Annotated in this window: 54 protein-coding genes (2 of these 54 only partly in view); 37 read left to right on the top strand and 17 right to left on the bottom strand. The window is 75.8% G+C overall.

Going from position 1 to position 55336, the window contains the following annotated elements:
• On the bottom strand, positions 1-560 hold the 5' portion of the coding sequence (locus J4709_RS05580; RefSeq protein WP_208237637.1) for a TetR/AcrR family transcriptional regulator. Its footprint begins 151 nt before the window's first position; the window shows 560 of its 711 coding nt (coding positions 1-560); it begins with the start codon at positions 558-560; its stop codon lies off the left edge, out of view.
• 124 nt (positions 561-684) lie between these two features.
• Between J4709_RS05580 and J4709_RS05575 the strand changes: the two genes are divergently transcribed.
• Together J4709_RS05575 and J4709_RS05570 are read left to right on the top strand one after the other, a co-directional pair.
• Positions 685-1698 (top strand): ATP-binding cassette domain-containing protein, encoded by a 1014-nt coding sequence (locus J4709_RS05575; protein WP_208237635.1) that lies wholly within the window; start codon positions 685-687, stop codon positions 1696-1698.
• Positions 1695-2534 (top strand): ABC transporter permease, encoded by an 840-nt coding sequence (locus tag J4709_RS05570; RefSeq protein ID WP_208237627.1) that lies wholly within the window; start codon positions 1695-1697, stop codon positions 2532-2534. The genes J4709_RS05575 and J4709_RS05570 overlap by 4 nt, the downstream gene beginning before the upstream one ends.
• Before the next feature lie 49 nt (positions 2535-2583).
• Here the strand turns inward: J4709_RS05570 and J4709_RS05565 are convergent, their stop codons facing one another.
• Together J4709_RS05565 and rsgA are read right to left on the bottom strand one after the other, a co-directional pair.
• On the bottom strand, positions 2584-3126 hold the full coding sequence (locus tag J4709_RS05565; RefSeq protein WP_208237625.1) for a GNAT family N-acetyltransferase: 543 nt from the start codon (positions 3124-3126) through the stop codon (positions 2584-2586).
• Positions 3123-4202 (bottom strand): ribosome small subunit-dependent GTPase A, encoded by a 1080-nt coding sequence (gene rsgA, locus J4709_RS05560; protein ID WP_232383009.1) that lies wholly within the window; start codon positions 4200-4202, stop codon positions 3123-3125. The genes J4709_RS05565 and rsgA overlap by 4 nt, the downstream gene beginning before the upstream one ends.
• Positions 4203-4528: 326 nt before the next feature.
• On the opposite strand from rsgA, the gene J4709_RS05555 reads away from it, so the two are divergent.
• From J4709_RS05555 to J4709_RS05520, 8 genes are all read left to right on the top strand, one after another.
• Positions 4529-5770: a hypothetical protein gene (locus J4709_RS05555; protein WP_208237623.1), complete on the top strand. Its 1242-nt coding sequence runs from the start codon at positions 4529-4531 to the stop codon at positions 5768-5770.
• A gap of 85 nt (positions 5771-5855) precedes the next feature.
• Complete coding sequence (locus J4709_RS05550; RefSeq protein ID WP_208237621.1) at positions 5856-6593, top strand: response regulator transcription factor; 738 nt, start codon at positions 5856-5858, stop codon at positions 6591-6593.
• Between the two features lie 65 nt (positions 6594-6658).
• Complete coding sequence (locus tag J4709_RS05545) at positions 6659-8113, top strand: sensor histidine kinase (RefSeq protein WP_208237619.1); 1455 nt, start codon at positions 6659-6661, stop codon at positions 8111-8113.
• 90 nt (positions 8114-8203) lie between these two features.
• The gene (locus J4709_RS05540; protein WP_208237617.1) at positions 8204-9538 is read left to right on the top strand and encodes a bifunctional glycosyltransferase family 2/GtrA family protein; all 1335 of its coding nucleotides are present in this window, start codon (positions 8204-8206) and stop codon (positions 9536-9538) included.
• The gene (locus J4709_RS54510) at positions 9538-11730 is read left to right on the top strand and encodes a mannosyltransferase YkcB-related protein (protein ID WP_208237615.1); all 2193 of its coding nucleotides are present in this window, start codon (positions 9538-9540) and stop codon (positions 11728-11730) included. Before J4709_RS05540 ends, J4709_RS54510 begins: the two co-directional genes overlap by 1 nt.
• An 18-nt stretch (positions 11731-11748) precedes the next feature.
• Entirely contained in the window at positions 11749-13872 is a 2124-nt protein-coding gene (locus J4709_RS05530) for an ArnT family glycosyltransferase (protein WP_208237613.1), read from the top strand.
• 80 nt (positions 13873-13952) lie between these two features.
• The gene (locus J4709_RS05525) at positions 13953-14252 is read left to right on the top strand and encodes a 4a-hydroxytetrahydrobiopterin dehydratase (protein WP_208237611.1); all 300 of its coding nucleotides are present in this window, start codon (positions 13953-13955) and stop codon (positions 14250-14252) included.
• 3 nt (positions 14253-14255) lie between these two features.
• Positions 14256-14729 (top strand): TIGR00725 family protein, encoded by a 474-nt coding sequence (locus J4709_RS05520; protein ID WP_208237609.1) that lies wholly within the window; start codon positions 14256-14258, stop codon positions 14727-14729.
• 30 nt (positions 14730-14759) lie between these two features.
• On the opposite strand, the gene J4709_RS05515 is transcribed toward J4709_RS05520, so the two are convergent.
• Together J4709_RS05515 and J4709_RS05510 are read right to left on the bottom strand one after the other, a co-directional pair.
• Entirely contained in the window at positions 14760-15545 is a 786-nt protein-coding gene (locus J4709_RS05515; RefSeq protein WP_208237606.1) for an SDR family NAD(P)-dependent oxidoreductase, read from the bottom strand.
• Between the two features lie 39 nt (positions 15546-15584).
• A complete protein-coding gene (locus J4709_RS05510; protein ID WP_208237604.1) occupies positions 15585-16616 on the bottom strand; it encodes an alpha/beta hydrolase in 1032 nt (343 codons plus the stop codon).
• Positions 16617-16680: 64 nt separating this feature from the next.
• Here J4709_RS05510 and J4709_RS05505 point away from each other — a divergent pair, with 64 nt between their 5' ends.
• Positions 16681-17205, top strand: coding sequence for a MarR family winged helix-turn-helix transcriptional regulator (locus J4709_RS05505; protein WP_208237602.1), 525 nt, complete (start codon positions 16681-16683; stop codon positions 17203-17205).
• Positions 17206-17245: 40 nt separating this feature from the next.
• Here the strand turns inward: J4709_RS05505 and J4709_RS05500 are convergent, their stop codons facing one another.
• Positions 17246-18082 carry a tyrosine-protein phosphatase gene (locus J4709_RS05500; RefSeq protein WP_208237599.1) on the bottom strand — a complete coding sequence of 279 codons (837 nt, stop codon included), beginning with the start codon at positions 18080-18082 and terminating at the stop codon, positions 17246-17248.
• Positions 18083-18231: 149 nt separating this feature from the next.
• Here J4709_RS05500 and J4709_RS05495 point away from each other — a divergent pair, with 149 nt between their 5' ends.
• Positions 18232-18702 (top strand): PPOX class F420-dependent oxidoreductase, encoded by a 471-nt coding sequence (locus J4709_RS05495; RefSeq protein WP_208237597.1) that lies wholly within the window; start codon positions 18232-18234, stop codon positions 18700-18702.
• Between the two features lie 129 nt (positions 18703-18831).
• Positions 18832-20574, top strand: a complete 1743-nt coding sequence (locus tag J4709_RS05490; protein WP_208237595.1) for an outer membrane protein assembly factor BamB family protein — start codon at positions 18832-18834, stop codon at positions 20572-20574.
• A 39-nt stretch (positions 20575-20613) separates the two neighbouring features.
• Here the strand turns inward: J4709_RS05490 and J4709_RS05485 are convergent, their stop codons facing one another.
• Positions 20614-22929: an ATP-binding cassette domain-containing protein gene (locus J4709_RS05485; protein ID WP_208237593.1), complete on the bottom strand. Its 2316-nt coding sequence runs from the start codon at positions 22927-22929 to the stop codon at positions 20614-20616.
• 62 nt (positions 22930-22991) lie between these two features.
• Here J4709_RS05485 and J4709_RS05480 point away from each other — a divergent pair, with 62 nt between their 5' ends.
• The gene (locus J4709_RS05480) at positions 22992-24014 is read left to right on the top strand and encodes a helix-turn-helix transcriptional regulator (protein ID WP_208237591.1); all 1023 of its coding nucleotides are present in this window, start codon (positions 22992-22994) and stop codon (positions 24012-24014) included.
• On the opposite strand, the gene J4709_RS05475 is transcribed toward J4709_RS05480, so the two are convergent.
• Positions 23950-24417 (bottom strand): MarR family winged helix-turn-helix transcriptional regulator, encoded by a 468-nt coding sequence (locus tag J4709_RS05475; RefSeq protein WP_307800993.1) that lies wholly within the window; start codon positions 24415-24417, stop codon positions 23950-23952. The two genes, J4709_RS05480 and J4709_RS05475, sit on opposite strands and share 65 nt — an antisense overlap.
• A gap of 99 nt (positions 24418-24516) precedes the next feature.
• On the opposite strand from J4709_RS05475, the gene J4709_RS05470 reads away from it, so the two are divergent.
• From J4709_RS05470 to J4709_RS05460, 3 genes are all read left to right on the top strand, one after another.
• On the top strand, positions 24517-24822 hold the full coding sequence (locus J4709_RS05470) for an antibiotic biosynthesis monooxygenase family protein (RefSeq protein ID WP_208237586.1): 306 nt from the start codon (positions 24517-24519) through the stop codon (positions 24820-24822).
• Positions 24819-26027 carry a serine hydrolase domain-containing protein gene (locus tag J4709_RS05465; RefSeq protein WP_208237584.1) on the top strand — a complete coding sequence of 403 codons (1209 nt, stop codon included), beginning with the start codon at positions 24819-24821 and terminating at the stop codon, positions 26025-26027. Before J4709_RS05470 ends, J4709_RS05465 begins: the two co-directional genes overlap by 4 nt.
• A 66-nt stretch (positions 26028-26093) precedes the next feature.
• Positions 26094-26465, top strand: coding sequence for a VOC family protein (locus J4709_RS05460; RefSeq protein WP_208237582.1), 372 nt, complete (start codon positions 26094-26096; stop codon positions 26463-26465).
• A gap of 35 nt (positions 26466-26500) precedes the next feature.
• On the opposite strand, the gene J4709_RS05455 is transcribed toward J4709_RS05460, so the two are convergent.
• The gene (locus J4709_RS05455) at positions 26501-27847 is read right to left on the bottom strand and encodes a cytochrome P450 (protein WP_307800992.1); all 1347 of its coding nucleotides are present in this window, start codon (positions 27845-27847) and stop codon (positions 26501-26503) included.
• A 108-nt stretch (positions 27848-27955) separates the two neighbouring features.
• Here J4709_RS05455 and J4709_RS52915 point away from each other — a divergent pair, with 108 nt between their 5' ends.
• Both J4709_RS52915 and J4709_RS05445 read left to right on the top strand, forming a co-directional pair.
• The gene (locus tag J4709_RS52915; protein WP_307800991.1) at positions 27956-28408 is read left to right on the top strand and encodes a cupin domain-containing protein; all 453 of its coding nucleotides are present in this window, start codon (positions 27956-27958) and stop codon (positions 28406-28408) included.
• Positions 28409-28413: 5 nt separating this feature from the next.
• The gene (locus tag J4709_RS05445) at positions 28414-29193 is read left to right on the top strand and encodes an IclR family transcriptional regulator (RefSeq protein ID WP_208237578.1); all 780 of its coding nucleotides are present in this window, start codon (positions 28414-28416) and stop codon (positions 29191-29193) included.
• Here the strand turns inward: J4709_RS05445 and J4709_RS05440 are convergent.
• Positions 29165-30109, bottom strand: coding sequence for a LysR family transcriptional regulator (locus J4709_RS05440; RefSeq protein WP_208237576.1), 945 nt, complete (start codon positions 30107-30109; stop codon positions 29165-29167). The genes J4709_RS05445 and J4709_RS05440 overlap by 29 nt on opposite strands.
• 84 nt (positions 30110-30193) lie before the next feature.
• Between J4709_RS05440 and J4709_RS05435 the strand changes: the two genes are divergently transcribed.
• The 9 genes from J4709_RS05435 (at position 30194) to J4709_RS05395 (ending at position 38074) form a co-directional block, all read left to right on the top strand.
• The gene (locus J4709_RS05435) at positions 30194-31246 is read left to right on the top strand and encodes an aminotransferase class V-fold PLP-dependent enzyme (RefSeq protein ID WP_208237574.1); all 1053 of its coding nucleotides are present in this window, start codon (positions 30194-30196) and stop codon (positions 31244-31246) included.
• Between the two features lie 114 nt (positions 31247-31360).
• On the top strand, positions 31361-32443 hold the full coding sequence (locus J4709_RS05430) for an NAD-dependent epimerase/dehydratase family protein (protein WP_208237572.1): 1083 nt from the start codon (positions 31361-31363) through the stop codon (positions 32441-32443).
• Positions 32444-32480: 37 nt separating this feature from the next.
• Entirely contained in the window at positions 32481-33149 is a 669-nt protein-coding gene (locus J4709_RS05425; protein WP_208237570.1) for a glycosyltransferase family 2 protein, read from the top strand.
• On the top strand, positions 33146-33814 hold the full coding sequence (locus J4709_RS05420) for a TIGR04282 family arsenosugar biosynthesis glycosyltransferase (RefSeq protein ID WP_208237568.1): 669 nt from the start codon (positions 33146-33148) through the stop codon (positions 33812-33814). The genes J4709_RS05425 and J4709_RS05420 overlap by 4 nt, the downstream gene beginning before the upstream one ends.
• Positions 33811-34428 (top strand): class I SAM-dependent methyltransferase, encoded by a 618-nt coding sequence (locus J4709_RS05415; RefSeq protein WP_208237566.1) that lies wholly within the window; start codon positions 33811-33813, stop codon positions 34426-34428. Before J4709_RS05420 ends, J4709_RS05415 begins: the two co-directional genes overlap by 4 nt.
• Positions 34404-35573 carry a molybdopterin-dependent oxidoreductase gene (locus J4709_RS05410; protein WP_208237564.1) on the top strand — a complete coding sequence of 390 codons (1170 nt, stop codon included), beginning with the start codon at positions 34404-34406 and terminating at the stop codon, positions 35571-35573. The genes J4709_RS05415 and J4709_RS05410 overlap by 25 nt, the downstream gene beginning before the upstream one ends.
• Complete coding sequence (locus tag J4709_RS05405) at positions 35570-36031, top strand: hypothetical protein (protein ID WP_208237562.1); 462 nt, start codon at positions 35570-35572, stop codon at positions 36029-36031. Before J4709_RS05410 ends, J4709_RS05405 begins: the two co-directional genes overlap by 4 nt.
• Complete coding sequence (locus tag J4709_RS05400) at positions 36028-37401, top strand: hypothetical protein (RefSeq protein WP_208237560.1); 1374 nt, start codon at positions 36028-36030, stop codon at positions 37399-37401. Before J4709_RS05405 ends, J4709_RS05400 begins: the two co-directional genes overlap by 4 nt.
• Positions 37402-37462: 61 nt before the next feature.
• Positions 37463-38074 carry a DUF6058 family natural product biosynthesis protein gene (locus J4709_RS05395; protein ID WP_208237558.1) on the top strand — a complete coding sequence of 204 codons (612 nt, stop codon included), beginning with the start codon at positions 37463-37465 and terminating at the stop codon, positions 38072-38074.
• A 37-nt stretch (positions 38075-38111) separates the two neighbouring features.
• Here J4709_RS05395 and J4709_RS05390 read toward each other — a convergent pair whose 3' ends face one another.
• Positions 38112-38873, bottom strand: a complete 762-nt coding sequence (locus J4709_RS05390) for an SDR family oxidoreductase (protein ID WP_208237556.1) — start codon at positions 38871-38873, stop codon at positions 38112-38114.
• 71 nt (positions 38874-38944) lie between these two features.
• Here J4709_RS05390 and J4709_RS05385 point away from each other — a divergent pair, with 71 nt between their 5' ends.
• A complete protein-coding gene (locus J4709_RS05385) occupies positions 38945-39835 on the top strand; it encodes a LysR family transcriptional regulator (protein ID WP_208237554.1) in 891 nt (296 codons plus the stop codon).
• A gap of 116 nt (positions 39836-39951) precedes the next feature.
• Positions 39952-40395: a DoxX family protein gene (locus J4709_RS05380; RefSeq protein ID WP_208237552.1), complete on the top strand. Its 444-nt coding sequence runs from the start codon at positions 39952-39954 to the stop codon at positions 40393-40395.
• Between the two features lie 17 nt (positions 40396-40412).
• On the opposite strand, the gene J4709_RS05375 is transcribed toward J4709_RS05380, so the two are convergent.
• The 3 genes from J4709_RS05375 to J4709_RS05365 form a co-directional block, all read right to left on the bottom strand.
• Positions 40413-41657, bottom strand: coding sequence for an RNA polymerase sigma factor (locus J4709_RS05375; protein ID WP_208237550.1), 1245 nt, complete (start codon positions 41655-41657; stop codon positions 40413-40415).
• 26 nt (positions 41658-41683) lie between these two features.
• The gene (locus tag J4709_RS05370; RefSeq protein WP_208237548.1) at positions 41684-42031 is read right to left on the bottom strand and encodes a YciI family protein; all 348 of its coding nucleotides are present in this window, start codon (positions 42029-42031) and stop codon (positions 41684-41686) included.
• A 149-nt stretch (positions 42032-42180) separates the two neighbouring features.
• Positions 42181-43203, bottom strand: coding sequence for a 3-oxoacyl-ACP synthase III family protein (locus J4709_RS05365; RefSeq protein ID WP_208237546.1), 1023 nt, complete (start codon positions 43201-43203; stop codon positions 42181-42183).
• 222 nt (positions 43204-43425) lie between these two features.
• Here J4709_RS05365 and J4709_RS05360 point away from each other — a divergent pair, with 222 nt between their 5' ends.
• From J4709_RS05360 to J4709_RS05350, 3 genes are all read left to right on the top strand, one after another.
• Positions 43426-44520, top strand: a complete 1095-nt coding sequence (locus tag J4709_RS05360; RefSeq protein ID WP_208237545.1) for an ACP S-malonyltransferase — start codon at positions 43426-43428, stop codon at positions 44518-44520.
• A 77-nt stretch (positions 44521-44597) separates the two neighbouring features.
• Positions 44598-46403, top strand: coding sequence for an acyl-CoA dehydrogenase family protein (locus J4709_RS05355; protein ID WP_232383007.1), 1806 nt, complete (start codon positions 44598-44600; stop codon positions 46401-46403).
• Positions 46404-46587: 184 nt separating this feature from the next.
• A complete protein-coding gene (locus tag J4709_RS05350; RefSeq protein ID WP_173093083.1) occupies positions 46588-47163 on the top strand; it encodes a TerD family protein in 576 nt (191 codons plus the stop codon).
• A 60-nt stretch (positions 47164-47223) separates the two neighbouring features.
• Here the strand turns inward: J4709_RS05350 and J4709_RS05345 are convergent, their stop codons facing one another.
• On the bottom strand, positions 47224-47649 hold the full coding sequence (locus J4709_RS05345; RefSeq protein WP_307800987.1) for a RidA family protein: 426 nt from the start codon (positions 47647-47649) through the stop codon (positions 47224-47226).
• Between the two features lie 63 nt (positions 47650-47712).
• Entirely contained in the window at positions 47713-49434 is a 1722-nt protein-coding gene (locus J4709_RS05340) for a class I adenylate-forming enzyme family protein (RefSeq protein WP_307800985.1), read from the bottom strand.
• Positions 49435-49632: 198 nt separating this feature from the next.
• On the opposite strand from J4709_RS05340, the gene J4709_RS05335 reads away from it, so the two are divergent.
• The 3 genes from J4709_RS05335 (at position 49633) to J4709_RS05325 (ending at position 52162) form a co-directional block, all read left to right on the top strand.
• Positions 49633-50436 carry an HAD-IIA family hydrolase gene (locus J4709_RS05335; RefSeq protein ID WP_208237543.1) on the top strand — a complete coding sequence of 268 codons (804 nt, stop codon included), beginning with the start codon at positions 49633-49635 and terminating at the stop codon, positions 50434-50436.
• A gap of 201 nt (positions 50437-50637) precedes the next feature.
• Positions 50638-51498, top strand: a complete 861-nt coding sequence (locus J4709_RS05330; protein WP_307800983.1) for a DUF3152 domain-containing protein — start codon at positions 50638-50640, stop codon at positions 51496-51498.
• A 43-nt stretch (positions 51499-51541) separates the two neighbouring features.
• Positions 51542-52162 (top strand): IMPACT family protein, encoded by a 621-nt coding sequence (locus J4709_RS05325; protein WP_208237541.1) that lies wholly within the window; start codon positions 51542-51544, stop codon positions 52160-52162.
• A 37-nt stretch (positions 52163-52199) separates the two neighbouring features.
• Here J4709_RS05325 and J4709_RS05320 read toward each other — a convergent pair whose 3' ends face one another.
• Complete coding sequence (locus J4709_RS05320) at positions 52200-55088, bottom strand: hypothetical protein (RefSeq protein WP_208237539.1); 2889 nt, start codon at positions 55086-55088, stop codon at positions 52200-52202.
• A gap of 123 nt (positions 55089-55211) precedes the next feature.
• Here J4709_RS05320 and J4709_RS05315 point away from each other — a divergent pair, with 123 nt between their 5' ends.
• Positions 55212-55336: the beginning of an EamA family transporter gene (locus tag J4709_RS05315; protein WP_208237538.1), read on the top strand. 895 nt of this gene lie beyond the right edge of the window; the window shows 125 of its 1020 coding nt (coding positions 1-125); its start codon is at positions 55212-55214; the stop codon falls past the right edge of the window.

The following is a 55336-nucleotide window of genomic DNA, read 5'->3' as shown; positions in this document are numbered from 1 at the left end:
CTCTGGCGCATCAGGTCCTGCATCGTCATTCCCGTGCGGCGCCGCTCGCGCTCCCGTTCGATCTCGGCGCGGACGGTGGTGAGGACGTAGCCGTTCAGCATGGTCACCAGCGTGATGATGTCGTCCACCGGGATGCCGACGTCCAGCGCGCCGAAGGCGAACTCCAGGATCCGCAGCTGGTTCGGGCCGAACGTCGGGCGGGCGCGGTGCAGGTCGGCCAGCCACGGGTGCGCCAGCCACACCTCGCGGGTGTTGCGGGCGACCAGCGCCAGGTCGGCGCGCCAGTCGCCGCTCGGCCGGTCCGGGATCCCCAGGGCGCCGATGACGTGGTCGTACATCAGCTCGATCAGGTCGTCGCGGGAGGGGACGTAGCGGTACAGCGACATCGCGCCGGTGCCGAGCTCGGCGGCGATCCGCCGCATCGACGCCGCCTCCAGCCCGTCGGCGTCGGCGACCCGCACCGCCGCCTCGGTGATCCGCGCGCGGCTGTAGGCGGGCTTGGGCCCCCGCCCCTGCCGTTCGGGGACCGCGAAGATGCTGACCGCCTCCACGTCCGCCACCGTGCTCCCTCCGCCGCCCGCGGGAGCGGCCCGGCCCGTCCCACGCGTCTGGTTGCGTACATCGTACTCGGTTGTCTACCCTGACGTCATCCAACCGCGTACGGCGTACCCAATGGAGGCGAAGATGCCGGACGAACCGATCGTGTCGGCCGAGGCGCTGCACAAGCGCTACGGCGACACCAAGGCCCTGGACGGCCTCGACCTGGCCGTCGCCCCCGGCACCGTCTGCGGGCTGCTCGGCCCCAACGGCGCCGGCAAGACCACCGCCGTGCGGATCCTGGCGACCCTCGCCGACGCCGACTCCGGCCGCGCCCGCGTCGCCGGCCACGACGTCGCCGCCGAACCCGACCGGGTCCGCGCCCGCATCGGCCTCGCCGGGCAGTACGCCGCCGTCGACGAGAAGCTCACCGGCCGCGGCAACCTGCGCATGTTCGGCCGCCTCTACCACCTGCCCCGCCGCGAGGCCCGCCGCCGCGCCGACGAGCTGCTGGAGCGGTTCGGGCTGATGGAGGCCGCCGACCGGCAGGTGCAGGGCTACTCCGGCGGCATGCGCCGCCGCCTCGACCTGATCACCAGCCTGATCCTGCGGCCGCAGGTGCTGTTCCTCGACGAGCCCACCACCGGCCTGGACCCGCGCAGCCGCGGCGAGATCTGGGACGCCGTGCGCGGCCTGGTCGCCGACGGCACCACCGTGCTGCTCACCACCCAGTACCTGGAGGAGGCCGACCGGCTCGCCGACGACGTCGTCGTCATCGACCACGGCCGCGTCATCGCCGGCGGCACCCCCGACGAGCTCAAGGCCTCCATCGGCGACCGCCTCGACGTCGCCCTCGCCGACCCCGCCGACGCCGGCGAGGCCGCGAAGGTCCTGGCCCGCCTCGCCGGCGCCCACCCCGCCCTGGAGGGCGCCCGCCTCACCGTGCCGCTCGCCCGCGGCGCCGTCCGGCTCGCCGACGTCGTCCGCGAACTCGACCGCGCCGGCGTCACCGCCGAGGACGTCGGCCTGCGCCGCCCCACCCTCGACGAGGTGTTCCTGCGCCTCACCGGCCGCGACACCGAACCCGGACCCGGACCCGACGCCGGACCCGGTGAGCCGGCCGGCGCCGGGCCGCGCGAGCAGAAGGAGACCGTCCGATGACCGCCCCCGCCCTCACCGCCCGCCCGCCGCTGCCCGAGCGGCTGCGCTGGGCCGCCGCCGACGGCCTCACCCTCGTCGGACGCGAACTGTCGCGGCTGCGCCAGGAACCCGGCGAGCTGATCGCCGCGCTGATCTTCCCCGCCGTGATGGTGGTGCTGTTCGGGTACGTGTTCGGCAGCGCCATCAAGGTCCCCGGCGGCGGCAACTACCGCGAGTACCTGATGCCCGGCCTGTTCGTCATGGTGTCGTTCACCTCCGTCATGGCCGTCACCCTGCGGGTCGCCACCGACGCCTCCCGCGGCGTCATGGACCGGTTCCGCTCCATGCCGATGGCGCGCTCGGCCGTCCCGTTCGGGCAGGCCGGCGCCGACCTGATCCACGGGATCCTCGCGCTGGTCATCATGGCCGCCACCGGCCTGATCGTCGGCTGGCACGCGCACCGCGGCCTCTGGCCCACCGCCGAGGCGTTCCTGCTGCTGCTGCTGATGCGGCACGCGCTCGGCTGGGCCGGCTGCTACCTCGGGCTGGTGGTGCGCAACGAGCAGACCGCCGACCAGTTCGTCCCGCTGGTGTTCCCCGTCACCATGCTGTCCAACTCCTTCGTCCCCACCGGCGGCATGCCCTCCTGGCTGCAGGCCATCGCCGACTGGAACCCCGTCAGCGCCGCGACCGCCGCGTCCCGGCAGCTGTTCGGCAACCCCGGCGCCCCCACCGGCGGCCGGGACCTCGCCTGGCCGCTCGCGCACCCCGTCACCGCGACGCTGCTGTGGTCGCTCGCGCTGATCGCGGTGTTCGCGCCGCTGTCGGTCCGCACCTTCCAGCGGCGCGGCCGGTGACCCGGCACGGGCCGCGCCCCCGCCTCACGCGGGGGCGCGGCCCGCACGCTCACACCCCGAAGGGCGTCGCGTACTCGATCACACCGGACGGCACCGCACCGGACGGCACCGCACCGGACGCCCCGGCACCGGACGGCCCGTCCAGCACCAGCGCCATCAGCGCCTCGTCCGGCACCTCGAACGCCGCCGAGATCCCCAGCGACGACGCCCGCACGAACCCGAACCGCGGATAGTAGGCCGGATGCCCCAGCACCACCACCAGCCGCTCGCCCCGGCCCGCCGCCGCGGCCAGCGCCGCGCGGACCGCCGCGCCGCCCGCACCGCGCCGCTGGTACTCCGGCAGCACCGCCACCGGCGCCAGCGCCAGCGCGTCCGCGCCGCCGACCCGGCACCGCGTCAGCAGCGCGTACCCGGCGACCCGCCCGGCCGGGTCCTCCGCCACGAACGACAGGCCCGGCAGCCACGCCGCGTCACCGCGCAGCGCGTCCACCAGATCGGCCTCCTCGGCGGTCGGGAACGCCGCCTCCACGACCCGGCGCACCGCCGGCCCGTCCGCCGCCGTCTCCGGCCGCGTCGCCCACGTCCCGCTCACTTGCCGTACCCCCGCTCCTTGTACATCCGCCGCTGCCACCGGCTCACGGCCTTCCACTTGTCGCGCTCCTCGGCGCGCAGCCGCGCGTCCGACCGCGAGGCGATCCACGCGTTCTCCCGCAGCAGCTTGCGGTAGCTGTCCAGGCGCCGCTGCGGCAGCGACCCGTCCGCCACCGCCGCCAGGACCGCGCAGCCCGGCTCGCTCATGTGCGCGCAGTCACCGAACCGGCAGCCCTCGGCGAGGTCCTCGACGTCGGCGAACGCCCGCCGCAGCCCGTCGGCGGCGTCGAACAGCCCCACGCCCCGCAGCCCCGGCGTGTCGATCAGGACCCCGCCGCCCGGCAGCGGCAGCAGCTCCCGCCGCACCGTGGTGTGCCGGCCCTTGCCGTCGGACTCGCGGACGGCGCCCGTGGCGAGCACCTCGCCGCCCAGCAGCGCGTTGCCGAGCGTGGACTTGCCCGCACCCGACGGCCCGACCAGCACCACCGTGCCCGACAGCACCGCCGCGACCACGTCGACGCCCGCGCCGGTCGCGGCGCTGCACGCCACCACGTCCACGCCCGGAGCGGCCGAAGCGACCTCCGCCTCGGTGTCGGCCGGCGACGCGGCCCGGTCGGCCTTGGTCAGCACCACCACCGGCCGCGCGCCGCTCTCCCAGGCCAGCGCGAGCAGCCGCTCGAGCCGCCCGAGATCGGGATCGGGCGCCGGCACCGCGATCGCGACGGTGTCGACGTTGGCGGCCAGCACCTGGCCGCGCGAGTCCCGCGCCGCCGACGACCGGACGATCGCGGTGCGGCGCGGCAGCAGCGCCGCCAGCACCGGACGCCCGTCCGGGCCGTCCGGGCGCAGCGCCGCCCAGTCGCCCGTGCACGGCGCCGCCGCGGGATCGGCCGGTGCGGCGAGCGGCCCGGCCGACGCCCGGCCCGGACCCGACTCGGTCACCACGTCGCACAGGCCGCGGTCGACGGCGGCGACCCGCGCCGGCACCAGCCCGGCCGCGCGGTGCGGAAGGAAAACCTGCTCCAGGGTCTCGTCCCAGCCGTAGCAGGACAGGGGAGACCCGTTGAAAGAAGACAACGGAATGGAACCCTTTGGATGAAGGGGCCCCGGCGAGCGCGCCGGACGAAGCGGACCGGGGTCAGCCGGAGGCCCGGGAGATGAGGACGATCTGGCTGCTGCGCGCAGCAGCGACCGCAACGACGGCCATGCGACCTCACCCCCCTTTCGGTTCCGGCGCCCACTCTAGCCGCCCGCCCCGCACCCGGGCCACCCGATTAACGGCGCGCCCCCTCGCGCCGCGCCGCCGCCCCGCGGCCGCCGCGAAGGGGAGGTCCGGGCGAAGGGGAGTGGTTTGGGTAAACGGAAAGTATGGTGATTTCAGGCGGCGGACCGTGATGGGGGGCGTGACCGTGGACGAAAGGGACCGGCGGGACGAACGGCCGCGCGACCGGGAAAGCGGCCCCGACCGCGACCCCGGACGTGCTTCGGAACGTGCCCGGGAACGCGACCGCGACCGGCAGCGGCGCCTCGCCGAGCGCGCCGACCAGGCCGCCGCCGAACGGCTCGAAGAGCTGTGGGACGGCCTCGCGCCCGTCGCCGGAGGCGCCGCCCGCCTCGCCACCACCGTCAGCGGACCCGTCCGGCACGCCGCCCGCGACGCCGCGTCCCTCGCCGCCGCCCGCATCGTCGAGCAGATGGCCGGCACCCCGGTGATGCGCGCCGTGGAGAAGGCCGCCCGCGACACCGCCGTCAAGGCAGCGTCGGCCGCCGCGGAGAAGGCCGTGCGGGAGGCCCGCGCCGCCGCCGAGGCCAACCCCGCCACCGCGCCCGCCGTCGAGGCCGCCACCGCCGCGATGACCCTCGCCGAGCAGGCCGCCCAGCACCCCATGGCCGTCGCCGCGCGCCGCCTCGCCGCCCGCCACCCCCTGACCCGCGCCGCCACCGCCACCGCCCTGGACATGGCGGGCCGCACCATGACCACCGCCGCCGCCTCACCCGCCGTGCAGGCCGCCACCCGCGCCGTCGTGGACGCCGCGATCGACGCCGTCGCCGACGCGGCCGTCGACGCCGCGCTGCTCGCCGGCCGCGACATCGTCGGACGCGTCGTCCGCGAGACGGCCCGCGAGACCGCCCGGGACCTGGCCGCCGCGCTGCGCGACCGCGCCCGAAGCTCCGCCGAGATCACCGCGATCGCCGCCGAGCTCACCCCGATCGCGGGCGCCGCCGTCGGCGCCGGCCGCGACCTGGCCGAACGCACCGGCGCCCGCGACGCCGCCCGCTCCGCCGGCGGGCTGCTGGCCGCCGCCGCGGGCGGCGCGTTCGCCCGCACCGCCCGCGACCTGGCCGTCCGCGCCGCCGCGCAGGCCGCCACCGCCGCGATCGAGGCGGTGATGGCCGAACTGCTCCGCGAAGCCCTCAAGCTCGCGATGAAGGACGTGCTGCGCGACATGGTCCTGGACGTCGCCCGCGACGTCGTCGTCGACGTGGCCCGCACCACCTGGACCACCGCCGCCCGGCCTCCCGCGCGCACCGCCGCCCGGCCCGCGCCCGGGCCCGTCGTCGTCCGCGCCACCGCCGAACCCGCGGCGGGCGGGGACGCCTGGGCGGATGTCACCGACGACGTCGGCGGCGCCCCGCCCCGCTGAACGCCCCCTCAGAACTTTCTGAAAGATCCATGAGAAACCCCGGCCGCCGGACCGGCCCCCCACCGGCGGTGTTTACCGTGTGTACATGGAGCCCGGCACCCCGCAGGCGGCGCCCGCCGCCCGGATACTGATCGTCGACGACGAGCCCGCCGTCCGCGAGTCGCTGTCCAGCAGCCTGCAGTTCGAGGGCTACCGGGTCGCCGAGGCCGCCGACGGCGTCACCGCCCTGGAACGCGTCGAGGCCGACCGCCCCGACCTGGTCGTGCTGGACGTGCTGATGCCCCGCATGGACGGCCTCACCACCTGCCGCCGGCTGCGCGCCGCCGGCGCCACCATGCCGGTGCTGATGCTCACCGCCCGCGACATGGTCGGCGACCGCGTCACCGGCCTGGACGCCGGCGCCGACGACTACCTCGCCAAGCCCTTCGAGCTCGACGAGCTGCTCGCCCGCGTCCGCGCCCTGCTGCGCCGCACCGCGATCAACGCCGACACCGCCGCCGGCGCCCGCCGCGACGACGTCCTGGCCTTCGACGACCTGCGGATGGACACCCTCACCCGCGAGGTCGCCCGCGGAGGCCGTCCCCTCGCCCTCACCCGCACCGAGTACATGCTGCTGGAGATGTTCCTCACCCACCCCCGCCAGGTCCTCACCCGCGAGCAGATCCTGGAGACCGTCTGGGGCTTCGACTTCGAACCCGCCTCCAACTCCCTCGACGTGTACGTGATGTACCTGCGGCGCAAGACCGAGGCCGGCGGGATGCCGCGCCTGGTGCACACCGTCCGCGGCGTCGGATACGTCCTGCGGACGGCGGCGTCCCCGTGACCGCCGGGCGGCGCCCCGGCGACGCGCGCGCGCCCGAGCGCCCGCAGGCGGCGCGGCGGTTCCGGATGACACGGCGACTCACCTTGCGCGCCCGGATGGCGCTGCTCACCGCCACCGCCGTCGCGCTCGCCGTCGCCGTGTGCGCCGCCGCCGGTTGGTACCTCACCCGCAACCAGCTGTACCACGAGCTGGACCGGCGCCTCGGCGCGTTCACCGCCGGGCCGCCCGGCCCCGGCGGGCCCGGAGGCCCCGGCGCCCCGGGCCGCCTGCAGCGGATGCTGCCCGAACTGCAGGAGGCGCTGCGGTACTGCCGGTCCGCACCCACCAGCAGCGGCACCGACGGCCACCTGCCCGGCCCCTACGAGATCACCCAGGTCGTCGACGCGCAGGGCCGCGCCTGCACCGTCCCCGACGCCGGGTCGCTGAAGGTCACCGCCGCCGACGCCGCGGTCGCCCGCGGCGACAGCACCCGCGCGCTGCACGACGGCACCGGCGTCAACGCGAGCGGCAAGAGCGAGGACGTGCGGATCCTCACCTACCCCGTGCAGGCCGCCGGCGGCACCTTCGCGGTGTCGGTCGCGATCTCCCTGGACGAGGTCGAAGGGCCGCTGGACAACCTCGCGCTGCTGCTGGTCGCCGTCACCGCCCTCGGCGTGCTGGTGTCGGCCGGCGCCGGCCTCATGATCGCCCGCGCGTCGCTGCGGCCCGTCGACGAGCTGACCGGCGCGGTCGAGCACATCGCCCGCACCGAGGACCTCGGCACCCGCATCCCCGCCGAGGGCACCGACGAGATCGCCCGGCTCAGCCGCTCCTTCAACGCCATGACCGGTGCGCTCGCCGCGTCCCGCGAACGCCAGCAGCAGCTCATCGCCGACGCCGGCCACGAGCTTCGCACCCCGCTGACCAGCCTGCGCACCAACATCGACCTGCTGCTGCGCGCCGAGGCCACCGGACGCGACCTGCCCGCCGCCGCCCGCCACAACCTGCTCGTCAGCGTCAAGGCGCAGATGCAGGAGCTGTCCAGCCTGGTCGGGGACCTGCTGGAGCTCGCCCGCCCCGACGACGCCGAACCCGTCCACCAGACCGTCGCGCTGCACGACGTCGTCGACCGCGCCGTCCAGCGCGCCCGGCTCCGCGGCCCCGGCCTGACCGTCCAGGCCGGCACCGAGCCCTGGTACGTGCAGGGCGACCCCGCCTCCCTCGAACGCGCCGTGGTGAACCTGCTGGACAACGCCGTGAAGTTCTCCCCGCCCGCCGGGACCGTTACCGTCCGGCTCACCGCCGGGGAGCTGACCGTCCGCGACCACGGGCCAGGCATCCCCGCCGCCGACCTGCCGCACGTGTTCGAACGGTTCTGGCGGTCGCCGTCGGCGCGCAGCCTGCCCGGCTCCGGGCTCGGCCTGTCGATCGTCGCCCGCGTCGTCGGCGAGATGGGCGGCAGCGTCGACCTCGAACCCGCCGAAGGCGGCGGCGCCCTGGCCCGCGTCCGCCTCCCCGGCACCGCCGCGCCCCGCGACTGAACCCGCCGCGCCGCGACCGGACCCGGTTTCTCATACCGCGTTAATCAACGGCTCAGGGCCTTCCCACACCCGCGCCCGAACCTCGGTCCCATGAGTCACCTTGTCACCGAACGGGGCACGCCCGCCGGGCCGCCCCCGCCCGCGCACGACCACGGCGGGCGGGGCGGGCTGGTCGAGGTGGTCGTCCCCGTCTACAACGAGGAACGCGTCCTGGCCGCCAGCGTGCGCAGGCTGCACGCCTACCTCGCCGACACCTTCCCCTACCCGTTCCGCATCACCGTCGCCGACAACGCCAGCACCGACGGCACCTGGCGGGTCGCGCAGGAACTGACGGCGGCGCTGGACCGCGTCCACGCCGTCCACCTGGACCTGAAGGGACGCGGCCGGGCCCTGCGGCACGTGTGGGGCACCAGCGACGCCGACGTCGTCGCCTACATGGACGTGGACCTGTCCACCGACCTGGACGCGTTCCTGCCGCTGGTCGCGCCGCTGATCTCCGGGCACAGCGACCTGGCGATCGGGTCGCGGCTCACCCGCGGGTCCGCCGTCGTGCGCGGCCCCCGCCGCGAGGTCATCTCCCGCTGCTACAACCTGCTGCTGCGCACCGCCCTCGCCGCCCGCTTCTCCGACGCCCAGTGCGGTTTCAAGGCCGCCCGCACCGAGATCGTGCAGGCGCTGCTGCCGTCGGTGGAGGACGAGGAGTGGTTCTTCGACACCGAGCTGCTGCTGCTCGCCGAACGCAACGGGCTGCGCATCCACGAGGTCCCCGTCGACTGGATCGACGACCCCGACTCCCGCGTCGACGTCGTCCGCACCGCCCGCGACGACCTGCGCGGCATGGCCCGCGTCGCGCGCCGCATGCTCACCGGCGCGTTCCGCGCCCCCGTCGGCCGACGCCGCACACCCGCCGCCGCCGGCGCCGCGGACCTGCCCGCCGGGATGGCGCGGCAGCTGCCCGCCTTCGCCGTCATCGGCGCCGTCAGCACCGTCGCGCAGCTCATCCTGTTCGTGCTGCTGCGGCTCGCGATGGGCCCGCTGTGGGCGAACGCGCTGTCGCTGGTGGTCACCACCATCGCCAACACCGCCGCCAACCGCCGCTTCACCTTCGGCGTCACCGGCACCCGCCGCGCCCTGCGCCAGCAGCTCGAAGGCGGCGCCGCGTTCCTGCTCGGCCTCGCCCTGTCCACCGGCGGTCTGGCGCTGCTGCACGCCGCCGCGCCAGGTGCGTCCCGCGCCGTCGAGGTCGGAGCGCTCATCGCCGCCAACGCCGTCGCCACCCTGGTGCGGTTCCTGCTGATGCGCGCCTGGATCTTCCACCCCCGCCGCCTCGGGGACCGCACGCACGCCCCCGGCACCCGCACCGGCGACACGATCTCCGGGGACGGCCGCGCGCCGGCCGCCGAGGAGACCGGAGGAACCCGCTGATGGCACAGACGATCCCCGCGCCCGCCGCGCGCACCGCCGCGCCGCAACGCCACGGGCGGCTCCGCCGGATCCTGCTCGGCGCCCCCGGCGACCCCGCCTGGTCCCGCCCCGCACTCTGGGCGGTACTGGCCGTCGCCGCCGCCCTGTACGCCTGGGACCTGACCTCCGGCGGCTACGCCAACTCCTACTACTCCGCCGCCGTCAAGAGCGGCTCGCAGAGCTGGAAGGCGTTCTTCTTCGGCTCCCTGGACGCCGGCAACTACATCACCGTCGACAAGCCGCCGATGGCGCTGTGGGCCCAGGAGCTGCTCGCCCGCGTCATCGGGTTCGGCACCCCGGCGCTGCTGCTCCCTCAGGTCATCGAAGGCGTCGCCGCCGTCGCGATCCTGCACGCCACCGTGCGCCGCGCGTTCGGGCACCCCGCCGCGCTCATCGCCGCCGCCGTCCTGGCGCTCACCCCGATCACCGTCGCGATCGACCGCGACAACAACCCCGACACCCTGCTGGTGCTGCTGCTGGTCGCCGCCGCATGGGCGTGCCAGCGCGCCGTCGAGACCGGGCGGCTGCGACCCCTGCTGCTGTCGGCGTTCCTGATCGGCTGCGGCTTCAACACCAAGATGCTGCAGGCGTTCCTCGTCGTCCCCGCCTTCGCGCTGGTCTACCTGATCACCGCGCGGCCCCCGATCGTGCGGCGGCTGCTTCACCTGCTCGCCGCCGGCGCCGCCCTGGCCGTGTCGTCGGCGTGGTGGATGCTGATCGTCGACGCCGTCCCCGCGCGCAGCCGCCCCTACATCGGCGGCAGCACCGACGGCACCGTCTGGGACCTGGTCATCGGCTACAACGGCCTCGGCCGCGTCTTCGGCGAGAACAACGGCCCCGGCGGCGGACGCGGCGGACCCGGCGGAGGCGGCGCCTCCTTCGGCGGCCAGGCCGGCGCCGGACGGCTGTTCAACGACATCGTCGGCGGCCAGATCTCCTGGCTGATCCCGTTCGCCGTCATCGCGCTGGCCGCGTGCCTGGTGCTGCTGTGGAAGCGGCCCCGCACCGACCTCGCCCGCGCCGCGCTGCTGCTGTGGGGCGGCTGGCTCGCCGTCCACTATGTCATCTTCAGCTTCGCCGAAGGCACCTTCCACCCCTACTACACCACCGCGCTCGGCCCCGCGATCGCCGCGCTCACCGGCGCCGGAGCCGTGCTGCTGTACGGCGCGGGGCGGGGCGCCGCCCGCGGGTCGTGGGTGTGGCCGCTGGTGCTGTCGGTCGCGATCGCCGCGACCGGTGCCTGGGCGTTCACGCTGCTGAACCGCACCCCGTCCTGGCATCCGTGGCTGCGCTGGACGATCGCCGCCGCGGCCGTCCTCGCGGTCGCCGGGCTGCTGCTCGGACGGTTCGTCCCCCGCGCCGGAACCCGCGCGGCCGTCGCCGGGGCGGTGTTCGCCGTCGTCGCGGCGCTGGCCGGGCCGGGTGCGTACGCGGTGTCGGCCGCGTCCACCGCGTCCAACGGCACCAACCCGCAGGCCGGGCCGTCCACCGGCTTCGGCGGCCCTGGCGGGATGCGCGGCATGCCCGGCGGCGCCAGGGGCGGCTTCCCCGGCGGGCGGATGCCCGGCGGCGCCCCGGGCGGTGCTCCCGGCGGGCAGATGCCCGAAGGCTTCCCCGGCGCCGCACCCGGCGGGCAGAACTCCGCCGGACAGGGGCAGGACGCCCGGCCCGGAGGCGGGCAGATGCCGTGGACGCGCGGCGACCGCTCCCAGCGGCCCGGCGGCGCACGCGGCGGCTTCGGCGGCGGCGGCCCCGGCGGCGAGGCCGACAGCAAGATGATCACCTACCTGGAGAGGAACCAGGGGGACGCGACCTGGCTGCTGGCGGTCTCCAGCGCCCAGTCCGCGAGCTCGATCATCCTCAGCACCGGACGGCCCGTCATCGCGATGGGCGGCTTCACCGGCAGCGACCCCGCCATGACCGTCGCCAAACTGCAGGAGTACGTCAAGGACGGCAAGCTGCGCTACATCCTGCTCGGCGGCGGCATGGGCCCCGGCGGCGGGAACGCGTCCGTCACCGCCTGGGTGCAGAAGAACGGCACCCTGGTCAAGCGCGCCGAGTACGGCGGAACCACGTCGTCCGGCAGCTCCTCGTCGTCCGGTACCTCCTCGTCGTCCGGCTCCACCGGCGCCCAGCTGTACAAGCTGGGCTGACCCCTGGGATATCCACCGATGACCTCCACGATCCAGGCCTCCCCGCCCGCCCACCGCACCCCGGGCGGGTGGGGAGGCCGTCCCCGCCGGCTCCTGCGCCGCCTGTGGCGCGGACCCGCCGCCGACCCCGCGTGGGCGCGGCCCGCCCTGCTCGTCCTGCTCGCCGCGACCGCCGTGCTGTACCTGTGGGGCCTCGGCGCGTCCGGCTGGGCCAACGCGTTCTACTCCGCCGCCGTCCAGGCCGGCGCGACCAGCTGGAAGGCGTTCTTCTTCGGGTCCTCCGACGCCGCGAACGCCATCACCGTCGACAAGACGCCCGCCGCGCTGTGGCCGATGGAGATCGCCGCGCGGATCTTCGGGGTGAACTCCTGGAGCATCCTGGTCCCGCAGGCGCTGATGGGCGTCGCGACCGTCGCGACCGTGTACGCGGCGGTCCGGCGCCGGTTCCCCGCCTGGGCGGGACTGCTGGCCGGGGCGGCGCTCGCGCTCACCCCGGTCGCCGCGCTGATGTTCCGGTTCAACAACCCCGACGCGCTGCTGGTGCTGCTGCTGACCGCAGGCGCCTACGCGATGATCCGCGCGCAGGAGAACGCGAGCACCCGCTGGCTGCTGGCCGCGGCCGCGTGCGTCGGCACCGGGTTCCTGGCCAAGATGCTGCAGGCGTTCCTGGTCGTGCCGGTGTTCGCGCTGGTCTACCTGGTCACCGCGCCCGCGCCGGTGCGGCGGCGGCTGTGGCAGCTGGTCCTCGCCGGCGCCGCGCTGATCGCGTCGGCGGGCTGGTGGGTGCTGGCCGTCGCGCTGGTGCCCACCTCGTTCCGCCCCTACATCGGCGGATCCCAGCACGACTCCGTCCTGGAACTGGCGCTCGGCTACAACGGGATCGGCCGCCTCAACGGCGACGAGACCGGCGGGCTGGGCAACCTCAACCAGGACGCCGGGATCGGCCGGATGTTCGGCGCCGCGATCGGCGGCCAGATCTCCTGGCTGCTGCCCGCCGCGCTGGTCCTGCTGGCCGCCGGGCTGTGGGTCACCCGCCGCGCGCCCCGCACCGACCCGGCCCGCGCCGCGCTGCTGGTGTGGGGCGGGTGGCTGCTGCTGACCGGCGCGGTGTTCAGCGAGATGCAGGGGATCTTCCACGAGTACTACACCGTCGCGCTCGCCCCCGCGATCGCCGCGCTCGTCGGCGCCGGCGCCGCGCTGCTGTGGGAACGGCGCCGCACCACCGAGGGCGCCGCGTTCCTGTCGGTGTCGGTCGCCGTCACCGCCGTGTGGGCGTACGTGCTGCTGGGCCGCAGTCCCGGCTGGCACCCCTGGCTCGGCCCGGCGATCGTCGCGGCCGGTCTGGTCGCGGCCGCCGCGCTGGCGGGCGTCCGGCTGCTGCGCGGCCCGCTGCTGGCCGCCGTGCTCGTCCTCGCGGCAGCCGCGTCGCTCGCCGGGCCCGCCGCGTACGCGGTGGACACCGCCGGCACCGCGCACACCGGCTCCATCGTCACCGCCGGTCCCCGCACGTCCGGGGGCTTCGGTCCCGGACGCGGCGGCCCGGGCGGCGGACGCGGGCCCGGCCGCCCCGGCGGCGGCTGGAACCGGGGCCAGGGGTTCGCCCCGCCACAGGGCGGCGGGCAGCCCGGACCCGGCATGGCCGGCGGCCCCGGCCGCGGCTTCACCGGCCAGAACGGCAACGGGCAGGGCGCGGTCCGCGGCGGAGCGCCGGGCGGGTTCGGCGGCGGACGCCCCGGCGGCGGCACCGGCGGCGCCGGCGGGCTGCTGGACGCCGGGACGCCCAGTGCGCAGGTCACCGCGGCGCTCAAGGCCGGCGCCGCGTCCTACACCTGGGCCGCCGCGGCGGTCGGGTCCAACACCGCCGCCGGCTACCAGCTCGCCACCGGCGAGCCGGTCATGGCGGTCGGCGGCTTCAACGGCACCGACCCCTCCCCGACCCTCGCGAAGTTCCAGCGGCTCGTCCGCCAAAAGAAGATCCACTACTTCGTCGGCGGCGGGACCATGATGGGCCGCGGCGGCAGCGGCAGCGGCAGCGACGACGCCCAGAAGATCAGCGCATGGGTAGCCGCGAACTTCACCGCCGCCTCCGTCGGCGGCACCACCCTGTACGACCTGTCGGCCGGCGCGTCCGCGGCCGGGTGACCCGCGCCACAGGACCCGCCGCCGGCCGTGATGTACTCGGAAGGAGACCGCAGCGACCCGACGACAGGGAGTGACCACCGATGGCCGACACGCTCGACGACACCGCCGTCGCCGACCGCCTGCGCGCCCTGCCCGACTGGAGCAGGGACGGCGACGAGATCCGCCGCGAGGTGAAGGCGCCGTCGTTCCTGGAGGGGATCGCGGTGGTGGACGAGGTCGCCCGCGCCGCCGAGGACGCCGACCACCACCCCGACATCGACATCCGCTGGCGGACGCTGACGTTCGCGCTGTCCACGCACAGCGCCGGCGGCCTGACCGGCAAGGACTTCGACCTCGCCGCGGTGATCGACCGGATCGCCGGCGCGCACGGCGCCCGGTAGGCCGTGGCCGTCCAGGTGGCGGTGTGCGGCCCCGCCGAGTGCACCGAACGCGACTGGGACCGCGCCCACGAGACCGGCCGGCTGCTGGCCGGCCGCGGCGCCGTCGTGATCTGCGGCGGGCACGGCGGCGTCATGGCCGCCGCCGCGGCCGGCGCCCGCTCGGCCGGCGGGACCGTGGTCGGGGTGCTGCCCGCCGCCGACCGGTCCGCCGCCGGCCCCGACCTGACGGTGGTGCTGCCGACCGGCCTCGGCCAGGCCCGCAACAACGTGATCGTCAACGCCGCCGACGCCGTCATCGTCGTCGGCGGGTCCTGGGGGACGCTGTCGGAGCTGGCCTTGGCGATGCGCGCCGGGCGGGTCCCGGTCGTGCAGCTCGGCGGCTGGCTCGTCCACGACGAGGACGGCCGGCCCGTCGCCGGGATCGCGCACGCCACCGGCCCCGCCGACGCCGTCCGCGCCACCGGCCTGTGGGACTGACCCGCCCCCGGGGCGCCCGGGGCGGGCGGGTCAGTGGACGGAGAAGCCGCCGTCGACGAACAGCGCCTGCCCGGTGACGTAGGCCGCCGACGGCGAGGCCAGGAACACCGCCGCGCCCGCGAAGTCCTCGGCGACGCCGTTGCGGCCGGTCATCGTCCGCGCCGCGAGCGCCTTCACCCGCTCCGGATCGTCCTGCAGCCGCGCGTTCAGCGGCGTCAGCACGAAACCCGGGACCAGCGTGTTGGCGGTGACACCCCGCGCCGACCACGCCTCCGCCTGCGAGCGGGCCAGCGCCACCAGCCCCGCCTTGGACACCCCGTAGGCGCCGCTGGTGACGAACGCGCGGAACGCCTGCTGCGAGGCGATGTGGATGAGCCGCCCGTACCCGCGCTCGGCCATCCCCGGCCCGAACCGCTGCCCGAGCAGGAACGGGGCGTCCAGGTTCACCGCCATCGTGGCGTCCCACACGTCCTGGCCCAGCTCGTCCATCGGCGGACGCAGGTTGATCCCCGCCGCGTTGACCACCACGTCGGGCTCCCCGAACGGCTCCACCGCGCTCGCCGCCGCGGCCGCGACGCCGTCGCGCGACGACAGGTCCGCGCTGACCGACGCCGCCCGGCACCCGTGCGACTCCAGCTCCTTCACCGTGTCGGCGAGCTCGCGCTCGCGGCGGGCGACGACCACGACCGCCGCGCCCGCCCGCGCCAGCGCCACCGCGATGGCCCGCCCGATCCCGGAGCTGCCGCCGGTCACCACCGCCGTCCTGCCCTCCAGCGAGAACAGCCCGGACACGTACGACGCCGTTTGATCGATCATGTACGGAAGCCTACGGGGCGCCCGGATCTGGCGGCGCGCTCAGGGCGTGAGGCGGCGGGCCAGCCAGGCGAGAGCCTCGGGATGGCGGTACTCGATCGCCACGTGGCCCGCGTCGAACAGCTCGAACCGCACGATGTCCTCCGGGACGCCCGCCCGCCGCACCTCCTCGCGGAAGGCCGTGGCGCCGAGGTCGAGGAACCATTCGTCGCTGGTCCCCGCATCGATCCAGATCGCGCGCATCGACCGCAGCGCCTCGGCGTGCGCGGGAGCCATCCGCACGGGGTCCCAGCGCAGCCACCGCTCCCACACCTCGGGCCGCAGCGCCCCCGTGACCGGGTCGAACGGCAGCACCGGCGTGCCGTCGGCGCCGGGCGAGAAGCACGCCGACACCGCGAGGATCTCCAGCAGCCGCAGATCCTCCTGCTTGGTGAACGCGACGCGGGAGCGGAAGTCGTCCCACCAGGCGAACACGTCGCCGCCGTAGGCGCGCAGGTCGCGGACGGCCCGCAGGAAGTGCGGGATGTACTGGGCCTCCGACAGCGCGTCGCCCGAGTGCGTGGCGAACGCGCCGAACAGGTCGGGGCGCAGCATCGAGGTGACCATCGCGCCGAGCCCTCCGCTGGACTTGCCCGCGATCGCCCGGTGGTCGCGGTCGGGGAGCGTCCGGTAGTGGGCGTCGACCCACGGGACGACCTCCTCGCACAGGTAGGAGTGGTAGCGGCCGGTCCCGGCGGAGTCGACGTACTGGCTGCCGCCGTAGCTCGTCCAGGCGTCCACGAACACCAGGATCATCGGCGGCGCCTCGCCGCGGGCGAACAGCGCGTCGGTGGCGACCGGCACCGACGTCCGGAACGCGCCGGGTTGGTTGCTCCAGGCCGGGAGGGTGCCGGTGAACCCGAGCAGCATGTAGACGGACGGGTAGCGGCGCCCGGGTTCGTCGTCGTAGCCGGGCGGGGTGTACACCCACACCGGCCTGTGGTGCGGGTCTCCGAGGGGGTTGCCGCGCAGCAGGCGGCTGTCGATGGTGCGTTCGTCGATCCGGCCGGCGAAGCCGGGGGGCCACAGGGGCATGAGGGAGTCCTCACTCTCAGTTACTACGAAAACATACTATCCGAGAAGATAGTATCTTCGCGGTGTGGAGGACTCGATCGACCGGCACATCGCCCACTGGTCCGGGGAACTGGCGGACCTCGACCCCGACGTCGAGGGCGCGATCACCCGCATGCAGACCCTGGTCGCGCTCCTGCGGCGCCGCCGCGAGGACGCGCTCAAGGCACGCCGCCTCAAAGGCTGGGAGTACGACATCCTGTGGCGGCTCCGCTCCGCCGGGCCGCCCTACCAGGCCACGCCCACCTGGCTCGCCCAGGCGCTGGGCACCCACCCCGCCACCCTCACCAGCAGGCTCGACCGGCTGCAGGAGTCGGGGCACCTCACCCGCGCGCACGACCCGTCCGACCGGCGGCGCCTCCTGGTCGCGCTCACCGATCAGGGCCACGCCGCATGGGAGGGCGCCATCGGCGACCAGGCCGCCGCCGAACACGAGCTGCTCGCGCCGCTGACCGGCACCGAACGCGCGCATCTCGCCGGCCTGCTCCGCAAGGTCGTCACCGCCGCCGAGACCGACGGGCCGCCCCTGATGCCCCCGGTCGAACGGCCCTGACCCGCCGGCGCCGGAGGCCTCCGGCGCCGGCGGGCCGCGGTCAGGACGTCAGCAGCCGGGACCGCAGCGCCGCGATCGTCGCGTCACTGAGCCCCAGGCCCTTGTGGACGTAGTTGTCGAAGCCCCCGTACACCTGGTCCACCTCGTGGAACGCCTCGTCCAGCCACGACGACTCCACCGCGTCCGACCGGCCGAGATAGGTGTTGCTGGCCAGGTAGTCCTGGTACACCGTCGCCTTCGGGACGCCGAGGAGCGTCAGCAGCACCGCCGCGCCCCACCCCGTCCGGTCCTTGCCGGCGGTGCAGTGGAACACCGTCGCGCGCGGGTTGGCGGCGATCGAGGTGAGCAGGTCCCGGTAGGCGCGGCTCGCGCCGCCGAAGTCCGCCATGAACGGGTAGGCGATGGACTGCCCGAGGTTGGACGACCCCGTGATCAGCCCCATCAGGAACCCGTACAGCAGGCTCCCCAGCGCCGGGTTCGCGAACGAGATCCCGTGCGTCAGGTCCTCCACGTCGGCGACCTTGTAGGCGATCCCGGCGGGCAGCCTGTCGGGGTCGTCGGAGCGCTCCTTGGCGTTGCGCAGGTCCGCGTCCAGGGTGATCCCGAGGCCCAGCAGCGTCTGCTGGTCGGCGGCCGACAGGTTCGCCAGCGAGTTGGACCGGTAGACGACGCCGCCGCGGACGTGGTGCCCGTCGGCGGTCGCGTAGCCGCCGAGGTCGCGGAAGTTGGCGGCCGTCGCCAGCCGCGGCGCCGCGGCCGTGAGCGGGGACGCGGCGGGCGCCCGCAGCGGGGCGTCGGCGAGGGCGGGCGGCGCGGTCAGCGCGCCGGCCAGCAGCGCGGTGCCGAGCAGGACTGCGGACGTGCGGTGGGGGCGCATGGCGAACCTCTTCGGGCGGGGGAGAGGAGGACGCCCGTCATCATGCAGGCCCACCGGGCGGCGATGAACTGGTGAGCCCTCAAAACTTCCCGGCGATCATTGTGCGGGGCGACAACGGCCGGCCCCGGGACCGTCCCTAAGGTGGGGACATGGCTCCTTCCATCGCCACCGCCGACCGCGTCGAACGCTCCGAACTGCTGGAATTCCTGCGGCCACGCCACCGCGCGCTGATCGCCACCGCCCGCTCCGACGGCCGCCCGCAGATGTCGCCGGTGACCTGCGGCGTCGACCCCGGCGGGCGCATCGTGGTGTCCACCTACCCCGAGCGCGTCAAGGCCCGCAACGCCCGCCGCGACCCGCGGGTGTCGCTGTGCGTGCTGTCCGACGACTGGAACGGCCCCTACGTGCAGGTCGACGGGACCGCCGAGGTCATCGACATGCCCGACGCCGCCGACGCCCTCGTCGACTACTACCGCTGCATCGCCGGCGAGCACCCCGACTGGGACGAGTACCGCGAGGCGATGCGCCGCCAGGACAAGTCCCTCATCCGCGTCACCATCGACCGCTGGGGCCCCATCGCGACCGGCGGCTTCCCCGCCCGCCTCGCCCCCACCGACTGACGCGCCGGCCGAAGCGCACCCGGCCACCTTCGGACCATCGTCCTGACGGACTTGACGGCCGATGTCGGGGCGATCCTGTATAAGTGGATCACCCCGCGTCGAACCCCCCGAGCGTCCGGAAACGGTGGCATGCCCGAACCCGCGGTCCGCCCAGCCCAGCCGCCCACGTCGCAACCCCCGCAGCGCGGGCCGCTGAACCGGGTCCGCGACCGGCGATGGACGAGCCGCCGCCTCCCCGAACCGGTGCGGCGGCTGCCCGCCGCGGACCGTCCGGCGGTAGCGCGCGCCCTCCGCAAATGCGTCCCGCCCGCCGACCCGTCCCTGGACGAGCCGGCCCTCGCGCTGAGCGCGTACACGCGCGGCCAGATCCGCCGGTACGGCTGGATCTACCTGTTTCCGCCGGTGGGGCTGCTCATCCTGAGCGCGGCCATGCTCATCGCGTCGCACGAGGAACGGCGCCTCGGCACCACGATCGTGTGGATCGGTGTCGCCATCGTCACCCCGGCGTCGGCGGTGCGGCGGCTCGTTCGCCTGGAGCGGCTCGAGGCAGCGATCCGCGCCCGAGACGAGAACGCGACGACCGGCCCGGGCCACCGGCGCCGGATGCGCGCACCGTCGGCCGCGACCGCGACGATCGTCGCCGGGATCCTGGTGATCGCGTCCGGCCTCTGGCTGCAATGGGACGCGCACCGCGACCGGCCGGACTGGACGATCGACGGCCCGCACGGAGCCTTCCCCGCCCCGATCGCCGCACAAGCCCCGCTGCACCCGCAGAAGGTGGTGGCGACCTACCCCTTCGACGTCCTGACCTACCGCGGCGTCGCGATCGAGGCGACCCCGAAGTCCGCCTCGGTGACGGCGCACCGCATCCGCCCCGCCGGCACCTACTGGCGGTTCACCCGCCGCGACCACCGGCTCGTCGACGCCGACCTCGATCCCGCCACCGGACGGCTCCTGCTGGTCTGGGCGCACCTGGACCCCGACACGCGCACCATCGAGGCGCCGCTGCAGGCCATGGTGATCGACGTGCGGACGGGCAAGGTCCGCTGGAACCGCACCGTCCCCAGCAGTTCGGACTCGCTGGAAGGGGCCGCCGTCATCGGGCGATCGGCGGTTATCCCCGCCGAGGCGTTCACCGTGTTGGACCCCGCGACGGGACGCCCGCGCTGGCGGCTGCGCGACCGGTGCGGGCAGGCACCGGCGGGCACCGCCGGCGGCACCCTGCTCGTCGGGCGGATGTGCCCGGACAGCGGGCTCCTCGTCGAAGGCCACGACTCCGCCACCGGCCGCCGCCTGTGGAGCAAGAGCTTCGCGAGCTGGTGGCCCGGCAGGAGCCTCGCCCGCGAGCTCCCCGTCAGCGTCGACGCCCTCAGCCGGAACAGGATCGTGGTCTGGACGCTGGAACGCGAGGCCGTCTACGACGCCACGACCGGCGCGCGGATCGGCGAGCACCGCCAGCTCGTCCACGGCGACGGCAAGGTCTTCGACGCCGAAGCCGGCTACGCACCGTGCTCGATCCGCGTTTCCGGCGGCCACCGCAAGGGGATCTGCGCCACCGACCCCGTCTCCGGCCGCCGCCTGTGGAGCTTCCCCTTCCCCGGCGCCGACGAGACGACGCAGCTCAGGTCGCCCGTTGCCGTCGCCGATGGACGCGTCTACACGCTGAGCAGCGACCACGGCGGGGAGATCGCCGACCACGTCGACGTCAACGACGCCCGGACCGGGGCACTGCTGGCCCGGGTCTCCCCGCCCCTGCCCGAGCGCGGCCGCCTGTACGGCGTCCAAGCGGTGGACGGCGGTGCGTTGGTCCTCACCGCCGACCTCCTGCCCACCCCGTCGCCGAACAGGACGGTGCTGCTCGGCGACGGGTGACCGCCGCCCGCGGCGCGGACCGTGGACGGCCGCGGCGCGTCAGCTCGCGACCGCGCGTCCGGGGGGCGCGCCGAGGGAGCGGCGCAGGAATTCGGCGGTGACCGAGCCCTCCGCGTTCACGAGCCCGGCGGGGGTGCCCTCGAACATCACCCGGCCGCCGGCGCGCCCGCCGCCCGGCCCGAGGTCGATCACCCAGTCGGCGTGCTTGACCACCGCCAGGTCGTGCTCGACGACGATGACGGTGTTGCCGGCGTCCACGAGCCGGTCCAGCAGCGCCAGCAGCGCCGCGACGTCGTCGGTGTGCAGGCCGGCCGTCGGCTCGTCCAGCACGTACAGCTGGCCGGTGCGGTGCAGTCGCGCCGCCAGCTTCACCCGCTGCCGCTCCCCGCCCGACAGCGACGACAGCGGCCGGCCGGGCGCCATGTGGCCGAGGCCGACGTCGACGAGGGCGCGCAGCCGCCCGGCGATCGCCCGCTCGGCCGCGTCGTCACCGGTGAAGAACGCGACCGCCTGCTCGGCGGGGGTCTCCAGCACGTCGGCGATGGACCGGCCGCGCAGCGTGAGGGCCAGCACCTCGGGACGGTAGCGGCGGCCGCCGCACGCCTCGCACCGCACCGTGACCGGGTCCATGAACGCCAGGTCGGTGCGGATCACGCCGGCGCCGTCGCACCCGGGGCAGGCGCCCGCGGAGTTGTGGCTGAACAGCGCGGCGTCGACGCCGTTCGCGCGGGCGAACAGGCGGCGCAGCGGGTCCATCGCGCCGAGGAACGTGGCGGGGCTGGAACGCCGCGACGCGGTGATCGCCGACTGGTCCACCACGATGGCGTGCTCGTGGCGGGCGGCGAACTCCTCCATCACCAGGCTGCTCTTGCCCGATCCGGCGACGCCCGTCACGGCCGTCAGCACCCCGGCCGGGAACCGCACCGTGACGTCGGCGAGGTTGCGGGCGTTCGCGCCGGTCACCGCCAGCCACCCCGACGGTTCCCGGACCGCCGCCTTGACGGGCGTGACGCGGCGCAGCGCCCGGCCCGTCGCGGTGCCGGCGTCGCGGAGCGCGGCGACGGTCCCGGCGAACACGACCTCGCCGCCGCGCGCGCCCGCGCCCGGCCCCATGTCGACGACGTGGTCGGCGGCGCTCACGATCGCCGGGTCGTGCTCCACCACCAGCACGGTGTTGCCCTTGTCGCGCAGCCGCCGCAGCAGCGCGACCAGCCGGTCCACGTCGCTGGGGTGCAGTCCGGCGCTCGGCTCGTCGAACACGTACGTCATCCCGGTCAGGCTCGACCCGAGGTGCCGGACGACCTTCAGCCGCTGCGCCTCCCCGCCCGACAGCGTGCGGGTCTCCCGGTCCAGGGAGAGGTAGCCGAGGCCGATCTCCTCCAGCCGCCGCAGCCGCGCCGCCGCCGCGCCGGCGACCGACGCCGCGACCGGCCCGGCGACCGGCCCGGTGATCTCCTCCAGCACCGCGGCCAGGTCGCCGACCTCCATCGCGCACAGCTCCGGGAGGGACCGCCCGGCGATCGTCGACGCGCGCGCCGCCGCGTTCAGCCGGGACCCGCCGCACTCGGGGCAGTCCTGCTCGCGGACGACCCGCCGCGCCGCCTCCCGCACATTCCCCTTCAGGCTGTCGAGGTCCCGCTTGACGTAGAGGCGGTCGAACCGCTCGACGAGGCCCTCGTAGGCGTTGGTGCCGACCGACCCCGTCCGGTTGAGCCGCTTCACCCGGAACCCCTTGCCGTGCAGCAGCAGGTCCCACTCCTCGGCGGTGAAGTCGCGCAGCGGCTTGTCCGGGTCGAACAGGCCCGACTCGGCGTACAGCTGCCACACGAACGTGCCGACGCCGAACGGCGGGAAGTTCACCGCGCCCTCGTTCAGGGTCTTGCCCGTGTCGAGGAAGCGGTCCAGGTCGACGCGGGTGACGCGGCCGAGTCCCTCGCACTCGGGGCACATGCCGCGCGGGTCGTTGAAGGAGTAGGCGGACGCCTCGCCCGCGCTCGGGGCGCCGTGGCGGGAGAACAGGACCCGCAGCACCGGGTTGATCTCCGACGCGGTCCCGACCGTGGAGCGCGCCCCGCCGCCGATGGGCCGCTGGTCGACGACCACGGCCGGGGCGAGGTTCTCGATCGCGTCGGCGTCGGGCCGCTCGTGCTTGGGCATCCGGTCGCGGGCGAACCAGCCGAACGTCTCGGCGAGCTGCCGCCGCGCCTCCACCGCGACCGTCCCGAACGCCAGCGACGACTTGCCCGACCCCGACACCCCGGTGACCACGACGAGGCGGCCCTTGGGGATGCGCAGCGAGACGTCCTTGAGGTTGTTCTCCCGTGCCCTGGTGATGATGATGTCGTCGGCGTGCATGCCGGCCACGCTACGAAGCAAAGAGGTCGGGAACGGTCCTCATTGGCGGGCATACTGGCGGCATGTCCTCGGCGCGGCTGCTGCACCTGCTGTCCCTCCTGCAGACCCGGCGCGAGTGGACGGGCCCGGAGCTGAGCGAGCGGCTCGGCGTCACCGTCCGCACCGTCCGCCGCGACGTCGAGCGGCTGCGCGACCTCGGCTACCCCGTGCACGCCACGCTCGGCAAGGTCGGCGGGTACCGGCTGGAGGCGGGCACCGCGCTGCCGCCGCTGCTGCTGGACGACGAGGAGGCCGTCGCGATCGCCGTCGGGCTGCGCGGCGCCGCCGGTGGAGCGGTCGAGGGCATCGGCGAGGCGTCGGTGCGGGCGCTGGCCAAGCTGGAGCAGATCCTGCCGGCCCGGCTGCGCCGCCGCGTCAACGCCCTGCACACCGCCACGACCCCGCTGACCGGGCCGCCCGCCGGGCCCGCCGTGGACCCCGAGACCCTCACCGTGCTGGCCGCCGCGAGCCGCGACCGCGAACGGGTCCGGTTCGCCTACCGCGACACCGGCGGCGCCGAGACGTCCCGGCTCGCCGACCCGCACGGCCTGGTGACGGCCGGGCGCCGCTGGTACCTGGTCGCCTTCGACACCGGACGCGACGACTGGCGGACGTTCCGCGTCGACCGCGTCGCCCGCCCGCACCCGACCGGCGTGCGCTGCCCGCCCCGCGACCTGCCCGCCGCCGACGCCGCCGCGTTCGTCACCCGGTCCCTGGCCCGCTCCCGGCCGGTGCGGAGCGCGGTGCTGACCGTGCACGCCTCCGCCGAGGAGCTGATCGACCGGTTCCGCGTCACCGGCGCCGAGGTCGAACCGGTCGACGAGCGCACCTGCGTGCTGCGCACCGCGCCCGACTCGCTGGAGTACACCGCGCTGCGCATCGCCTACCTCGACCTGGACTTCGAGGTGGTCGAGCCGCCGGAGCTGGCCGAGCGGCTCGCCGCCGTCGGCGCCCGCCTCACCCGCGCCGCCGGCCCGGGCCTCACCCGGCGGCGTCCTTGCGGCGGGCGCGCTGACGCTCGACGATCTCCCGGTACATCCGCTTGAACGCGGCATAGGCGTCTTCGCCGACGGCCTCGGCGTGCCCGCGCTCGATCGCCTCCAGGATCGCGTCGGAACGGGTCATCTGGTCCAGCCCCCGCGCGGTCGGCACGACGAGCTTGGCGCGCCGGTCGCTCGGGTCGGGGCGCCGCTCGACGTACCCGAGCTCCTCCAGCTCGTCCAGGACCTTCCCGACGACCTGCTTGTGCTGCCCGGAACGGCGCGCCAGCTCGGTCGCGCGGCTGCCCTCGGGGTCCAGGTAGGCGAGCACCGCGCCGTGCTGCGGGCGCAGGTCCGGGTGCCCCTGCCCGGCGAGGGTCGCGAACAGCTCGCCCTGCACCGCGAACATCAGCCGCGCGGTGAGCACGCCGATGTCGGGATCGACCGCCTTGCGCTCGCTGCGCCGCACGTCCCGCCTCCTTGGTCCACTGAGGTGATAATCACCTCTGTTGACTATCTGTGGTGGTGACCATATCGTCTCCGCCATAACGAGATCAAGGAGGCCGAGATGGCTGCGACCGTGGAACTGGCCCGTTTCAAGGTGGACCCCGGCAAGGTCGAGGCGATGCTGGCGGCCCGTCCGGCGATGCTGGCGGACTTCCGTGCCGACCGCGAGGGATTCCTGGACGCGCGCCTGATCCGGCTGCCCGGCGGCGAATGGCTGGACATGGTGGAGTGGCGCTCGCCCGAGGACTTCGCCGCGTCCCGGGCCAAGGGCGCCAATCTGCCCGGCATCGCCGCGTTCTTCGCCACCCTCGGCGAATTCGTCGGCGACGAGCAGGGCACCCTGGCCACGCCCGGGAGCACCCGATGACCGGCCCGGCCGCGACGCCGACGGGCACCGTTGATGGCACCGTTGATGGCACGGTCCACGGTACGGTCGCCGGCGGCTTCGAGGACGTCCGCGCCGCCTTCGAGGCCGCCGCCGCGGCGGAGCCGGGCCTGGACGCCCAGCTCGCCGCCTACGCCGGCGGCCGCCGCGTCGTCGACCTGTGGACCGGGGACGGCGTCGACGGCGGCTCGCTGCTGTCGCTGTACTCCTCCGCCAAGGGCGCTGCGCACCTGGTCGTAGCGCTGCTCGTCCAGGACGGCGTGCTCGACCTGGACCGCCGCGTCGCCGAGTACTGGCCCGAGTTCGCCGCCGAGGGCAAGGACGGGCTGACGCTGCGGGACCTGCTCGCGCACCGCGCCGGGCTGATCGGCGTCGACGGCGGATTCCGCACCGACGAACTCGCCGACGACCGGCTCCTGGCGCAGCGGCTGGCGGGGCAGCGACCCCACTGGCGCCCCGGCACCGCCTACGGCTACCACGCGTTCGTCATCGGCGCGCTCACCGGCGAGGTCGTCCGCCGCGCCACCGGCCGCTCGATCCAGGAGCTGTACCGCGAACGGATCCGCGACCCCTACGACCTGGACTTCCACCTCGGCCTGCCCGAAGACCTCGAGGCCCGCTACGTGCCCGTCCAGCCGGTCCTGCTCCCGCCCGGCGCGCGCGACGAGCCGCCCGCGCCCGGCACCCTCACCGGCATCGCGTTCAACCTCAACGCCGACCCGCCGACCGACCTGGTCGCCTTCGGCCGCACCCGCGCGGTCCGCGCCCTCGGCCCGGCCTCCTCGGGCGGAGTCGGCAACGCCCGCGGCCTGGCGAAGATGTACGCCGCCGCGATCGGCGAGACGGACGGGCGGCCCCCGCTGCTGGCACCCGCGACGCTCGCGGAGTTCACCGCGCCGCACTCGCCGGGCACCGACCTGGTCACCGGGGAACGCGACCACTTCCTGCTCGGCTTCGAGGCGCAGGGCGTCCGCTACCCGTTCCTCGACCCCGACGCGTTCGGGCACAGCGGCGCCGTCGGCGCCCAATCGTTCGCCGATCCCCGCAGCGGCGTCGCCTACGCCTACACCCGCCGCCGCTTCTCCTACGGCGGCGGTGGCGGCGCCCCCGAGAACCGCGCCCTGGCCGCCGCCGTGGTCCGCGCGGCGGCGTCGCGGCCAGCCGGACGATCTTCTTCAGGTACCTGACAGAAGGTGTCAGTCTCTCCTGGAAGACTGTGATGCATCGACCTTGAACGACCAGGGAGCACATACATGTCCGGTATCGCCGAATTCATCGCCATCAACATCGACTGCCCGGAACCGCCGAAGCTCGCGGCGTTCTACGCGGCGCTCACCGGCGGCGAGGTCACCTTCGACACCCCGGAGGCGGCGGCCGTCGCCCTGCCCGGCGGGCAGAACGTCTACTTCCAGGGCGTCCCCGACCACAAGGCGCCGACGTGGCCGACCGGGGAGCGGCCCCAGCAGTACCACCTCGACTTCTACGTCGACGACCTCGACAAGGCCGAGGCGCTCGTCGCCGAACTGGGCGGCGGCAAGCCCGACTTCCAGCCGGGCGGCGACCGCTGGCGGGTCCTCACCGACCCCGCCGGGCACCCGTTCTGCGCCTGCCTGCGCAGCCAGTAGGGCCGGGCGGCGCGGCGGCCGGCGGCCCGGCGCGTTCAGGCCGGCAGGACGCGCACGGGCAGCCCGCCGCGCGGCCGCATCGCGGTGACGCTGGTCGGCGTCACCGCGGGCGACACCAGCCGCAGCCGGGGGCCGCGCAGCAGGCAGGCGAGCATCGTCTTGATCTCCACGGTCGCCAGCGTCGAGCCGATGCAGCGGTGCGGCCCGCCGCCGAACGGCAGGAACGTCGAAGGCGTCGTCGGGCGGTGCAGGTCCGAGCCCGGGATCCAGCGCTCGGGCCGGAACCGCCCCGCCTGCGGCCACACCTCCGGCATCCGGTGCGTGACGTAGGGGGAGTACAGCACCATCGCGCCCGCCGGGATCCGGTGCCCGGCGTAGGCGAAGTCCTCGACGGGGACGCGGGCGCTCAGCACCGCCGGCGGGAACAGCCGCAGCGTCTCCTGCACCACCCCGTCCAGGTAGGTGAGCTTCGGCAGGTCGGCGGCCTCCGGCGGGCGGCCGCCGAGCACCTCGGCGACCTCCCGGCGGGCCCGCTCGGCCACGTCCGGATGCACCAGCAGCGCGTACACCGCCCACGCCATCGCCGCGCTGGTGGTGTCGTACCCGGCCGAGATCAGGCTGATGACCTGGTCCTGCAGCTCCTGGCGGGTCAGGCCCGAGCCGTCCTCGTCGCGGGCCGCCATCAGCATGCCGAGCACGTCGTCGTGCTCGCCGCCCTCGCGGCGCCGCCGCTCGATCTCCTCGTCCACCCGCCGGGCGACCGCCGCGCGGGAGGCGGTGACGCGCCGCCAGTACGGGTTGGGCAGGGCCCGCAGCATCATCTGCGCCACGAAGTTGCGGTCGATGCCCGCCAGCGCGACCTGCAGGCCGCGGCCGATCACCTCGGCGTCGGCGGCGAGCTCGTCGCCGAACAGCACCTCCACGGTGCTGCGGCGGATGACGCCCCGCAGCTCGGCGTAGGCGTCCAGGGTGCGGCCGGGCGCCCAGGACGCCAGCGCCGCATCGGTGTTGGCGGCGATCCGGTCGACGTACCCGTCGACGCGGCGGTGATGGAACGCCGGCTGGACGAGCCGGCGCCGCCGCCGGTGGTCGGCGCCGTCGCTGACGATCAGCGCGGTCTCCCCGTTCACCGGCACCAGCAGGTCGAACGCCTCCCGCCAGCGGAACAGCCCGGAGTTGGCGAACACGAACGCGTTGGCGTCCGGGCCGAACAGGTGCACGAACGGCTTGCGGCGCGTCCCGACCGCCACGACCGGGCCGTGCTCGGCGTACAGCCGCAGCAGGCTCGCGCACGGGTTCATCGCGAACCCGACGCCGTGCCGGGCGGTCACCTTCGGGGAGGGGGTCATCATCGTGGACGGGCTCAACGTCGCGGATCCCACGCGCCCACTATCGCACGCCCCCGATCGCCCGTGCCGCCGATCGCCCGTGCCGCACGGCCGGGCGCCCCCGGTCATCGCGGCGGCCGGCCCGGTGCGAGGATGGGACGCGTGACGGACGAGACCGAAACGCGGGGAACGGCGGCCTGGCACGGGAGGATCGAGCACGTCCGGGGGACGGAGCTGCGCTCCGACACCGCCCAGACGTCCGGGATGCGGCGGTTCGAGGCGATCTCCGGCACGACCGTGGGGTCGGAGCGGCTGTGGATGGGCCGCACCCACGTCCCGCCGGCGACGAGCTCGGGCGACCACCACCACGGCGAGGCCGAGACGGCGATCTACGTGGTGTCGGGGCATCCGGTGTTCGTGTTCGCCGAGGGGGACCGGGAGGTCCGGGTGGAGACCGGGCCCGGCGACTACGTGTTCGTCCCGCCCTACGTCCCGCACCGCGAGGAGAACCCGTCCGGCGACGAGGAGGCGGTCGTGGTGATCGCCCGCAGCACGCAGGAGGGCATCGTGGTCAACCTGCCGAGCCTGTGGGCGCCGCGGCCGCAGGACGGGTGAGCGCGGTGCCCGAACGACCCCCGGAACCGGGCGGCCACCGGCCGAAGCCGGGCACCCAGACCGTGGACCGGTCGGTCGCGGTGCTGCGCACCTTCGAGGACGCCGACCGGCAGACCCCCACCGAGATCGCGCACCGCCTCGGCCTGTCGGTGAGCACCGCGCACCGCATCGTGCACGCGCTGCACGCCACCGGCATGCTCGGCCGCGACGCGCAGACCGAGCGGTACTTCCTCGGCCCGACCGCCGCGATCCTCGGCCGGCTGGCGCTGGAGCGGATGGGCACCACGCTGCTGCAGCCGGAGCTGACCGCGCTGCGCGACGGGACAGGTGAGGCCGTCAGCCTCGGCGTCCGCGCAGGCGACGAGGTCGCGGTGCTGCTGCACCTGCCCTCCACGCACCCGCTGCGCTACGACCAGCCGCCCGGCGACCGCAACCCCATCCACACCTGCGCGATGGGCAAGACGCTGCTGGCGTTCGAGGACGACCAGGTCGCGATGGACGAGCCGTACCGGCGGTTCACCCCGTCCACGCTCACCACCCGCGCCGAGCTGGAGGCCGAGCTGGCGCGGATCCGCGAGCGCGGCTACTCCGTCAACGACGAGGAGCGGCTCGCCGGCGTCCGCGCGGTGGCGGCGCCGGTCCGCGACGGCGCGGGCCGCACGTTCGCGGCGGTCGCGCTGCAGGGCCCGTCGGTGCGGTTCGGCGACGACCGGATGCCGGAGCTGACCGAGGCGGTGCTGAAGGCGGCGACGCGCCTCACCGACCTGCACCGCCACCTGTCCTGACCGCGTCGCCCACCGCGGCGGACGGCGTGCCGGACGGCGCCGCGGCGGCGAGTTCGTCCAGCAGCGCGGCGACCGCGGGCGGGCGCGGCCCCGCCGGGACCAGCGCGGCGATGCGGCGCTTGCCGAGGTCGGGCGCCGGCGGGACGGTCACGCCCGGTTCGGAGTGCAGCCCGAGCGCCAGGCCCGGCAGCGCGGTGACCGCCAGGCCGTGCGCGACGAGCCGCTGGACGGCGACGTGGTCGTCGGTGGCGAACGCGATCCGCGGCACGAACCCGGCGCGCCCGCACGCCCACGTCAGGTGCTCGCGGCAGCGCGCGCAGCCCGACGCCCACGTCTCGTCCGCCAGGTCGGCCAGCCGGACCGGGCCCGCCGCCAGCGGGTGCGCGGCGGGCAGCACGATCCGGATCGGGTCGTGGCACAGCACCAGCTCGCGGAACCGGGCGTCGGCGCCCGGCGGCAGGTGCTCGTGGTCGAACACCACCGCCACGTCGGCCTCGCCGGCGCGCAGCGCGGCGAGCGCCCGCGGCGGCTCGGTGTCCATCAGGGTGACGGTGACGCCGGGCGCGCGGGCGCGCAACCCCGCGAGGGCGGGAGGCAGCAGCGCGGCCGCGGCGGTCGGGAACACCGCGATCCGCACCCGCCCGGCGCGCAGCCCGGCGATCGCGGCGATCTGCTCCTCGGCGTCGTCCATCCGGGCCAGGACGTCCTCGACGTGCTCGACGAGGATCCGGCCGGCCTCGGTGAGCCGGACGCCGCGCCCGTGCCGCACCACCAGCGGCGTGCCGACCTCGGCCTCCAGCCGCGCGATGTGGTGCGACACCGCCGGCTGGGTGTAGGCGAGGGACCGCGCGGCCGCCGTCATCGAGCCGAGCCGGGCGACCTCCCGCAGGATCCGTCCGCGATGCAGGTCCAGCATCCTGGCAAGATATCAACGAGACTTATGGGTCATCCAGAGAACCGTACTTTGTCCTATGGGCTGTCGGTGTACGACCATCGGGGCATGACCCTTTCCATCCACGACGCGCAGCGCGAGTTCACCGCGGGCGTCACCTTCCTCAACACCGCCACCTACGGCCTGCCGCCGCGCGCCGCGCACGAGGCGATGCTGGCCTCCGAGCGGGACCGCGCCGCCGGGCTGCTCGCGCCGGCCGACCTCGACGAGGCCGTCGCCCGGTCCCGCGAGGCGTTCGCGCGGCTGCTCGGCCTGCCCGCGAACCGGGTCGCCGTCGGCTCGCAGGCGTCCTACTTCACCGGCCTCGTCGCGGCGTCGCTGCCCGCCGGCACCCGCGTCCTGGTCGCCGAGGGCGACTTCACCTCGCTGCTGTTCCCGTTCCTCGCCCGCCCCGACCTGAACGTCCGGGAGGTGCCGCTGGAACGGATCGCCGAGGAGACCGGTCCCGGCGTCGACGTGGTCGCGGTGTCGGCGGTGCAGTCGGCCGACGGGCGCATCGCCCCCATGGACGACCTCATCGCCGCCGCCCGCGCGCACGGCGCCCGGATCCTGCTGGACGCCACCCAGGCCGCCGGATGGCTGCCGCTGCCCGCCGCCGACGTCGACTGGCTGGTGTGCGCGGGCTACAAGTGGCTGCTCGGCCCGCGCGGCACCTGCTTCCTCGCCGGCACCGAGGAGGCGCTCGCCGCGCTGCCGCCGGTCGGCGCGGGCTGGTACGCCGGCGCCGACGTCTGGGACTCCATCTACGGGGCGCCGCTGCGGCTGGCGACCGACGCGCGCCGCCTGGACCTGTCGCCGGCGTGGCAGTGCTGGGCCGGGCACGCCCCCGCCCTGGAGCTGATCGAGCGGGTCGGCGCCGCCGCGATCCACGACCACGACGTCGCGCTCGCGCGCCGCTTCCAGATCGCGCTCGGCCTGGAGCCCGGCGACTCGGCGATCGTGTCGGTGCCCGTCACCGACGGCACCGCCGAACTGCTGCGCGCGAACGACGTGGCCGCCTCGGTGCGGGCCGGGCGGCTGCGCTGCGCGTTCCACCTGTCCACCACCGAGGCCGACACCGACAAGGCCGCCGGGCTGCTCGCCTCCCGCGTCGCCGCCTGACCCGGGCCCGTCCGCGGCCCGGAGGACCGCAGATCTTACAAGTCTCGAACAAGGAGCCTTGAAGAGCGCCGTCACGCCGGATCCGGCCGCCGCCGCGGCCTACCGTTCCACGGCATGGACGTACTGCTCACCGGGTCGGCCGGTTTCATCGGTTCGCACGTCGCCGAGGCGCTCACCGCCGCGGGCCACCGGGTCCGCGGCCTGGACCTGCGGCCGGACGGCCCGGCCCCGTCCGGCGGCCCGGGCGGCGCCGCCGACGTCCGCGACGCCGCCGAGGTGGCGCGGCGGCTGCGCGGCGCGGACGCCGTCTGCCACCAGGCCGCCAAGGTCGGCCTCGGCGTGGACGTCGCGGACCTGCCGGACTACGCGTCGGTGAACGTGCACGGCACCGCGGTGCTGCTGGCGGAGATGGCCCGCGCCGGGGTCGGCGCGCTCGTGCTGGCCTCGTCGATGGTCGTGTACGGGGAGGGCGCCTACACCTGCGGGACGCACGGGCCGGTGCGTCCGGCGCCGCGCCCGGCCGAGGCGCTACGCGCGGGACGCTACGAACCCGGCTGCCCCGAGTGCGGGCACCCGCTCGCGCCCGGCGAGGTCGGCGAGGACGCGCTGCTCGATCCCCGCAACGTCTACGCCGACACCAAGCTCGCGCAGGAGCACCTGGCGGCGTCGTGGGCGCGCGCGACCGGCGGGTCGGTGGCCGCGCTGCGCTACCACAACGTGTACGGGCCGCGGATGCCGCGCGACACCCCGTACGCGGGCGTCGCGGCCATCTTCCGGTCGCGGCTGATGAACGGCGAGGCGCCGCTGGTGTTCGAGGACGGCGGGCAGCGGCGCGACTTCGTGCACGTCCGCGACGTCGCCCGCGCCAACGTGCTCGCCCTGGAGCGGGTCGCGGCGGGCACGCCGGGGCGGGGCGCGCTGCGCGCCTACAACATCGCCAGCGGCGAGCCCCGCACCATCGGCGAGATGGCGGACGCGCTCGCCGGCGCGTTCGGCGGCCCGGCGCCGCGCGTCACCGGCGGTCACCGGCTCGGCGACGTCCGCCACATCGTCGCCCGGCCCGACCGCGCCCGCCGCGAGCTGGGTTTCCGGCCGTCGGTGCCGTTCGGCGAGGGCATGGCCGAGTTCGCCCGGGACGCGCCGGAACCGGCGGCGGGCGCCGCGGCGCCCGCCCGGCAGCCCGTCACCAGTCTGTAAGGGTCGCCCGCCCGTCACCGAAAGTAGCGTCAGAGCCGTGATCGACGTGATTCTCCCGTGCCTCAACGAGGCCGAAGCCCTGCCGTGGGTGCTGTCGCGGATGCCCGCGGGCTTCCGGCCCCTGGTGGTCGACAACGCCTCCACCGACGGGTCCGCGCGCGTGGCCTTGGACCACGGCGCCGAGGTGGTGCCCGCAGAGACCCGCGGGTTCGGCGCGGCCTGCCATGCCGGGCTGCTGGCCGCCACCTCCGCGGTGGTGTGCGTGATGGACGCCGACGCCTCGCTGGACCCCGCCGAGCTGCCGCGGCTGGTCGCCGAGCTCGACCGGCTCGAGGCCGCCGGCGGGCCGGCGCTGGTGCTCGGGCGGCGCCGTCCGGTCGGGCGCGGCGCGTGGCCGCCGCACGCGCGGCTCGGCAACACGGTGCTGGCCCGGTCGCTGAACCGGCGCGCCGGCACCCGGCTGCACGACCTCGGCCCGATGCGCGCCGCGCCGCGCGCCGGGCTGCTCGCCCTGGAACTGGCGGACCGCCGGTTCGGGTACCCGCTGGAGATGGTGCTGCGCGCCGCCCGCGCGGGCTGGCGGATCGGTGAGATCGAGGTGGCGTACCTGCCGCGCACGGGGGAGTCGAAGGTGACCGGGACCTTCGGCGGGACGGTCCGCGCCGTCCGCGACATGCGCCGCGTCCTGGCGGAGGTCGCCTCGTGAACGCCCCCGAGGGCGCCGACGCCGATCTGGTCGTCATCGCCAAGGAGCCGGTGCCGGGCCGGGTGAAGACCCGCCTGACCCCCGCCTACACGCCCGCCGAGGCCGCCGCACTCGCCGCGGCCGCGCTGCACGACACCCTCACCGCGGTCGCCACCGCCCCCGCATGCCGCCGCGTCCTCGCGCTCGCCGGGCAGCCCGGCCCGTGGCTGCCCGGCGGCTTCGAGGTCGTCGCGCAGCGCGGCGGCGGGCTGGACGAGCGGCTCGCGCACGCCTTCACCGACGCGTTCGCCGCTGCCGGAGGCGGCCGCCCGCTCGTCCTCATCGGGATGGACACGCCGCAGGTCACGCCCGCGCTGCTGGCCCGCGCGGGCCGGGCGCTGCGCGAGCGCGACGCGGTGTTCGGCCCGGCGCGCGACGGCGGGTTCTGGCTGCTGGGGCTGCGCCGTCCCGACGAGCGGCTGCTGCTGGGCGTCCCGATGTCGCGGCCCGACACCGGAACGCTCCAGCTCGCCCGCCTGCGCGCCGCCGGCCTCACGGTCGCGACGATGCCCGAGCTGACCGACGTGGACACCCCGCCCGACGCCGAGGCCGTCGCCGCGCAGGCGCCCGGCGGCCGGTTCGCCGCCCTGGTCCGCGCCCTCGGGACCAGGACCGTCCCGGCATGATCGGCGAACTGTACGAGGAGGCGCTGCGCGGCACCGCGCCGGTGGAGATCGAGCACGCCGACGGCCGACGCCGACCCCTGCCGGTGCAGGACTGGCTGGCGCTGCGCCCCGGCGACGCCGGGCTGCTGGACCGCTGCGCCGGCGCCACCCTCGACGTCGGGTCGGGCCCGGGGCGGCTGACGGCCGCGCTGGCCCGTCGCGGCCTGCCGGTGCTGGGCATCGACGTGGCGCCGCGCGCGGTCGCGCTGACCATCGCGGCGGGCGCCCCGGCCCTGTGCCGCGACGTGTTCGGACGCGTCCCCGGCGCCGGGCGGTGGCGGACGGTGCTGCTGGCCGACGGCAACATCGGCATCGGCGGCGACCCCGCCGCGCTGCTGCGCCGCGTCCTGGCGCTGCTGGCGCCGGGCGGGCGGGTGCTGGTGGAGGTGGACCCGCCGGGCACGGGGACGCGGACCGAGCCGCTGCGGCTGCGATCCGGCCGCGCGGTCGGCGAATGGTTCCCGTGGGCGCACGTCTCCGCCGACGGCGCCGGCGCGCTGGCCGCCGTGTGCGCGGCGGCCGTCACCGAGCGGTGGGAGGAGGCCGGCCGATGGTTCGTCGCCCTGCGCTCCTGACCAGGGCCCTCGCCCGGCGGCCGGTGCCGCCGGCGGCGCTGACGACGCTGCCGGAGCGCTTCACCAGCCGCCTGCACGACGAGCGGGTGGCCGCGTGGCTGGGCATCGCGCTCGGCGCCTGCTTCCTCGTCGCGTTCTGCACCGGCCTGGTCAGCCACCTGATGCAGAACCCGGCGAACTGGATGACATGGCCGTCCCGCCCGGTGAACCTGTACCGGGTGACGCAGGGCCTGCACGTCATGACCGGCCTGGCGGCCGTGCCGCTGCTGCTGGCCAAACTGTGGACGGTCTACCCGCGGCTGCTGCAGTGGCCGCCCGCCCGCTCGGCCGGGCACGCGATCGAGCGGCTGCTGGTGTTCGTGCTCGTCGGCGGGTCGCTGTTCCAGCTGGTCACCGGCGTGATGAACATCGACTACTGGTACGCGTTCCGGTTCTTCTTCACCACCGCGCACTACTGGACCGCCTACATCATCATCGGCGCGCTGCTGATCCACATCGCCAACGAATGGGCCAAGACGCGCCGGACGGTGATGACGCGCCCGCAGGACGGGCTGAGGCGCCGCACATTCCTGCTGACGGTCGGCGGTGCGAGCGGCGTGGTCGTGCTCACCGCGGTGGGGGAGGCGGTGTCGCCGCTGGCGCGGCTCGCGGTGCTCGCGCCGCGCCGTCCCGGGATCGGGTCGCAGGGCCTGCCGGTCAACAAGTCCGCCGCCGGGTCCGGTGTCACCGCGCTGGCCCGCGACCCCGGATGGCGGCTCACCGTCACCGGACGCGTCCAACGGGAACTGACGCTGTCGCTGGCGCAGCTGCAGGCGATGCCGATGCGGACGGCGCGGCTTCCGATCGCGTGCGTCGAGGGCTGGAGCGCGGAGGCCACCTGGGAGGGCGTGCGGCTGCGGGACCTGCTGCGGATGGCGGGCGTGCAGGACGACGCGCGCGTCCGCGTCGAGTCGCTGGAGCCCTACGGCCGGTACCGCACGTCCGAGGTGCGCCCGCCGCACTGGCACGACCCGCTCACGCTGCTGGCACTGCGGGTGAACGGCGAGCCCCTCGACCTCGACCACGGCTACCCGTGTCGGCTCATCGCGCCGAACCGCCCCGGCGTGATGCAGACCAAGTGGGTCGGCCGGCTGGTGGTCCAATGAAGGCGCGCAGGCTCATGCACGCGGGGGCGTACGCGGGGGGACTGGCGCTGATCGGCTACGGGCTCAGCGGGATCGTCGCGGACGTCCCGGTCGGGCGCTGGGCGGCCTGGTTCGTGGGCGCCGCGGTCCTGCACGATGGGGTACTCGTCCCGGCCGTGCTTGTCGCGGGCCTGGTGACGGGCTGGATACCGGTCGCCTACAGGCGGGTGGTGCGCGGCGCGCTGGTCGTGGCGGCGTGCGTGACGGCGGTGGCGATCCCGCTCGTGCTCGGCTACGGGCGCCGTCCGGACGTCCCGTCGCAGCTGCCGCTGCCCTACGGCCGCAACCTGGCGATCGTCGTGGGCGCGATCGCCGCGGTGGCGGTGGTGGCGCTGGTGGTGCAGCTGCTCACCGGCCGTCGCCGCCCCATGAGCGGCGGCGCGCACCGCGCCGCGCCGCCTGCGAAGAAGGACCGATGACCGCCACCGACACGCGAACGCAGAGCACCACCACTCCGGACACTCGCCGCGAAAGCCGCCTGGGATGGATCGCCGTGATGGTGTGGGCGGCGGGGATCGCGGCGGTGTTCGCGACCGGCTGGTACCTGCGGCGCGCCGGGCTCGCCACCGAGGACGCGCTGCCGCCGCTGCACGCGCAAGTCCGCGGACGCCCGCTGACCTGGCAGATGGCACCGGCCGCCGCGGCCGCCGCGCTGCTGGTGGCGGTGCTGCCGCGGGCCGCGTCCCGCCTGCGGTGGCGGACGCTGCTGCTGGTGTCGTGGGCGGGCGCCGCGGTGTGGGCGGTAGCGCTCGCCGCCGCCGACGGCTGGGACGCGCTCGCCGCACCGCTGAACGCCCCGACCGAGTACCCCGCGGGCCTGGCGCAGGTGCGCCCCGGCCCGCTGGAGTGGCTGCGGACGTTCACCGAGCGGCTCGGCGGCTACACCACGCACGTGCGGGGCCATCCGCCGCTGCCGACGCTGACGCTGTGGCTGCTGGAGAAGGCGGGGCTGCCCGGCACCGGGTGGGCCGCGGCGTTCGTCATCGCGTCGGGCACCTCGGCGGTCGCGGCGATCGCGGTCGCGCTGCGGTGCGCCGCGGGCGAACGGGCGGCGAGGGCCGCGGTGCCGTTCCTGGTGCTGGCGCCGCTGGCGCTGTGGATCGCGACGGCGATGGACGCGTTCTTCCTCGCCGTCGGGGCGTGGGGGACCGCGCTGATCGCGCTCGCGGCCCGCCGCGCCGGACCCGGCGCCGTCGTCGCCGCCGCGGCGGGCGGCCTGCTGCTGGGGGCCCTGCCGTACCTGTCGTACGGGCTGCTGCCGCTGTTCGCGGTGCCGCTGGCGGTGCTCCTGCTGACCCGCCCGCGCCCGCGAATACTGGCAGGCGTCGCCGCTGGGCTGATGGTGGTGCCGGCCGCGTTCACGCTGCTGGGGTTCTGGTGGCCGGACGGTGTCCGCGCCACCCTGGACACCTACCTCATCAGCCGCGGCTCGGCGCAGCGCTCCTACACCTACTTCCTGTTCGGCGACTTGGCAGTGCTCGGCCTGCTGGCCGGCCCAGCGGTCGCGTACGCGCTGCCGCGCACGGCGGGCGTGCTGTGGCGCGCCGCCCGCACCCGCGCGCTGTCCCCCGCAGCGGCGGTCGCGCTGCCCGCGTGCGCGGCGCTGCTCGGCATGGTCGTGCTGGACGTCTCCGGCGTGACCAAGGGCGAGGTCGAGCGGATCTGGGTGCCGTTCGCCGCGTGGCTGGTGGCGGCCGCCTCGCTGCGCGCACCCGGGTCCCGGTGGTGGCTGGCAGCGCAAGCGGCCACGGCCCTCGCCGTCCAAGCCCTGATCCTCTCACCCTGGTGACCGCGCTCCGGCGATCACGATTCGGCGCGCATGGAAACGATCCGGGCCTAGCGTGGCCGCCATGACCGCTTCCGCGCTGAAGACGCGGCTGGCCGGCCGTTTCCGCGAGGTCAACGGCGACCATCCGATGACGCCCGCCGACGACGCGTACGTCGACGCCTGGTACACCGAGCTGGAGCGGGCGTGCGCCGCCGCCGGCCGGGACCCCGACGGCGTCCGCGCGGCGATGCTGGCCGGGCGGCTGCCGATCCCGGGCTACCTGCGCTCGGACGGCGCCGAGATGGTGCCGTCCGACCTGTTCGACCTCGCCGGCCGGGCGGGCGGCGAGGACGCGCTGCGGGACTGGTTCACCGGGCACTGGGACGACAGGGCCGAGGGCGAGCAGGAGTGGGCGGCGTACCTCAGCGGCCAGTACGTGTGCCTGCGGTCGGTGTCGCCGGAGACGATCCAGCGCAAATCACTGCTGGTGGAAGCGATCACGGCGGCGCCGGACGAGCCGGACGCGGGAACGCCCGGCTGGTCGCGGCGCCTGCACGCGCTGGTCGACGAACTTGACGCCCTGGAGCCGCCGTTCACCGCCTACGACCGGCTGCGTTTCGGCGGCCCGGTGTCGCGGGACGTCTGCATCGACGCGGTCCGCGCCCGCCACCCCCGCGTGCCGCTGCCCGCCTGAGCCGCCACCGGCAGCGCCGGATGGGAGGAGTGCGGGTTCACCAGGGGACGGGGCCGTCGTCGTCGAAGAAACCGCCGGTCGGGCCGTCGGCGGGCAGGGTCGCCATCCGGATCGCGATGGCGGCGCCCTCCTCGGGGGTGCGGGTGATGGTGCGGCCCGCGCGGATGTGCTCGAGCGCGAAGTCGGTGGCGCAGGCGCCGGGCGCGACCGCGTTGACCAGGATGCCGGTGTCGCGCAGCTGCTTGGCGTACTGGACGGTCAGCATGTTCAGCGCGGTCTTGGACACCGGGTAGGCGGCCGCGGCGCCGAGGTTCCAGAAGTAGTGGTCCGGGTCGGTCATGTGCGCCAGCGACCCGGTGCCGCTGGAGACGTTGACGATCCGGGCGGCGGGGGAGCGGCGCAGCAGCGGCAGCAGCGCGTTGGTCACCCGCATGACGCCGAACAGGTTGGTGTCGAACAGCCGCCGGACGCGGTCCAGGTCGGCGTCGGACGGCAGGTCGCGGGGGCCGCCGGAGATGCCGGCGTTGTTCACCAGCACGTCGAGGCGCCCCGGCGCGGCGGCCACGGCGCCGGCGGCGTCGCGCACGCTCGCGTCGTCGGTGACGTCCAGCCGGACGAAGCGGACGTCGTGCCCGGTGTCGCGCATCGCCGCGGCCGCCTTCTCCCCGAGCTCGGGGTTGCGCGCGGCGAGCAGCACCGTCATCCCGCGCGCCGCGAGCCCTCCGGCGATGGCGTGCCCGATCCCCTTGTTCGCCCCGGTGACCAGGGCGACCTTGCCGTCGGTCGATTGCGTTGTCATGTCCTCCACTCCACCACCGGGCGCCCGCCGCACTCCAACACCGACCGGACCGCGATCGATACCCTTGAGGTATGGATCTGGTGGAGACCAGGGAGCTCGCCTACTTCCTGGAGGTCGCGCGGGAGCTGCACTTCGGGCGGGCCGCCGAGCGGCTCGGCATCGCGCAGCCGCCGCTGTCGCGCGCGGTCGCCCGGCTGGAGCGGCGGCTCGGCGTCCGGCTGCTGGAGCGCACGAGCCGCCGGGTGACCTTGACCCCGGCCGGCGAGGCGCTGCTCGCCGAGGGCACCGCGGCGCTCGCCGCCGTGGAGGCCGCGGTGCGCCGCACCCGCCGCGCCGGCGGGGCGCAGGCCCGGCTGCTGCTGGCGATGAAGCCGGGCGGCGACGGCGGCGGCCTGCTGCCCGACGTCCTGGCCGCCTACGAGCGGGAGCCGGACGCGCTGCCGGTCGAGATGGTGTTCGGCTACGGGGCGCGGCAGGCGCTGGACGACGGCCGCGCCGACGCCGCCCTGCTGTACGCGCCGCGCGCCGACCTGACCGGCCTCGCCGTCGAGGAGCTGGTGGTGGAGCCGCAGGTCGTCGTCATGCCGCGCACCCACCGGCTGGCGGACCGGCGGGAGGTGTCGATGGCCGACCTGGACGGCGAGGTGCTGCCGCGGACCCCCGCCCGGCCGGACGGCGACGGCCCGATGGTGACCGAGGGCGGGCAGGTGATGCAGCTGATCGCGCTCGGCCGGATGGTGGCGGTGCTGCCGCACTCCTACCGGCGGCTGCTGCGCGAGGACCTGACGGCGGTGCCGGTGCCCGACGCGCCGCCGACGACGCTGGTGCTGGCGTGGCCGGAGGAGTCGCGGTCGCGGGCGCTGGCGGCGTTCGTCCGCGTCACCGCCGCGGTCGCCGCCCGCCGCAACGCACCGTCCTCCGCAGCCGCGCCCGCGCTCCAGACCGCCCCTGACCTGCGATGACGCGAGCCGCGAAAAACTTCTGAGAAAAACTTCGGCGGGATGTCGATCCGGCGGGGCCCCGTGCGACGCGTCAGTGAAGGCACGGAAACGAGCACACCGCACGGAAGGACACCGCCATGACCGTCACCCAGATCCTCGCCGCCCCCGCCACCGGCACCGTGGAGGGCCGCCGCCGCGTCCTGCGCCGGGCGCTGTGGACCGCGCAGATCCTCATCGCCGCGTTCCTGCTCGTCGCCTCGGCGATGCCGAAGTTCGCCGGGCAGGCCGACGCCGTCGAGACCTTCACCAGGATCGGCTGGGGGCAGTGGTTCCGGTACGTGACCGGCGCCGTCGAGGCCGCCGGCGCGATCGGGCTGGTGGTGCCGCGGCTGGCCGGCCTCGCCGCGACCGCGCTGATCGGCCTGCTGGCCGGTGCCGTCCTCACCCACCTGCTGGTGCTGGAGCCCGCGTGGGCGCTGTTCCCCGCCGCGCTCGCCGTCGTCTGCGCGGTGATCGGCTGGGACCGCCGTGCCGAGACCCGCGACCTGCTGCGCTCGGTCGCCGCCCTGGCGCGCCGGTGACCCGGTCCGCACGGCGGCTAGGACGCCAGATCGGCGAGGCGGCGGCGCAGATGGCCGGCCTGGGGGACGCTGAGGTCCAGGGCGAGGGCCCGCTCGTAGGCGGCGCTGGCCTCGCCGGGGCGGCCCGCGCGGCGCAGCAGTTCGGCGCGGGTCGCGTGCCACCACGGGTAGCCCTCCAGCCCGCCGATGTCCTCCACCAGCGCCAGCCCGGCGGCCGGGCCGTCACGTTCGGCGACGGCCACCGCCCGGTTGAGGCGCACGACCGGCTCGTCCCGGACGGTCAGCAGCACGTCGTACCAGGACACCACCGCTTCCCACGGCGTGGCGTCGTAGCTCGGGGCGAGGGCGTGGCAGGCGGCGATCGCGGCCTGCACCACGTAGGGGTCGGGACGGTCCGGGGTGCGGCGCAGCGCCGCGCCGACCAGCTCGACGCCCTCCTTGATCTGCGCGGCGTCCCAGCGGGTGCGGTCCTGGTCGGGCAGCAGGACGGGGCACCCGGCGGGATCGGTGCGGGCGGCGCGGCGGGCGTCGTGCAGCAGCAGGAGCGCCAGCAAGCCGAGGACGGTCGGGTCGTCGGGCATCAGCCCGGCCAGCAGCCGCGCCAGCCGGACCGCCTCGCCGGTGAGCGCGCCGCGCACCAGGTCCTCGCCGCCGCCCGCCGCGTACCCCTCGTTGAAGATCAGGTAGAGGGTGGCGGCGACGCCGGCGACCCGGCCGGGCAGCTCGGCCGCGGGCGGCACCCGGTAGGGGATCCCGGCCCGCGCGATCTTCTGCTTGGCGCGGGTGATCCGCTTGGCCATGGTCGCCTCCGGCACCAGCAGCCCGCGCGCGACCTCGGCGGTGGTGAGCCCGCCGAGGGTCCGCAGCGCCAGCGCCACCTGCGCCTCCGTCGACAGCGCCGGGTGGCAGCAGGTGAACACCAGCCGCAGCATGTCGTCGCGGACGGTCTCGGCGCCCGGCGGGTCGCCGGGGAGCGGGCCGGGGGCGGCACCGCGGATCGCCATCGCCTCGGCCTCCTTCCCGGCGCGGCGCGCCTCGCGGCGGATCACGTCGATCGCGCGGCGCCGGGCGGCGACCAGCAGCCAGGCGCGCGGGTCGTCGGGGACGCCGTCGCGCGGCCAGGTCTCCAGGGCCCGCACGGCGGCCTCCTGGACGGCGTCCTCGGCGGGATCGATGCCGCCGGTGACGCGGATCAGGGTGGCCAGCACGCGCGGGCGCTCCTCGCGCACCAGCCGCGCCACCGCGTCGCCGACGGCGTCCATCCGGGCGTCCCGCCCCGCCCGCCGCGTCAGGCGAACTCGATGACGGGGCGGATCTCGACCGCGCCGTTCCAGGCGGCGGGCAGCCGGCCGGCGACGGCGACGGCCTCGTCCAGGTCGGCGCACTCCAGCACGTAGTAGCCGGTGAGGGCCTCCTTGGTCTCGGCGTAGGGGCCGTCGGTGGCGACCGGGTCGCCGCCCTTGCCGGCGGGCGTGCGGACGGTGGTGGCGGTCGCGGTGGGGTAGAGCGAGTGGCCGCCCCTGATGACCGCCTGCGCCGCCTCCCCGAACTCCGCGTACTCCTTCATCTCCTCGCCGTACTGCGGGTCGGTCCAGTCGACGTCGGCGGTGTAGGTGAAGGCGATGTAGGTGGGCATTGCCGCTCCCTGGGTCGGGGCCGGCGTCCTGTCGCCGGCCTTCACCCTAAGGACGAACGGCCGGGACCGCGCCGGACACCCCGGAGGGAAAAAGTTCCGGAATGATTTCGCGCCGCCGCCCGGCCGTACGTCCCGCGCCGCCGGGCGCGTCAGTCGTCCGGCCAGGTGATGACGGTGTGCGCCCAGGTCAGGCCCGCGCCGAACCCGGCGAGCAGCACCAGGTCGCCGCCGGCGACGCGGCCGGTGCGCACGGCGCGGTCCAGCGCGTAGGGGAGGCTGGCGGCGCCGATGTTGCCGACGTCCTCCCCGGCGATCATCAGCTGGCCCGGCTCCAGCCCGGCGTGCCCGGCGAGCGAGGCCACCAGCCGCGGGTTGGGCTGGTGCGGGACGACCAGCGCGAGGTCGGCGGGCTTGATCCCGGCGTCCTCGCACGCCTCGGCGACCAGCCGGGGGAACACCGCGGTGATGAAGTCGCGGACGGCGCGGCCGTCCATGTGGATGGTGTGGCCGAGATCGGCCAGTGTGGCGGGACTGGCGGGACGGCGCGACCCGCCGGCGGGGATGAGCACGTCCCCGGCGCGGGTGCCGTCGGAGCCGAGCGTCACCGGCCCGATCCCGCCGGGGCCGCGGACGGGCCCGACGACCGCCGCGGCGGCGCCGTCGCCGAACAGCGCGGCGGTGCCGCGGTCGGCGGGGTCGAGGAACCGCGAGTACACCTCGACGCCGATGACCAGCGCGTACGGGGTGGCGCCGCGCTGGGCGGCGAGCCAGCCGAGCGCGGCCTGCAGCCCGAACACGAACCCGGTGCAGGCGGCGGCGACGTCGAACGCGGCGGCGCCGCGGGCGCCGAGCAGCGCCTGCACGCGGCAGGCGGTGGAGGGGCCGAGCTCGTCGGGGGTGGAGGTGCCCAGCACGATCAGCCCGATGTCGGCGGGGCGCAGCCCGGCGGCGTCCAGGGCGTCGCGGGCGGCGGCCGCGGCGAGGTCGGAGGCGGCCTGCCCGGGTGCGGCGGCGTGCCGGTTGCGGATCCCGGTGCGCTCCTCGATCCAGTCCTCCCGCAGGCCGAGCGAGCAGGACACCTCGCTGCTCGGCACGCGCCGTTCGGGCAGGTAGGAGCCGGTGCCGCGGATCGCCCACCGGGTGTGCGCGGGCTGCTGGTCGCTCCAGGTCATGCGTCGCTCCCCCCAACCGGCGGCGAGGCCGGTGGTCGTGGCCCGGCCGCCGGCCGGTGCGGATGGCGCACCGCTCTGCGGTCCGTCCGTAGCACCGACGGTTGCCAGGCCGATTCCATGAGTGAATAATCCCATTTCAGGATTTGTGTTCCATAACTCCTCGATAAGCGGCCATTATCCGAAAAGAAAAGAGAGCCTTCCTTCCAGGTAAGGAGACCTCGCGTGTCCCACACCTCTTTCCAGCCGGACGGCCCCTTCGACCCCGCCGGGGAGCTCAAACCCGATGACGTCTGCGCGTTCCTGTTCGCCGGGACCGGATCGGCCGGCGTCCCCGACCTGCCCTCGCTGGCACGTTCCGGACCGGCCGCCGCACGCGCCGCCGCCGACGTCCTGGACGCCGTCCAGGAGGGCCTGCCGGACGGCTGGCCGAAGCTGCGCGCGATCCTGCTGGAGGACCCCGCCGGGTACCGGGCGGCGGCCCGCGCCCCCGGCGTCGCCCAGCTCGCCGGCTACGCCTCGTCCGTCGCCGTCGACCGCGCGCTGCGCGCGCTCGGCGTGCACCCCGGCTTCGCCGTCGGGCAGAGCTTCGGGGAGATCGCCGCGATGGTCTGCGCGGGCGTGTTCGCCGTCGCCGACGGCGCCCGGATGGCCGTCAGCCTCGTCGACGTCCTCGCCCGCCGCGGCGCGGGCGGCGGGATGGCGCTGCTGGAGGCCGGCGAGGACGGCGCCCGCGCCTGCATCGGCGCCGCCGGCGCCCCCGAGGTCGTCGTCGCCTGCCTGAACGCCCCGTCGGTCACCGTCGTGTCCGGCCCGGACGGGCCGCTGGAGGCGGTGCTGGAGGCCGCCCGCGCGTCCGGGGTGCGGGGCGTCCGGCTCGCCGTCCCCTACCTGTCGCACCATCCCGCGATGGCCGGCGCCGACGACGAGTGGTACGCGATGATCCGCGCGTTCCCGCAGCGGCCGCTGGAGGTGCCGGTGCACTCGCCGGTGCGCGGCCGCGCCTACCGCGACGACGACGACCTGCACCGGGCGCTGGCCGACTGCATCGTCAAGCCCGTCCGGCTGCCGGAGACGCTGCGCGCCGTGCACGCCGCCGGCGCGACGGTGTTCGCCGAGGCCGGGTCGGGCAACGCGCTGTGCCAGTGCGCCCGCCTCAGCGTCCCCGGCGCGCAGAACTTCCTGGTGCCGCTGCGCGACCGGCCCCGGCAGGGCGCGCCGCGCCCCCGCGCCGCCGACGCCCCGGCGGAGGGAGCCGGCGCGGAGGACGCGCCGGTCGGCAAGTCCGCGCCCGGCATCACGCCCGACCCGCAGGCCTAGCCTCCGCCCCGTCCCGCCCCCCGCCTCCGCCCGATCCGTTCAGCCCGACCACTCCGTCCCGACAGGAGAGCAGCGCGATGGGCATGTCCATGGGCACCTCCCCCGATGGCGACCTCGCCGGTTTCGTGCGCGGCGCGTCCCCCGGCCCCAAGCTGCGGGAACGGCTCGCCGACGCCGTCCCCGAGGAGTTCTTCACCTACCCCGACGGCCTCACCGCCCGCGACCACCAGGCCATCACCTACGCGCGGCTGCGGCGCGCCGGGCTCGCCGCCCCGCCCGGGTCGGAGCTGCTGGACGACCCGCCGGCGCTGTGCGCGCTGCTGGAACGCGCCGCGATCGCCGACCCGGCGCTGTTCCACGTGATGATGCTGCACTACACCCTGGCGCTCGGCCCCACCGTCCGGTTCGGCACCGGGCAGGACGGCCCGGGCACCGCCCGCGAGGCGCTGGAGTCGATGGACTCGTTCGGGGCGCTGCTGATGACCGAGGTGGGGCGCAGCAACAGCCACCTGTCGCCGCGCACCATCGCCCGCCACGACCCCGCCACCGGCGGGTTCGTCCTGCACACCCCCGACGTGCAGGCCGCCAAGTTCCCCACCAGCACCGCCCACCCCGACCTGCCCAAGACCGCCTGCGTCTACGCCACCCTCGTGCACGGCGGCGAGGAGCGCGGGGTGTTCGTGTTCGCGGTGCCGGTCCGCGGCCCCGACGGCGCCGTCCCGCCGGGGGTGCGGGTCGTGCCGGCGCCCGAGACCACCGGGCTGCAGGTCGACTACGCGGCGGTGCTGCTGGAGGAGCTGCACGTCCCCTACGAGGCGTGGCTGCGCGACGGGGCGAGCATCGACGCCGGCGGCGCCTTCCACGACCCGGCCGGGTCGCCGGCGGCGCGGCTGACCCGCTCGATGGGCATCGCGCCCGCGGTGTGGCGCGCGGTGATCTCCGCGTGCGCCGCGATCACCCGCGCGTCCGCCGGGATGCTGCTGGCGCACTCGGCGGGCCGCTCCACCCTCGGCCGGCTCGCGCCGCGCCGCCCGCTCACCGACTACCGCAACCAGCAGGAGGCGGTGCTGGGCGCGCTGGCGTCGGCGTACGCGCTGACCGCCGTCGCCGCGCACGTCAAGGGCCGCCGCACCGCCGCCGACGTGCCCGCCGGCGGCCCGGACACCGCGTGGGCGCCGTGGTCGGCGGTCGACCGGGACCTGGCGCTGCTGAAGGCGGCGTCCACCGTCACCGCGCAGGAGACGGTGTCGATGTGCCGGGTGCACTCGGGCGCACCCGGGTTCGCGGCCGTCGAGCGCCTCAACGCCTACCGGGGCCTGACCCACGCCTACATGAACGCCGGCGGCGACAACGAGCTGATCCTGTACGACACCGCGCGGGCGATGGCCGACCTTGACCGCTACACCCCGCCCGAGGAGGAGGCGGGCCCGCCCGACGGCGGCGACCTGGACTCGCCGCGGGTGCCGCTGTTCCTGGCGCGCGAGGCCGAGCGGCGGATGCGCGACCGGCTCGCCGGACGGGTCCGGGCCGCCGCCGACGGGGGCGCCGACCCGTTCACCGCCTGGAACGACAACCTGGCGCTGGCAGCGCGGACCGCGACCGCCTGCGCCGACCGCGTCACCCTGGAGATCTGCGAGGCCGCCGCCCAGGCGGGCCCGGCGGAGCTGCGGCCCGTACTGCGCCTGCACGCCCTGAACTGGATGGCGCGCCGCGCCGACGGCCTGCTCGACGAGGGCGTCGTGCCGCCCGGGTGGCTGCAGGACGTGCACGCGGCGCGCCGGCGGGCCTGCGACGAGCTGGCACCGCGCGCCGCCGAGCTGGCCGCGGCGTTCGAGCTGCCGCCGGTGATCACCGCGCCGACGGCGTTCCTCACCGGCGGCTGACCCGCCGCACAGGTCCGGCACGGCCTGCCCGGCGGGGTGCCGGCGTGGCGCGCGGGTACGAACCCGCACGCCACGCCGGTCATGGACGAAAGCGGCGGGGGAACCGGCGGGGACTGGCTACCGTTCTGCTTAGACAGGCCGCGGGTGACCGTCATCCGCCCGGTCCGATACGGAGGTAGGCACAGTGGGAGTCAGTCTGAGCAAGGGCGGCAACGTCTCGTTGACCAAGGAGGCTCCCGGACTGACCGCGGTCGTGGTGGGTCTGGGCTGGGACGTGCGGACGACGACCGGAACCGACTTCGACCTGGACGCCAGCGCGCTGCTGTGCTCGGCGGAGAACAAGGTGCTGTCGGACCAGCACTTCGTGTTCTTCAACAACCTCAAGAGCCCGGACGGCTCGGTGGAGCACACCGGCGACAACCTGACCGGTGAGGGCGAGGGCGACGACGAGGCGATCAAGGTGGACCTGCAGGCCGTCCCGGCCGAGGTCGCCAAGATCGTGTTCCCGGTGTCGATCTACGACGCCGACGGCCGGCAGCAGAGCTTCGGGCAGGTCCGCAACGCCTTCATCCGGGTGGTGAACCAGGCCGGCGGCGGCGAGATCGCCCGCTACGACCTGACCGAGGACGCCTCCACCGAGACCGCGATGGTGTTCGGGGAGCTGTACCGCAACGGCGCCGAGTGGAAGTTCCGCGCGGTCGGGCAGGGGTACGCGTCGGGGCTGGCGGGCATCGCCGCCGACTTCGGCGTGAACGTCTGACGTCGTGAAGGCGCAGGGGCGGGGCCGGCGGCCCCGCCCCTGCGGCGTTCGCGGGGCCGGTCAGCCGGCGGGGACGACGGCGAGCGCCTCGACCTCGACGAGCAGGTCGTCGCGGACCAGCCCGGACACCTGGATCAGCGACGCGGCCGGGTCGACGCCGTCCGGCAGCATCTCGGTGCGGACGGCGCGCACCACGCCGACCTTCGACGCGTCGCGCAGGAAGTAGCCGAGCCGGATCACGTGCTCCCAGCGGGCCCCGGCGGCCGCGAGCGCGGCCTCCAGGTTGGTGAACACCTGCCGGGTCTGGGCCTCCAGGTCGCCGGGGCCGACGAGGTTCCCCTCGCCGTCCAGGGCGATCTGGCCGCTGACCACGATGAGCCGCCCGGGGACGTCCACCGATATCACGTGGCTGTAGCCGGGGCCCGGTGCCAGACCCGGTGCGTTGATCTGACGGATTCCGCCGGCGTTGGATCGTTGTTCGCTCACGTGATCACGTTAACCGGCGCGCCCGGGGGTGGACGGGCGCGCCGGCGTCGCGGAGGCGGGGGGTCAGCCGAGCAGCTCGCTGCGCAGCCGGGTCTTGAGTATCTTCCCGCCGGGGTTGCGGGGCAGTCCCTCGTCGCGGAACCAGAAGTGGACGGGGACCTTGAACGCGGCGATCCGCTCGCGCAGGAACCCCTGGATCTCCTCCGGGGAGGGCGCGGTGCCGGGGCGGGGCACGACGACGGCGCCGACCTCCTCGCCGAGCACCTCATGGGGGACGCCGATGACGGCGCAGTCGGCGACGGCGGGGTGCTCGTAGAGGGCGGCCTCGACCTCGGCGCAGTAGATGTTCTCGCCGCCGCGGATCAGCATGTCCTTGGCGCGGTCGACGATGTAGACGAACCCGTCGGCGTCGACGCGGGCCAGGTCGCCGCTGTGGAACCAGCCGTCCACGAACGCCTGCGCGGTCGCCTCCGGCTTGTTCCAGTACCCCTTGATGACGTTGGGGCCGGCGATGAGCAGCTCGCCGACCTCGCCGGCGGGTAGATCATCGCCGGTGGCGGGGTCGACGACCTTGACGTCGCAGACGGCGACGGGCGGGCCGACGCTGTCGGGGTGCTCCAGGTAGTTGACGCCGCCGTTGTAGGTGGTGACCGAGGAGGTCTCGGTGAGGCCGTAGCCGTTGCCGGGGACCCGCTCGGGCAGCCGCTCCTTGATCTTGTCGACGAGCGCGGGCGCGGCGGGCGCGCCGCCGTAGCTGACGCCGGTGAGGCTGGAGGTGTCGTACTTGTCGAAGTCGGGGGAGGTCAGCACCTGCCAGGCCATGGTCGGCACGCCGCCGAACCCGGTGACGCGCTCCCGCTCGATCAGCTCCAGCGCCTGGCCGACGTCCCACTTGTACATCAGCACGACGGTGCCGCCCTGCAGGGCGCTGGACACCAGCACCGAGTGGCAGCCGGTGGCGTGGAAGAACGGGACGCTCAGCAGGGTGACGCGGGGCTGCGGCCGGGTGAGCTGCTCTAGGGAGGCGCCGGCGCGGACCCCGGCCGACAGCAGCCCGTAGGCGAGGCTGACCGGGTTGGTGGTGATGTTGCGGTGGGTGCCGAGGGCGCCCTTGGAACGTCCGGTGGTGCCGGAGGTATAGAAGATCGTGGCGTCGTCCTCGGGGCCGATCTCCACGTCGGGCAGGCCGTCGCGGCCGTCGGCCAGCGCGCGGGCCAGGGCGGTCTCGAAGTCCTCGCCGCCGGCGGGCGGTTCGCCGTCAGGTCGGGCCACCAGCACCGGGATGCCGAGGCCGGGCAGGGCGCCGGCGAGGCGCTCGGCGCGCTGGGCGTCGGCGACCAGGAGCCGGGCGCCGCTGTCGCGCAGCCCGTACTCCAGCTCGTCGGCGCTCCACCAGGCGTTCAGCGGGACGACGACGGCGCCGGCGACGGCGGCGCCGAAGAACGCCACCGGCCATTCGGGGTAGTTGCGCATCGCGATCGCGACCCGGTCGCCCTTGGCGATCCCGTACTCCTCGACCAGCAGCCGCCCGAACGCCGCGGCGCGCCGGTGGTGCTCGGCGAAGCTCAGCCGGTCGCCGTCGTAGACGAGGAACGGGGCGTCGCCGTGCCCGCGCGACAGCTCCAGGACGTCGCGCAGGGTGGTCGGGGCGTTCTTCCAGACGCGGGTCCGCACGCCGCGGATGTCGACCTCGTCCATCTCGAAGAGCTGCCCTGGAGCCGTCAGCCGGGCCCTGGCCTCGGCGATGCTCATCGGCTCGGGGCCGTCCACCTGGCGGCCGTTCACTTCGCGGCCGTTCCTTTCGCGGCTCTGCACGCGCGCCTCCCGCGGACCACATCGGCGCGCCGCCGCGCGGCCCGGACACCGAACACGGTTCGGCGCGCCGTGGGGCAAATCTATGATTTGTCTCACTTGCGGGTCAACGGTCGCCGCCGGCCGCGCGGACCGTTCCATCCGAAGATCTCCACCTGCGACAATGGGGACATGACCGAGCGCAAGCCGATCGAGTACTGGCTGTCGGACATGGACGGCGTCCTGGTGCACGAGGGCAGCCCCGTCCCCGGCGCCGCCGAGTTCGTCCGCAGGCTCGCCGCCTCCGGCAAGCCGTTCCTCGTGCTGACCAACAACTCGATCTACACCCGCCGCGACCTGTCGGCGCGGCTGGCCGCGCTCGGGCTGGACGTCCCGGCCGAGGCGATCTGGACCTCGGCGCTGGCGACCGCCCGGTTCCTGGCCGACCAGCGGCCCGAGGGGTCGGCGTACGTGATCGGCGAGGCGGGGCTGACCACGGCGCTGCACGAGGCCGACTACGTGCTGACCGACATCCGGCCCGACTACGTGGTGCTCGGGGAGACCCGCACCTACAGCTTCTCCCAGATCACCCGGGCGATCCGGCTGATCGAGGGCGGCGCCCGGTTCGTGGCGACCAACCCCGACCCGGTCGGCCCGTCGCAGGAGGGCTCGCTGCCCGCCTGCGGCGCCGTCGCCGCGATGATCACCCGGGCGACCGGGGTGGAGCCGTACTTCGTCGGCAAGCCGAACCCGCTGATGATGCGGACCGCGCTGAACGTGGTCGGCGGGCACAGCGAGCAGACCGCGATGGTCGGCGACCGGATGGACACCGACATCGTCGCGGGCGTCGAGGCGGGCCTGGAGACGATCCTCGTGCTGACCGGGGTGACCCGCGAGGACGAGGTGGGCCGCGAGGACGAGGTGGGCCGCTTCCCGTTCCGCCCGCACCGGGTGGTGCCCTCCATCGCCGACCTGATCGAGTTGATCGACGTCTGACCCGCCGTCTGACCGGCGCGCCCGGCGCCGGTTCGGGCGGAGCGGCGTTTTCCCGATACGATCTGCGCAAGATCGACGATCCGCGCTGCGGCGCGTTCGCGCTGGTCCGGGGGCTCGGAGGCACGCGGCGGGGGATGCCGGGTGCCCGCCGTCCGCCGCCTTCGCCGGGCGCCGCCGGGTGCCCTGGCCGAGCGGAGCTCCGTGCACGACCTTCAGGACGACCCCGCCCCGCCGCGCTCCCCGCTGCCGCCCCGCCGCGGGACACGCCGCGCGGCGCGGCGCCGCCCGAGCCTCGGCTGGGCCGCGGCCGGTGTCGCCGCCGCCGCGGTGCTGAGCGCGGGCGCGGTCGCCGCGACGCTGACGCTCGGCCATGACGACGACCGCCCCCGCGCGGCGGACCCGGCCTCGGGCGCGGCCACCGCTCCGGCGTCGCCGCCGGCGCCCGGACGGTCCGCCGGGAAGAACGGCACGAAGACCGCTGTGCGGGGCCCGGTGGTGAACGGCCGCCGCCAGCCGCCCCGCGTCACGATCCCCCGGTCGGCGAGCGGACGGTACGCGGTCGTGCCGGGCACGGCGGTGCCGAAGGGGACGCGCGGCACCCTCGTCCGCTACACCGTCGAGGTCGAGCGCGGACTGCCGATCAGGCCCGCGGAGTTCGCCGCGGAGGTGCAGCGGGTCCTCAACGACCCGCGCAGCTGGGGGCACGGCGGCACGATGCGGTTCGAGCGGGTGAGCCATGGGCCGGTGCGGTTCCGGGTGTCGCTGTCGAGCCCGGCGCTCACCGACCGGATGTGCGCGCCGCTGGTCACCGGCGGGGAGCTGTCGTGCCGGCAGGGGAACCGCTCGGTCATCAACGCCCTGCGCTACGGCGAGGGCGCCGCGTCCTACGGCCGCGACCTGGCCTCCTACCGCGAGTACGTGATCAACCACGAGGTCGGGCACGCGCTCGGCCACGGCCACCGGCAGTGCCCCGGCAAGGGGCGCCCGGCGCCGGTGATGGTGCAGCAGACCAAGTCGCTGTACGGGTGCGCGCCGAACCCGTGGCCCTTCCCCAAGGGCTGACACCGGGCCGCGCGGACGCGCGGCGCCTAGACTCGGGGCCGACATGCGCATGATCAGAGGCGGGGGCTCCCGCGAGCTGGAGGTCCGCCGGTCCCGGTTCGTGTGCACGCTGGCGCGCGCGGCCGACGAGGCCGAGGCGATGGAGTTCCTGGCGCGGCACCGCCGCGCGCACCGCGACGCCACCCACAACTGCTCGGCGTACGTGGTCGGCGAGCACGGCGAGATCACCCGCAGCAGCGACGACGGGGAGCCCGCGGGGACGGCCGGCATCCCGATGCTGGAGGTGCTGGTGCGCCGCGGGCTGACCGGCACGGTCGCAGTGGTGACCCGCTACTTCGGCGGGGTGAAGCTCGGCGCGGGCGGGCTGGTGCGCGCCTACGGGCAGGCGGTGTCAGAGGCGATCGACGCGGTCGGGGTCGTGGAGCTGCGGCCGGTGCTGACGGTGACGGTGACGCTGGAGCACGCGCTGGCTGGACGGTTCCTGGGCGATCTGCACGGCCGCGGCGTCCAGCCGTCCGACGTCCGCTACGGCGCTGCGGTGGAGGCGGACGTGGCGGTCCCGGCGGCGGAGGTGGAGGCGTTCGAGGCGTGGGCGGCGCAGGTCACCGGCGGACGCGCCGCCGTGGCCCGCGGCGCGCCCGGCCACGTGGAAGTGCCCGTGTAGACGCGGGTCAGCTAGAGGCAGGTCGGCCAGAGGCGGGTCAGCGGCCCGACAGCTCGGCCGCCAGCCCCTCGAAGTCCGCCGCCGTCAGCGTCAGCGCGCTGCCGATCGCCTGCGTCGCCTCCGCGCTGCCCAGATGCCGCGTCGCGGCCCGGTCCAGATACGCCTCCACCAGCCGCGCACCGGTCAGCCGGCCGCGGCCGCGCAGCGACCCCGCCTCGCGCTCCACCACCGCCCAGGCGTCCGAGCCGAGCCGCAGCGACCGCTCCTCGGCCAGCAGCCCGACCAGCGCCGACCGCGCCCGCCCGTCGGCCAGGTCCGGCAGCCGCACCGCGCGCAGATCGGTCACCAGCTCCGGCGACGCCGCCGACAGCTCCCCGACCCGGTCCGGCTCGCAGGTGCCCAGCAGCGCCGTGTCGTTGACGCCCTCCAGACGCGTCCGGTACAGCACCGACGCGTACGCCGCGCCCTGCGCCTCGTCCAGGATCAGCCCGTCCAGGCCGTCGAGCAGCAGCACATGCCCGGCGTGCCGGTCCAGCGCCTCCTTCAGCCCCTCGGGGCCGGCATCGCGCAGGTCCTCGGCGTGCACCGAGCGCACCTCGCCGCTGGAGGCCTCGACCTCCGCCAGCGCCCGCGCCACCATCCGCGCGAGGCGCCGCTGGCCGCTGGACGGCGCGCCGATCAGCAGCAGCGCCGGTGCCGACGCGCTGGACACCTCCTGGCCGCGCAGCCGCCGCGCCCACTTGCCGCGGCGCCGCACCTCCGTCACCACCCGGCCGATGTCGTCGGCGCCGCACAGGAACCGGATCCCGTACGCCTCGGCGGTCTGCGGCGCCGAGTCCGGCACCGGCGCGGGCGGCGCCGGCGGGACCGGCTCGGGCACCGGTACAGGAGGCGGCGGCAGATCCGCCTGCGGCGCCACCGGAGGCGCCTGCGGCGCGGCCTGCCGGACGGGCGGCGCGGGCGGCATCGGCGCGCCCGGCCACGCCGGTCCCTGGTCGAGCTTGGTGCGGAACGCGTCGGTGTCCAGCTGCGTCGCCGGCGCGTGCGCGGCCGACGCGGCGGGTTCCGACGGCCACCGCGGACCGTCCGGGCCGTGCGCGCCGTCCTGCGCGGGCTCCGACGGCCACCGCGGCTCCTCCGCCGGCGCGGGAGCCGGCGGAACCGGCTGCGGGACGGGCTCGGGCGCCGGGGGCAGCGGGGGAGGGGGAGGGGGAGGGGGAGGCGCGATCCGCGGCGGCGGGACGTCCGACGCCAGCGGGTTCACCGGCGCGGGCGGCTCACCGTGCACCGCCGGAGACGGCGCGGGCGGCGCGGGCGGCGCGGGCGGGACGGCCGGCTCGGCCCCGTGCGCCGCAGGCGGCGACACGGGCGGTGCCATCGGAGGCGCCATCGGCGGGGCCGACGGCGGCTCCACCGGAGCCATGGCCGGCGGCGGCCCCGGCGCGTCCTGTGCCGGCTCGGGCACCGGCGCGACGGGCCGGTCCGTGCCCGAGGTGGCCCGCTCGGCGGCCATGTGCGCGCGGGCGGCCTTGATGATGTCCCACGCCGACAGCTCGTCGGTGGACGGCGGGGAGTGCAACGCCGGCGAGGTGAGTTCCGTCGCGATCGCCTGCGGCACCGCGAACCCGCTCGCCGGCGGCGGCACCTGCGCCAGCCGGCACCACGTCAGCCCGATCGTGTAGGTGGTGGCCAGCAGCGCGGCGAGCGCGTCGGGGTCGTCGCGGCGCAGCGCGTCGGGCAGCCGCCCGTCGCGCGGCCACAGCGCGCGCAGCGGGTTGGCGGGGTCGCTCAGCACCGCCTGCAGCGTGCGGGCGCTGTCGGGGTCCAGCCAGCGCTGCAGCGCCGGCATCGCGCTCGGCGCGGCCTGCAGGTCGGCGGCCAGCACCGCGATCCCGGCGCGGCGGACCTCGTCGTGGCTGCGGCCGCCCTGCGCCGGCCGCGGGCCGGTGAGGCCGTGCACGATCTGCTCCAGGTCGTACAGGGCCAGGCGCAGGTACTCGCCGGGCGCGGTGTCGCGGACCATCGGGGTGGCGAACTCGGCGGGGCAGCGGCGCCGCCACTCCTGCACGATCGCCTCGGGCCCGTACCGGACGGTCGCCATGTCCTGGTTGACCATCCGCAGCGACGCGGCGGTGACCGCGGCGAGCGCGTCGGCGCCGGGCCGGAACCGCGGGTCGGCCTGCAGGCCCGCCGCGACCTCGTACATGACGCGGGCGATGTGCGCGGCGCCGCCGCCGTCGCCGGCGCCGAGCCGGTGGATGTAGTAGCCGGCCAGGGTGCCGAAGTCGGGCGGCATCATCCAGTGCAGCTGGTCGGCGGAGGTGGTCAGGAACGGGATGAACGACTCGATCAGCGGGTGCTCGGTCAGCACGACCGGGGAGCCCGCGCACCACAGCAGCGCGCCCCACGCGGCGGCGATGGTGCTGGGCGTGCCGGGCTGGAACATCGGGTCGCGCTGGGCGAACTGCTGCGGGTCGACGGCGAGCGCGGTGGTGATGGCCTGGGAGATCCGGGCGACGACCGCGGTGTCGGGGACGGGCCCGAGGAACCCCAGCGGCGCGACGCGTCCCGCCGCCAGGTCGGGGCCGGTCGGGTACAGCTGCGGCGGGACGGGCGGGGTGCCGGCGCCGCGCGGCGCCGGGACCGCGACGCGGCGGTCCTCGAAGTCGGGCGGGGGAGGGCAGGGGTGCCAGGCGCCGTCCAGGCCGCACCGGTACCAGCGCCCCCACGCGCCGAACAGCCACCATTCCCCGGCGCCCCACAGCATCCGCGCGGCGATCTGCCCGGCCCGGTCCTGCGGCTGCGCGGTGCCCCACCACGGTGAGGCCACCAGTTCGCGCACGTTGCCCTCGACCGCGGCGAACAGATCCGCGCCCGGGCCGCCTCCCGTTCCGCCGGGTCCCGCCCCGGCCCCCTGCCAGCTCACCCGGCGAATAGTAGTCCTCCCCGGCGGAGTGTCCGGCATGTCGCGTTCGTCCGGACGGTCCCCGCCCTCCCCATGTAATGACCGTTATGGCACGATGCTCCTGGACCGGAGAAGGGGGCGGCGATGGGCGTCGACGCGGCGGCGCGCACCCGCGCCCAGGGCGTCGCGCTGGCGGTGTTCTCCTCGGTGTGCTTCGGGGCGTCCGGGCCGTTCGGCAAGGCACTCATCGAAGGCGGCCTGGACCCGCT

This window comes from Actinomadura violacea, from assembly GCF_017573465.1.
GTDB lineage: Bacteria > Actinomycetota > Actinomycetes > Streptosporangiales > Streptosporangiaceae > Spirillospora > Spirillospora violacea.
The sequence above is the reverse complement of the archived record's forward strand: the minus strand, read 5'-3'. Positions and strand labels throughout refer to the sequence as shown.

Excerpts from the sequence above, each read along its gene's own strand:
- J4709_RS05575 (WP_208237635.1), top strand. The coding sequence starts at position 685 with ATGCCGGACGAACCGATCGTGTCGGCCGAGGCGCTGCACAAGCGCTAC.
- J4709_RS05570 (WP_208237627.1), top strand. The coding sequence starts at position 1,695 with ATGACCGCCCCCGCCCTCACCGCCCGCCCGCCGCTGCCCGAGCGGCTG.
- J4709_RS05550 (WP_208237621.1), top strand. The coding sequence starts at position 5,856 with ATGGAGCCCGGCACCCCGCAGGCGGCGCCCGCCGCCCGGATACTGATC.
- J4709_RS05545 (WP_208237619.1), top strand. The coding sequence starts at position 6,659 with ATGACACGGCGACTCACCTTGCGCGCCCGGATGGCGCTGCTCACCGCC.
- J4709_RS05540 (WP_208237617.1), top strand. The coding sequence starts at position 8,204 with ATGAGTCACCTTGTCACCGAACGGGGCACGCCCGCCGGGCCGCCCCCG.
- J4709_RS54510 (WP_208237615.1), top strand. The coding sequence starts at position 9,538 with ATGGCACAGACGATCCCCGCGCCCGCCGCGCGCACCGCCGCGCCGCAA.
- J4709_RS05530 (WP_208237613.1), top strand. The coding sequence starts at position 11,749 with ATGACCTCCACGATCCAGGCCTCCCCGCCCGCCCACCGCACCCCGGGC.
- J4709_RS05525 (WP_208237611.1), top strand. The coding sequence starts at position 13,953 with ATGGCCGACACGCTCGACGACACCGCCGTCGCCGACCGCCTGCGCGCC.
- J4709_RS05515 (WP_208237606.1), bottom strand. The coding sequence starts at position 15,545 with ATGATCGATCAAACGGCGTCGTACGTGTCCGGGCTGTTCTCGCTGGAG.
- J4709_RS05510 (WP_208237604.1), bottom strand. The coding sequence starts at position 16,616 with ATGCCCCTGTGGCCCCCCGGCTTCGCCGGCCGGATCGACGAACGCACC.
- J4709_RS05500 (WP_208237599.1), bottom strand. The coding sequence starts at position 18,082 with ATGCGCCCCCACCGCACGTCCGCAGTCCTGCTCGGCACCGCGCTGCTG.
- J4709_RS05495 (WP_208237597.1), top strand. The coding sequence starts at position 18,232 with ATGGCTCCTTCCATCGCCACCGCCGACCGCGTCGAACGCTCCGAACTG.
- J4709_RS05490 (WP_208237595.1), top strand. The coding sequence starts at position 18,832 with ATGCCCGAACCCGCGGTCCGCCCAGCCCAGCCGCCCACGTCGCAACCC.
- J4709_RS05485 (WP_208237593.1), bottom strand. The coding sequence starts at position 22,929 with ATGCACGCCGACGACATCATCATCACCAGGGCACGGGAGAACAACCTC.
- J4709_RS05480 (WP_208237591.1), top strand. The coding sequence starts at position 22,992 with ATGTCCTCGGCGCGGCTGCTGCACCTGCTGTCCCTCCTGCAGACCCGG.
- J4709_RS05470 (WP_208237586.1), top strand. The coding sequence starts at position 24,517 with ATGGCTGCGACCGTGGAACTGGCCCGTTTCAAGGTGGACCCCGGCAAG.
- J4709_RS05465 (WP_208237584.1), top strand. The coding sequence starts at position 24,819 with ATGACCGGCCCGGCCGCGACGCCGACGGGCACCGTTGATGGCACCGTT.
- J4709_RS05460 (WP_208237582.1), top strand. The coding sequence starts at position 26,094 with ATGTCCGGTATCGCCGAATTCATCGCCATCAACATCGACTGCCCGGAA.
- J4709_RS05440 (WP_208237576.1), bottom strand. The coding sequence starts at position 30,109 with ATGCTGGACCTGCATCGCGGACGGATCCTGCGGGAGGTCGCCCGGCTC.
- J4709_RS05435 (WP_208237574.1), top strand. The coding sequence starts at position 30,194 with ATGACCCTTTCCATCCACGACGCGCAGCGCGAGTTCACCGCGGGCGTC.
- J4709_RS05430 (WP_208237572.1), top strand. The coding sequence starts at position 31,361 with ATGGACGTACTGCTCACCGGGTCGGCCGGTTTCATCGGTTCGCACGTC.
- J4709_RS05415 (WP_208237566.1), top strand. The coding sequence starts at position 33,811 with ATGATCGGCGAACTGTACGAGGAGGCGCTGCGCGGCACCGCGCCGGTG.
- J4709_RS05410 (WP_208237564.1), top strand. The coding sequence starts at position 34,404 with ATGGTTCGTCGCCCTGCGCTCCTGACCAGGGCCCTCGCCCGGCGGCCG.
- J4709_RS05405 (WP_208237562.1), top strand. The coding sequence starts at position 35,570 with ATGAAGGCGCGCAGGCTCATGCACGCGGGGGCGTACGCGGGGGGACTG.
- J4709_RS05400 (WP_208237560.1), top strand. The coding sequence starts at position 36,028 with ATGACCGCCACCGACACGCGAACGCAGAGCACCACCACTCCGGACACT.
- J4709_RS05395 (WP_208237558.1), top strand. The coding sequence starts at position 37,463 with ATGACCGCTTCCGCGCTGAAGACGCGGCTGGCCGGCCGTTTCCGCGAG.
- J4709_RS05390 (WP_208237556.1), bottom strand. The coding sequence starts at position 38,873 with ATGACAACGCAATCGACCGACGGCAAGGTCGCCCTGGTCACCGGGGCG.
- J4709_RS05385 (WP_208237554.1), top strand. The coding sequence starts at position 38,945 with ATGGATCTGGTGGAGACCAGGGAGCTCGCCTACTTCCTGGAGGTCGCG.
- J4709_RS05380 (WP_208237552.1), top strand. The coding sequence starts at position 39,952 with ATGACCGTCACCCAGATCCTCGCCGCCCCCGCCACCGGCACCGTGGAG.
- J4709_RS05375 (WP_208237550.1), bottom strand. The coding sequence starts at position 41,657 with ATGGACGCCGTCGGCGACGCGGTGGCGCGGCTGGTGCGCGAGGAGCGC.
- J4709_RS05370 (WP_208237548.1), bottom strand. The coding sequence starts at position 42,031 with ATGCCCACCTACATCGCCTTCACCTACACCGCCGACGTCGACTGGACC.
- J4709_RS05365 (WP_208237546.1), bottom strand. The coding sequence starts at position 43,203 with ATGACCTGGAGCGACCAGCAGCCCGCGCACACCCGGTGGGCGATCCGC.
- J4709_RS05355 (WP_232383007.1), top strand. The coding sequence starts at position 44,598 with ATGGGCATGTCCATGGGCACCTCCCCCGATGGCGACCTCGCCGGTTTC.
- J4709_RS05335 (WP_208237543.1), top strand. The coding sequence starts at position 49,633 with ATGACCGAGCGCAAGCCGATCGAGTACTGGCTGTCGGACATGGACGGC.
- J4709_RS05325 (WP_208237541.1), top strand. The coding sequence starts at position 51,542 with ATGCGCATGATCAGAGGCGGGGGCTCCCGCGAGCTGGAGGTCCGCCGG.